Genomic DNA, 55,031 nt, shown 5'->3' with positions numbered 1-55,031 from the left:
GCAATCCACCCCTCATAGCGCAGTCCTGCGGTGGCCAGATCCGCAAGTGCGGTCTTGGGATAGCGTACGCCGTGAACAGCGGCATCAAGGCCGAGATCGTGCACCGGCTCGATCAGAAACTCATTGAGTTCGGCGGTCCGCTCATCATCGCCCCAGTTGCCGATCCAGACCAGATCGGAGGTGGGGCGGATCTCCGGGTGCGGCTTGAACAGGCGATCGTCCGCGGCTTCATGCCAAGTGAAGACGCGCTTGCCCCAGCCGGCGCGCAAATAGCTCTCACGCAAGGTCTCGCCAAAGGCGAGAACGCCGTCATAGTGCTCCAGCCGGAGCGCCGAGAGCGCCTCGGTCGCCGACACGGCCCGGTGGTGGGTGTCATGAAAAAGAAGGATGAAGTTGCCGCCGGCGGCCCGGGCACGGCCAATACGTGCGACAAGCTCCGGATCCGTCCACTCATGAACGATCACAACGTCGGCCTCAGCGATCCAGGCTTCATGATCAAATCCGGCATCGTAGGTCACCGGCATCAGTTCGGGGAAATCCTTGCGGAAGCGTTCGATGGCGAACGACCCCTTCTCAGCCAGCAGATTCAACCGGCTCCAGCCATCCGCCGGCTCCAGCGCAATCGCCTGATGCCGGCGCTGGACCAGCTCTCGCATGACGCCGCGCAGGAAATGGGCATTGCCATGATTCCAGTCGGAAACGACCGAATGGGTGTAGAACACAAAGCGCATGATCAGCGCTCCGCCATCGCTAAGGCCGCTTTGTCGTAGACGCCGCGCATGGCCGCTGTCTGTTTTGTCAGCCTAAACCTGCGGCTGCGTCGGATGGCTGCCTGGCCAAGCTCTCGCCGGAGCTCGGCATCGCTGGAGAGACGATTGAGGCAGGCAGCGAGATCGTGCGGATCGCGCGCGTCAAAGAACATCGCGGCCCCGTCCCATAGTTCGCGATAGGTGGCGATATCGGAAAGCACCAGGGGCGTAGCCGACATGCCGGCTTCCAGCGCGGCCAGGCCGAATGGCTCGTAGAGCGATGGCGATACGAAAACGCCGGCGCGAGCCATCAACGAACGCACCTCGTCGGACGGCACTGCTCCCAGAGGAACAGCATGGCTGAAGCTGACATGCTCGCCGTTTGGGCCGTTCGTCGACCCGGCGGCAAACAGAGGCCATCGCGTCAGGGACGCCGCCTGGTCGACCACCGCGGCATTTTTGCCCTCGTCCCACCAGCGGGCAGCAGCGAACACGAGCGGTTGGTGCTTTTCGGCATTCAGCAGAGGACGGGCACCATTTCTGACCACACTCAAGCGCGCGATCGGGCCGTAGCAGGTCTCTAGCATGTCGGCGTGGCTGCGGCTCGGCGCGATGACCGCGTCGGCCCGATCCATGCCGCGTCTGTTGCGCTCCTTCTGCCAGGCCCATGCCCCATCCGCCGCCTGTCCTCTGACCGCATGGAACCAAGTCGTCACGCAGGAATGGGAGACCACCACGACCGGGCATGGCGCGTCGAATCCCGCTGCCTGCGAAGGCGCGTTGAAATGGACAAGGTCGATGGCGTGGTCGCGCATGGGCGCATGCAACTCCCGCGGCAGCGCGTCGAGATCACCGCCGTTGCGGGTCATCCAATCCGGCGGCGTGTTCAGCCAGATCAGCTTCGCGAAAGCCTCCGCCTCGTCGGCCTGCTGCCTGGACGGTGGCGGACCGAGGCCGGCAAGCACCACGGTATCGCCGCCGTTGACAAGTTCCCTGGCCAGGTCGAGCGCATAGCGCCACACGCCGCCCACGGCGTCGACCGTCATCAGGATGCGCCGCGAGCGCGGCGTCAGTGTCCGCAACATGTCGCCTCCAGTTCCGCCAGCGGACGCGGGCGCCTTTCCTGGATGTCGCTGAACTTCTGGAATGATGCGAGATAGTGATCATGGGCGCGCTCCCAGGCGAGGTCGTCGGGTTCGCCCCAAAGCTCGCGATAGCTTGGCGAACTCGGATATGGATAAAGCGGTACGGGTTCATTGGCCCACACGCCGTTGTCGATGAGGTGCGTTCGCCAGTAGTCCACAAGGGCAGGGTCATCCTCGACGACGCCGATCAGATTGGCCTGTACGAACGGAACGTGACGCCTGGCATTGACGAGCAGCGCGGCAAGTTCCTCGGTACCCAGCCGGCAGCGTTTCGCCAGCATCGCACGACCTTCCACGGTCAGGCTTTCGAGGCCGGCCTCGATGGAGACGCAGCCAGCCGCACCGAGCAGTTCCAGCAGATCGGGTTTCCAAAGGTCGATGCGGGTCTGCACACCGAACTTCACGTCGCGATCGATCAACGCTTCCAGCAGCGCTTTCTGCGGCAGGAAGATTTCATCGATGAAATAAATGTAGCCGACGCCCTGGGCAATCAGCCCATCGATTTCCGCTATGACCGCCTCGTGGTTGCGGCGGCGATAGGCATCGCGGAAATCGATCTTGGCGCAGAAGCTGCAATTGTAGGGGCAGCCGCGCGATGCTTCGACCTCCGCGCCGAACCCAACCTGCTTGTCATCGAACCTGTGATGGTGATGCGAATGGGCTGCGATCCAGTCTGATGGCCATTGGAGTGGCGGATGATCGACAAACGAGCTGGCGTGGACGCCGCCGTTCAAAACCACCTTGGCGTCGCGCAGGTAAGCGGTCGAGGGGACCGCGCTCCAGTCGTCGCGCCGGGCAAGTTCCGCGACGATTTCCTCGCATTCGCCGCGCACAACAATGTCGACGCCAAGCTTGCGCAAGGTTGGCGCGGGCGTAGCCGAGCCATGCGGCCCGACCGCGACTGTGCGTCCACCGCGCCCGGCGAGACGGTTGAGGAAATCGGCCGGCACGCGCAACTCGGGTGGTGCGCAGCGCCAGAACAGATAAGTCGGGGCGGTACTGACGACCGTCATTGCAGGCGCGAAATCAGCCACACGCTCGGAGAGGTCCGAGTTGTCGAGCTTCTGCAATTGCCCATCCAGCATCAACACCTCATGGCCGGCTGTTTCGAGGAGGGATTTCGAATAGCCGAGTTCCAGCGGGAGATGTGGTTGGCGGCAGCCGAAATAGATGCTGTCGTCATAGGTCCAGAACGGGTTTACCAGGGCGATTTTCATGCGACGTACCTCACGACTTCGGGGCGAGGCTGGAGCCGGTGTTGTTGCAGCCAGTCTGCGAGATCGCGAATGCCTTCGCGCCATGAAACACGAGCTTTCCAGCCAAGCATCGCTTTGATCTTGCGGGTGTCGGCGACGAAGAAGGGCTGATCGCCGGTGCGTTCGCCATCATGGCGGATCGAAAGCTCACGGCCGGTCAAGCTACCGATCTCGCTCAACAGCATGCGCAGGCTGATCGCATTATCGGGGCCGCCGCCAAGATTGAATGCCTGTCCTTTGGTCGTCTCGATACGATCGAGCGTGGCCCTGTAGGCGGCGACCGCATCGGAGACATGCAGTATGTCGCGCACTTGTCTGCCGTCGCCGTAAATGGTGATTGGACGTCCCGTCAGCGCACTCAGCAGGAAGTGCGCGACCCAGCCTTGATCCTCGGTTCCGAACTGGCGCGGCCCGTAAATGCAGCTCATCCGCAGCACCGCCGTCGGCATGCCGTAGGATTTGGCATAGTCGAGCACATATTGGTCCGCCGCGCCTTTGGAGCAGCCATAGGGCGTGCAGAAATCCAGGCCGTGGGTCTCGTCGATGCCATTCGCTTGGATGATGCCATCGCAAGGCAGGTAACGATCGCCGTCCTCGCGCACCGCGACGTCGGGCAGGCTGCCATAGACCTTGTTGGTGCTGGCGAAGACCACCGGAACAAACTCACTGCTCAGCCGCGCCGCCTCGAGGACATTGAACGTTCCTCGAAGGTTGATGTCGAAATCCTCGTCCGGTTGGACCAGGCTCGTTGTGACGGCGGTTTGCGCGGCCAGGTGGAAGATCGCCTTGGAACTCTTCAGAACGGGCGCAAGCGCGTTGGCGTCGCGCACGTCAATCGTTTCGACCATGAGGCGGCTTCCGTGTTTCTGCGCCAGCCATTCAAGGTTCTGTTCGACGCCGGGGCGGCTGAGATTGTCGATCACCAGCACCGGCTCGCCATCCGACAACAGGCTGTCGGCCAGGTTCGATCCTATGAAGCCGCTGCCGCCGACAATGGCGACGGGCGCGTCGCGTCGATTGCGCGTATTCATGACACCAGCCCACGTTCTTCAAGCTCGCGTTTCATGTCGGCGCCGCGGTCGATGGCGGACGAGTTGCGCACCCAGGAAACGAAATCGGCGAGCGAATTCTCCAGTTGTTGCCTCGGCTCGAAACCGAGCAGCTCACGGGCCTTGGAAATATCGGCGAAGCAGTTGCGGATATCCCCGGAGCGCGCCTTGCCGAGCAACTCTGGCGAGCGGTCCGGCGTTCCCATGGCCTCGGCAAGTACCCGCGCGACGTCGCTGATAGCATAGGCTCGGCCGCTGCCGATGTTGATGACGTGACCCCTTGCCTGGCGTTGCTGCAGCGCAAGACGAAAGGCGCGGGCGACGTCATCCACATGGACGAAATCGCGTTTCTGTTCGCCATCCTCGAAGATCATTGGACGTTGGCCGTTGGCGAGACGCGAAGCAAAATTGGCCAACACGCCGGTATAGGGGTTCGATAACGCCTGGCCGGCGCCGAATACGTTGAAAAGGCGCAGCGCGACCGCATCGATGCCATAGGCTTCGCCGAAGATCAGCACGGCGCGTTCCTGGGCGTATTTCGTCAGTGCATAGATAGAGGCGAGATCGACCGGCTTTTCCTCGTCCGTCGGCAGGGGGGAGAGGGGTTCGCCTTCCGGCGACAGCGGATTCCACTGTCCGTTTTTGATGTCGCTCGCCTTGCGCCGGGCATTGTCGATGCGCCGGCCGTCCGATGTAGCATAGAGGCCCTCGCCATAGACACTCATCGATGAGGCGACGACAATGCGCTCGACCGGGTGTTTGATCAGCGCCTCGAGCAGCGTCGCGGTGCCGAGATCGTTGGTGCCGACATAGCGCGCGATCTCGTACATCGACTGTCCGACGCCGACTTCCGCGGCTAGATGAATGACCGCGTCAACGCCTTCCAGCGCCTTGGCGACCGCCTCCCGGTCCCGAATGTCGCCCTTGATCAGCTCGGCCCCGGCGGGAAGGGCGACTGTTTCGCCTGCGTGCACCTGCTCCAGCAGCACATCCAAAATGCGAACCGAATAATCCTGCTCGATGAGTTCCTGGGCGACATGCCGGCCGATGAAGCCGCAGCCCCCTGTAACCAATATCCGTTTCACGACCACTCCTCAGACAGGTAATCTTGGCGACCCGAACTTTTCGGCAAAAGGTTTGTTCCCTTGGCTTCAACAAAGTTCCTTTGGCCGGCTTCGTTCGGAAGCAGCCACATCGCGCTCGCCGCGCCGTGCCGGAACATTGCCGCCCTTGTGCTGTTAGGACGCCGGCAGCCCCGACGATGCCCGATGTTGGCAACGCCGATGATCAAAGGAGATTTCAATGTCCCAGTCGCAAACGACCACCAATCACGACGAAATCCGCAAATGGGCGGAGGAGCGGGATGGACGGCCGGCAGTGGTTCGCACCAAAGGCGCGGGCGGCATCCTGCGGATCGACTTCGGCAAACCCGAGGAAGCATTCGAGCCGGTCGAATGGGATGAGTTCTTCCGCATATTCGACGAGAACGATCTGGCCTTTCTTTACCAGTCCAAGACTGGTGACGGACAAACCAGCCGTTTCAACAAGTTCGTCGAGCGCAACCAGAAGGGCGAATGACGCACTTCGAGCCGGCCGATTTGCCTGACCTGGTTCTCGGGCAAATTTTTCTGGATGCGGTGGAACAATAGAGGGCTCCGATCCTTCGGTCGCTGAACCACAGTCGCAGCAAGGATCGAAGGCCTGAGCAGAATCGGAGCCCTGAGCGCAGGAGGAGAAGTGACGCGAAGGGCGACGACGAACTGCTGCCCGAGGCCGTTGAGTTCGGCCTTATCACGGAGAACCTTGAATGACGCGAAACCGGGCGGGAAGAGAGATCAACGCCGGGCGCCGTAACGCCGAGTTGGAGCGAGGATTAGCAGGGTGGTGGTTTTGGCGGCGGGGCTGGATAGGCGTCAAAAGCTGGAAACCCGCTACTCGTCCTGCCGTGAAACCAAAACGCCGCTCATCAGTCGTCCTGCTGCTTGCGGTGGCGGTGTTTTTCGATTTCCTCGGGCTCTTCATCGTCGATCCGCGTGATGTTCGAGGCATTGTGGTCTGATCGCAGGATCTCATCCAGTTTGGCGTGAATGGCCTGAGTGTCGCGGTGCTCGGCACGCTGGATGAACAGCGTCATGGCCCACGTAAACAAGGTAGCCGCTCCATGCCAGTCCAGGGTCTGTCGCTCGAAGATCATCCAAAGGATTGCGTAGACCAACAGGATCAGGAATGCCGCGGGGCGGGAGGTTAATGTGCCGATTGAGGTAAGCACGCCGGTGACGGGATGATTGGCCATGCGAAAGAACTCGCGGCAGTGACCGTGGTTCCCGACCGCAGTGCATCGCGCCGGCACGAGCCAGCTAGGCGCGACGGATGAATTCACGGCCCAGTGCTTGCCGATCGCAGCTACAACGATGACCACTCGATTGCCGGGCGCGCAATCATCAGCCAGAAAATGGCGAGCACGGCGCCGAAAGCTGGGAAGCCGAAGACAAACCAGCGTCTGAACAGCTGATGGTAGCGCTCGGGAGGAGGTTGGTTGGAGAGTGCGGCCTGTGTGGCTAGATTTCGCATCTCGATCTGCATCCACACGACAGGCAGCCAGAACAGGCCCGTCAAGATGTAGAGCAGGATCGAGAGAACGATCCATCCTTCGGACAGCGAATACCCCGCAACCCTAGCGAGGCCCAGTCCGGTCAGAGGTTGTGCGATAACGGCCGTAGCCGTGAACAGGAAATCAGCCAGCACGACAATGCGGGCGACGGCTGCGATCGTCGCGGCATTCCCGGTCCGGTGTGCCAAAAGCATGAAAAAAGCAATGCCGGCACCAGTTCCGAGCAGCACAGCAGCGCCGATCACGTGCAGGTATTTAAGCACGAAGTACGTCATCAGCGTTCCTCCAGAATGGCCAGCGCTGCAAAATGCAGAACGAGGATCGGGAGGATTTTGATCAACGGCCCGAGTGGCTCGAGCCAAAGATCCGGCCGCAGAATGCTCCCAGCGATCGCATAGAAAAGCGATACCGCGATTGCGCCGAAAAGACCAAGCCGGCTGGTTGGGCGCCAGGCGATAAGCGCCCCGACGGCGATGTCAGCCAGCGCGCCGGCGACTACCGCCGGTTCGGCCAAGGGGCGGGCAGCAGTGCCAATCAGCAAATCAACTCCGCTGCGCCAGCCGGCAGTGAGGGAAATGATGCCCGTCATGATCCAGAAGAGCGGCAAGATGACAAAGAGCGCCGGCTTGACGAAGTAAAGACCGGCGAACCATCGCTCCTGCACCGTCGCAGGATTTAAACGCAGTGCAGATGTAAGACTTGATGGTTGAATGCCGGTCGCCGTCATCCAGGGTTGGGGATCGCCGACAGCGCCTCGGGCAATCTCTTTTGCTGCATTGCTGCGCATCGGCGGGCGCCAGCCCAGCTGAGCCGCGGCATCCCCGAACCTGTACAAGATAGCTGCGGCCCAATTGGGCAAGATGAACTCCCGAGCACTGCTCCATCCGAACCAGCGGCGATAGCGACCCACGACCTCGCTCATCGAAAGTGCCTCGGGCCCAGCCAGGTCCAGCGTGAGGTGCGATGGGCTGCCGGGTTTGAGGAAGAACAGGACGGTGGAGATCACGTCATCGAGTTGGACGACTTGGAGACGGCCCGTGTCGGGCATCAACGGCAAGAGCAGCAACGCCGCGAGGCCGCGAAAAAGTGCACTTGCGCCGAAGGCCGGCCTTCCCAGTACTACGGAGGGGCGCAGGATGACCCAGTCAAGGCTACGTGCCATCAGTGCCTCATCGCCGGCGAGCTTGCTGGCGGAAAAGGCGGACGGCTGCTGGCGATCGACCCCGATGGCAGAAAAGTGGATCACCTTATTCACACCTGCGTGCTCACACGCGGTGAAGAGAGCCGAGGCGCCGGTAGAATGGACATGCCGGGTGTTTTCCTGGGCACTATCCTGCAGGACGCCGGCACAGTTTACGACGGCGTCCACACCGGCGAGATAGGGGGTCCAGTCCTGAGGTCGCAAGGCCCGCGCCATATCCAGGGAAACGGTTGGGATCTCCGGGTGGACGCCAGTGTCTGCGTGGTGAAGCACGCGGACCACTTCATGTCTCTCGCCGGCCAGGCGCGCGCAAAGCGCGGCTCCAATCAGACCTGACGCGCCGGTGACGAGAATTTTCATTCCTTCCTCCAGCCGTTCGCCAGCGCGTGCCCGTCCATCAACCCAGCGGCTGCGCCTGGGAGAACTCTAGCAAAGCCGAAGCCGGTAGTCTCACGCCGGGTGGAACAGGTTCCGGGCATCAACGCAGCCAAAGGTGAGCCGGTAGGGTGCGTTCGCATCTGCAGGTCAACTTCGCCGGAAGTTCGTCGCGGGCTCGGCGCAATCGCGGAGGTCGTTATGAATGTGAGTTCCAGCCTTGGCGGCGTCTCCGAACGCAACAGCAATTTGATTGAGCCCCTCGGCCACGTCGCCAATGGCATAGAGTCCTGGCGTTGAAGTCTCAAGGTGTCGGTTGACCAGGACATAGCCTTCTGCGTCACAGTTAGCCCCCAGAGCAACCGCGAGTTCGGAGCGTACGTCGCTGCCCATCGAAGGGTACACCACATCGATGTTGCGCATCGGGGCGCCCTCGGCCATGACGACATCGAACCCGGTTCGTCGAGGGATCAGGTCATCGACGCCGCGGGCAGCTTCGGAAACATCATCCTGGTTATTGGCGAGCAAGGCGACCTGACTGCCATATCCCTTCAGGAACAGAGCCTCCCTGACGGCGAGATGCTCCGGACCAACAACGCCGATGCGGCTACCCCGGGCCTCATATGCATCGCAAACCGGGCACAGTCTGACAATGCCGGTTGCGATCGCCTCCTCCAGTCTTTCAATGGGAGGTGCCTTGTCCACAATGCCCGTTGCCAGAATCACGCGCCTTGCTTGGACAATCCCGCAGGTGGTCGTCAGGACAAAAAAACCCTCGCGTTTTTCGGCGTGGCCTACGCAACCATGGACAAGGCTCGCGCCGTATAGCTGTGCCTGGGCTCGTAGGCGGCCGAGCAGTTCTTCCCCGCTGATGCCGTCGGGGAAGCCGGGACAGTTGCGGGATTTTGGGATGAGCTTGGCACGCGCATGCCCCGCGTCGAGCGAGATCACCGAACGCAGAAACCTGGCTAAATACATGGCTGCAGCGAGCCCCGCGGGGCCGCCGCCGACGATGGCAACGTCAAAAACTTGTTTGCCCGAAAAACTTGGTTCGCCCGAAAAGCTTGGCATAGGGCCTAACTTCAACTCAACAGGCTTGTTCCACAGGGTCGAAATGGACGCAATCAGGATGCACACTGCGCGATAAGAGTGAACTCCAATCGAGTCGTGAAGAGAAAGGCCACTGCCTCATCAAGCCTGCAAAAACCTCGTGGCTCCCAACGCTGTGAGTACAGCGCCACTGGGAAAGTGAACGCATCATGGAACTTCGGCTCATCGTCGCGCTTAGTTTGGCGAAAGGGTGGTCTGAGATGAGCGCGACCAGAGAGTTTTTTCAAAACTGGCTACAGGAGAATGTCGGCACACTTCCTGGTCGAGAGGAAGTCAGCGTCGCGGTGCTCGCTCAGCAATTCGAGCAAGATGCCGAGGTGGCCGGTTATGGGCGTGAAGTAAGGGAGGACGAACTCGGAAACATCGAAGATGCTATCGTGCAAGCGATCGAGAACGCCGGGTCCGGGGTGCAGAGCCCGAGCTCCGAAAAGAGCGATCCGGCACCTGTAATGGACGCGTTGGAGGTCGATGATGCCAAGAGCGGACCGTAGCCCCTGACACCTTCTTCTGTTCGCCTGAACAAGCCCCCCGGGCTGCTATACGAGCTGAAAAACGGACCTTAGGTGCTTTCCCGTTAGTTCCATGCACCATTGAGGAACATTCCTGCCGCCACGGCGTTAGGAAAGTTCCTTCACACCCGGTGCGCCCGTGCTGACTGCTACCCTTCCAGGCGAATGGCTGACCCGGCATGATCAGGGTCACATCTCGCGGCGGGCCGCTCTTGCGGGTATTTGTTGCTGGCTATTGGGTGCTTCCGCAGAAGCCGCGCCACAGCCATCGCCGCTCGTGCGATTTGGCGTGCTGGGATTTGGCACCGCCGCCTGGGAAGTTGACGTCATGCGGCGACATGCGTTGGACACCATGCACGGCGTATCAATCGAGGCTCAGCGGCTTGCCGGTATCGAAGCCGGTAAGACCGCATTGCTGGCCGGCAGCGTCGACGTCATCGTTTCGGACTGGGTGTGGGTCATGCGCCAGCGCAGCGAAGGCGCTGATCTGGTCTTTTATCCCTATTCTCGTGCCGTCGGCGCGCTGGAACTGCCGCAAGGCTCGCCCATTCGAACTTTTGCGGACCTCAAGGGCAAAAGGCTGGGGATCGCAGGTGGTCCGCTGGACAAAAGCTGGATCCTGTTGCGCGCGCTCGGCCTCCGTCAGGTGAAGCGCGATCTTGCTGAAGAGGTGGAGCCAGTGTTCGGCGCGCCGCCTTTGTTGGAGCAGGAATTTCTGGCGGGGCGACTGGATGCACTGCTGACGTTCTGGAATTTCGCCGCCCGTCTCGAGTCAGAGGGGGCAAGGCCTCTGCTCAGTGTCGCGCAAATCCTGCAGGGGCTTGGCGTATCCGTGGACTTGCCGATGCTCGGCTACGTCTTCCATGAAAGCTGGGCGCGGGCCAACCCGATAGCCCTCGCGCGATTCACGAGCGCGACCGCGGCAGCGAAGTCGCTGCTCGAGTCTTCGGACGACGAATGGCGGGTGCTCGCGCCCCAATTGGGCACGGACGATCCTCACCTACAGGCGGCGCTACGCGCCGCCTATCGAGCCGGAATCCCTCGTCGGTTCGGCAAAGACGAACGTGATGGCGCGGCCCGGTTGTTTGCAATCCTGGCCGAATTGGGCGGCGAGGATCTGGTCGGCAAGGCGACGAGCCTCGATCCTGGTGTCTTCCGGGCCATACCGGCTTGAGCTCGCGCCAATGACCGATGTCCCAGCGTTCCCCATCACAATGCAGCGTTGTCAATCCACTGCGGCATTGCTGACCATGGTGCTCGTCTGGCAGATTGCATCATCGATCGCCGCCGATCGGCTGTTTCCTGGTCCGGTCCAGGTTGTTTCGGTTCTCCTGCACGAAGCGGTTCGGGGCGAGCTGCCATACCATTTGGGCATCTCGCTTGCGCGCGTCGTGGCAAGCCTCGGGTCGGCAATAGTCATCGGCGCGGCCCTTGGCTACGCGGCAGGCCGCTCGCACAGAGCCGACATATGGATGAGGCCTTGGATCGTGTTACTCCTCAACATGCCGGCGCTGATCACGGTCATTCTAATTTATATCTGGCTTGGTCTTGCCGAGACCGCGCTTGTCCTTGCGGTCGCGCTCAACAAGATCCCCAATGTCGTGGTGACTATTCGTGAAGGCGCCAGCCGGCTGGACAAGGACTTTGCCGAAATGGCTGAGCTCTATCGCTTCGGGCGTGCTGCAAAGCTGCAGCATGTCGTGCTGCCGCAATTGGCGCCGTTCTTTCTCGTCACCCTGCGCAGCGGGCTGGCATTGACGTGGAAGATCGTGTTGCTCGCCGAACTGCTCGGCCGCTCCAACGGCGTCGGGTTCCAGCTACAGGTCTATTTTCAGAACTTCGACGTCACCCACATCCTTGCCTATGCGATCAGCTTCGGCGTTGTGATGCTTGCCATAGAGTATGGACTGTTTGTGCCGTTGGAACGTCGTCTGTTCGCCTGGCGACGCTGATGCTGAGGATCAGGATCGAGGACAAGACTTTCCCCGGTGACGACGGACAGCGCCGGACGATCTTTCGCGCGCTGTCGCTTGATATAGCCGACGGACAGGTCTGCGTCCTGACCGGCCCTTCCGGTGTCGGCAAGTCGACGCTGCTGTCGATCGTTTCGGGCGTCGACCGCGAATTTCGCGGCAGCGTGAGCGGACGACCGCTTCCGATAGGCATGCTGTTCCAGACACCGAGGCTGCTGCCCTGGCTCACCGCCTTGCGCAATGTAGAGATGGCCATCCCGGATCGCGCGCCCGATGCGGCCCGGTGGCTTGCCGCTGTCGACCTGAAAGGCAATGAGAAGAGCTATCCGCAGCGACTCTCGGGCGGCATGGCGCGGCGCGTAGCGCTTGCCCGGGCGCTCGCCGTGGAGCCTGCGCTCCTGCTCCTCGACGAGCCATTCGCTTCACTCGACGAGGCGACCGCGCAAGACATGCGCCGCCTGCTGCAGGATTGTTTCGCCAGTCGGCGGACTACCACGCTGCTGGTTACGCATGATCTCGCATATGCCTCGTCGCTGGGTGATCGGGTTATTGTTCTGGAGGGATCGCCGGCCCGCATCGTGCGCGATGTCGCAATCTCTCGTGGCGATGAAGCGGGATCGTCGCGCTTTGGGCTGGGGGCGACACAATGAGACTGTTGCTGGGCCTTCTCTTTCTTTTGCTGATCACCGGCCCTGGCGCCACCGAGCAACAGACGATGGTGATCGGGTATATCGGCCAGGAGCGCAAACCGGCTCTGCCCCTTGGACCCCTTGATGAAACCGTGACCGACGACGGCCTGCAAGGCGCACGGCTCGGCATTGCCGACGACGAAAGCACCGGCCGGTTTCTTGGGCAGAAATTTCGGCTGGAGGAAAGGATATTGAAACCAACCGAAACGCCGGACGACGCGGTAAGACAATTCGCCGATGCCGGCATCGCCTTTGTCGTCGCCGATCTCGACGCCAGTCAGCTTCTACAGGCCAGTGCCGCGCCCGGTGCCGAGCAGATGACGTTGCTCAACAGCCGGGCGCCGGACGACGTGCTTCGCCAGCAGGACTGCCGTGGGAACGTCCTGCACACGATCCCGAGCCGCGCCATGCTCGCCGACGGGCTGGCGCAATATCTCGCCTGGAAGCGCTGGCAGCGTTGGTTCCTGCTTGTGGGGCCGCATTCGCAGGATCAGGCGATGGCTGCGGCCTTTCGACGGGCGGCGGCTCGCTTCGGAGCCGAGATCACGATCGACCAGCCGTGGACATTCAGGCCCGCCAACGGACGTGCCGATACAGGGCATGTCACGCTGCAGACCGAAATACCCGCGGTCACGCAGGTCAGCGACTATGATGTGCTCGTGGTCGCCGACGAGGCGGATGAATTCGGCGCCTATCTGGAGGGCCGCACTGCGCTGCCGAGAATCGTCGCCGGCACGCAAGGGCTTGTCGCCACAGGCTGGAGCGCTGTCAGCGAGGAATGGGGCGCCACGCAACTGCAGGACCGTTTCCACAGGCAGGCAGGGCGCTGGATGTTGCCCAGCGACTACGCGGCCTGGCTCGCTGTGCGCAGTATCGGCGAAGCGGCGACGCGCCTGCACAGTCTCGATCCCGCGGCAATCGGCAGATATATACGCGGCGACGCGTTTCTTCTCGCTGGCTTCAAGGGGCAGGGGCTTAGTTTCCGTCCCTGGGACGGACAGATGCGCCAGCCCATTTTGATCGCCGGGCCTCGCCTCTTGATTTCCAGCTCACCGCAACCGGGCTTCCTGCATCAGCGCACGCCGCTCGACACGCTGGGCATCGACCTGGAGGAGAGCACATGCAAGTTCTGATGACGCTGTTGTTGGCGGCGTTCGCTCTTGCTGCTCCCGCCGCCGCCGAGACCATCTACGTTTCCAATGAGCAGGATAATACCGTCGCGGTCGTCGACGGCGTGACAATGACTTTGCTGGCGACGATCGATGTCGGCCGCCGTCCGCGCGGGCTGGCGCTGTCGATCGACAACAAGATGCTTTTCGTCGCGGAAGGCGACGACAACCGCATCGACGTGGTCGACGTCGCGAAGCGGCGGGTCGTCGGCGAATTGCCTTCGGGAGCCGATCCGGAATTCTTCGCAGTCCATCCCGATGGCAAGCGGCTGTTCGTCGCCAACGAGAATGACAATCTGGTGTCGGTGGTGGACATCGCCGCGGCCAAGGTCATCGGCACCGTGGATGTCGGCGTCGAACCGGAAGGAATGGCGGCCAGCGCCGACGGCCGCTATGTCGCCTGCACTTCGGAGACCACCAGCATGGTGCATCTGATCGACGCAGGCACGCTTGAACTCGTCGACAATCTGCTGGTCGATACCCGGCCGCGCGCGGCTTTATTCTCGCCGGACGGTAAGCAATTCTGGGTGTCCTCGGAGATCCGGGGCACCGTCACCGTCTTCGACACGGCAACGCGCGCGCAGACCGGCAAAGTCGAGTTCGAGGTGCCGGGTATACGACGCGAGGGCGTGCAGGCGGTCGGCATGGCGACGTCCCGCGATGGCACGACCGTCTATGTGGCGCTCGGCCCCGCCAACAGGATTGCGGAAGTCGATGTGAAAACGCTGGCGGTCCGTCGGCTCTACCTTGTTGGTCAACGACCCTGGCACGTTGCGCTCTCCGGCGACCAGAAGCGCCTGGTCACCGCAAACGGGAATTCCGGCGATATCTCGTTTATCGATCTGGAAAACCAGGAGGTGGTGAAATCGCTGCCGGTGGGGCGGGGGCCGTGGGGCGTCGTGATCGGGCCATGAACGCCTTGTCGGTCGAGAATCTGGGCCATAGTTTCGGGAACCGGCGGGTTCTCGACGGCGTCTCTTTCTCTGTGGCCCAAGGCAGGATGTGCATCTTGCTAGGCCGCAACGGCGCCGGCAAGACGACGTTGTTCTCGCTGATCACCGGTCTTTATCACGCCCGCTCCGGCTCGGTGCATGTCTTCGACCAGGCGATGGATGTCAACCCGTCCGCCGCGTTGGCGCAGATGGGCGTCGTCTTCCAGTTGCCGACCCTCGATCTCGATCTGACGGCCGGCGAGAACCTGCGTTACCACGCGGCCTTGCATGGCCTTAGCCAGGCCTTGAGCAAGGAGCGCTCCATCCACGAACTCGGCCGGCTGGACGTGCTGGACAGGATCGACGATCCTGCCCGAGCGCTTTCCGGGGGACAGCGTCGCCGTGTCGAGATAGCACGCGCTCTGATGCATAGCCCACGCCTTTTGCTGCTGGATGAGCCGACCACCGGGCTCGACGTGCCGGGCCGCCGCGCGCTCGAGCGGCACGTGCGGGAGCTTTGCCGCCAGCGCGGCATTGCCGTCCTGTGGGCAACACATTTTCTGGAAGAACTAACGGCGGATGACGATGTGGTGGTGCTGCATCGAGGCACAATGCGGTGGGCCGGCCGCGCCGATCGGCTGGCTGCCGATCTCGGTGTAGCGAGCACGGGCGAGGCCTTCGCGTCGCTGACGGAGTCCGAATGAAAACGTCTCACGCGGTGCGCGCGCTCAACGGCATCCTGCGCAGGGAGATGCTGCGCACGTTGCGGCAACGCGGCCGGCTGCTCTCGGCGATGGTACGGCCGCTGGTCTGGCTGGCAATCTTTGCCGCTGGCTTCCGCTCCGTTCTCGGTCTGTCGATCACGCCACCCTACCAGACCTATGTTCTCTATGACGTATATGTGGTGCCTGGGCTAGCGGCCATGATGCTGCTCTTCCATGCCATGGCGAGTTCGCTGGCCATGGTCTACGATCGCGAGATGGGCAGCATGCGCCTGTTGTTGACCGCACCATTGCCGCGCTGGTACCTGCTTGCGGCGCGCCTGCTGGCCAGCGTGATCGTCGGCGTGCCGCTGGTCTATTTGTTTCTGTTGGTCGCGCGTTTCTGGGATGTGCGGCCGCCCGTTCTCGGCTACGTCGCGGTATTTCCGGCGCTCGTGCTGGCGGGCCTCATGCTTGGCGCGTTCGGCCTGCTTGTCTCCTCGGTTTCGTCACAGATGGAGAACTTTGCCGGTGTCATGAATTTCGTCATCTTTCCGGTGTTCTTTGCCTCGACGGCGCTCTATCCGCTGTGGCGGCTTGCCGAGGCGGGACCGGTGCTGGCAACAATCGCCGCCTGGAACCCGTTCAGCTCGGCGGTCGAGCTGATACGCTTCGCGCTCTATCTGCGGTTCGATCCTGTCGCGGCGTTTGTGGTCCTTGGCTGCCTCGTCGCCTTCTTCCTCGCGGCGGTCATCGGCTACGATCCCGGCCGCGGCTTGTGGTCCCGGCGCGGCGGCGAGGGATGAATTACCTCAACGCGTAGAGATAAGCGGCGATGTCCCGCGCCTGTTGCTCGGTGATCCTCGTCGACGGCATGGCCGTGTGCGGATTGACTTCCCTCGCCGAGCGTATCCAGCGGATCATGTTCTCCGGATTGTTTGCCAGCAGGCCACCGATAAAGACCCTGTCGGCAAGGCCACCGTCTAGGCGGGGTCCGACCTGGCCTTGCGCACCCGGCACGCCGGGTATCGTATGGCAGCCGGAGCAGCCATTCGCCGTCATGATTGGAATGGCGCGGGCGCCTACACCGCCGGTCGCCGCATCCGACTCGTGCCGGACGCGCTCGCGCCTGTCGGACCACAAAGTCGCCGCTGCGACAGCCGCGGTCAGCAGCAGGATTGCGGCAAGGGCGCCCCCGATCAGCCTACCCAGGTCGGAGCGCATGTGTTGCCTCCCTGGTTGCGCTGCTGCTTATCCAGAGGCCGGCGAGCAGCAGGGCGGCGCCGCCATAGACCAAGCCGGCCGGAACCCACATTACCAATCCGGCGAGCTGCTGGTCCTCGATCGCGGTCATTCCCCACAATGCCGCGCCGGCGCCATTCTCCGGATACCAGAGTTTGGGCGACATCAGCAGCAGGACACCGAGCAGGCCGGTATGGAGCGAGGTGAAGAAAAGATGCATGACGGAGTTGCCATAGGTCTGCTGTCGACCGGGGCGCGGTAGGAGCGCCCACCAGAACAGCAAGGCTGTGCCGAGGAAGCTCGCATGCTGGGCATAATGAAGAAAGCCCTGCTGGAGCGCTGCCTGGAACAACGCCGGAATGTGCCAGATCCAGATGGCGACGCCGTGAATGATCGTCGCGTTGAGGGGACGGATCACCAGGGCCCAAACCGATTGCAGCGTCTTTGCGCGCGTGAGCTTGCCCGTCCCGCGGCGAAGTGCGGCCGGCAAGGACCAGAGCAGGACTGCGCCTGGGCAAGCGGCGACAAGGAGGGGCGCCGCCACCGCCATCAGCAGTTCATGCTCCATCATATGGGCGGCAAACACCCGCTCGCCGAGCGCATGGATGGGGCTGACCAGTGCTGCCGTCAGCACGCCCCAACCGGCGGCGAAAAACAACGCCTGCCGCATCCGCTCGGGACGGCCTCGGCTGCTGCGGCGCCACAACCGAGTCGCTCCGATGGTATAAAGGAAGGCAATCGCGGCCAGCGGAAACGTGATGGGAAATGCGAGCGTCCATCCGGCCTCGGGCGCGCCGGCGCCGTAGCAGATCGAGGTCGAGAAGAACGCGTCGAAGCTCATCGCAGGCACTCGTCGAGAATGAGAGCCGCGCTGCCTTGCATGATGATGACGAGGGCAAACAGCAATGCCGCAAGCATGCCGAGATCGGCGACGAACTGCTCGGAGCTGCGCGTGCGCTCAGGCTTGAAGGCGGCGCCGCCCTGCCGCTTCGCCCGCCATGACAAGGCACCGCCGAGCAGCGAAAGCACGGCGAGCACCAGTGCCACGGGAAGCACCACCGGCACCTGGCGGTTGCACTGCCATGGTACGAGTGCGTAGTTCAGCTGCGTCGAGATTGCCCAAGCCACCGGCCCCGACAGAAGACCACCCCAGGACGTTCCCATTTTCAACGCACGCATCAGCCTAGCCTCGGCATCCAGTAGATGAGCAGATAGATCGGGATCCAGGTCAGCACCACGAAATCCCAATAGAAGACATTGTCGCCGACATCGCCGAAGCGCCGGCCGCTATAGCCGTGGCGTGTGAACATCAGCACCGTCAAAACGATGGTGTCGCCGACATCGGTGATCAGGTGTGTGGTGTGCAGCCCGAGCAGCACCCAGAGCATCGAGCCATAGGCGTTCGTGTCCCAGTAGATGTTCAGCGCCGGGAATTCGAACCAGCGCACGACAAGCGGGGCCAGACCGAGCAGCGACATCACCACCAGCCCGATCCGCACCGGCACGATCGCGCATTGCTTGGCATGGCCGTGGAGGATGTGATTCGGCACCACGCTGATGATGAACAGGATGGTGACGATCGTTCCGGGCCAATGGTTGGGGTGCGGGGCGCTTAGACGCCAGTTGGGCCACAAAGTGGCGAGATAGAGATAAGCGCCGGATGCCAACGCAAAGCCCATGCCTTCCAGCGCCATGAAGCCGAGCGTTCCCCACCAGGTCGGACTCCGGGGGCCATGTCCAAAGGTCGGGAGGGCGGAAAGATCCAAGTTGGGACGCTGGTTCATTCCTCGTCCTCCGGGTTGTCCTTGGGCCAGAACCAGCCGATCAAGGTGATGGCAATCGGCGCAGCGCCCCAGACGATCGCCCAGGGCGTGAAGATCGAATAGACAAACGTACCGCCGACGGCGATTGCCGCCAGCAGCGGCCAGATCGACGGTGTCGCCGATTTCTCGCGAATGTCGGGATGGGCTTCCGCCACGGTTGAGATCAACAGCTCACGGACATCGACGCGGAGTCCGGTCGCCACAGGCAGCGCCTCGCGTTCGGCCCAGAGCGGTTCGACATGTGTGACAATCGGTATCCGCGCGAAATTATAGCTTGGCGGCGGCGAAGACGTCGCCCATTCGAGCGTACCGGCATCCCAGGGATTGTTTCCGGCCAGTGCGCCCTTCAACGCGCCGTGTACAAGATTGAACGTGAACAGTACGAAGCTGAGGAAAAAGAGCACCGCGCCGGCGCTGATGAACAGGTTGATGTTGCCCCAGCCAAGCTCGGCCGGATAGGTGTAGACCCTTCGTGGCATGCCCCAGAGCCCGACGAGATGCATTGGGAAAAAAGCCGCGTTGAAGCCGATGAAAGCCAGCCAGAAATGCCAGCGCCCGAGACGCTCGCTCATCATGCGGCCGCTGATCTTGGGGAACCAGAAGTAGGCCGCGCCCAGCAGCGGGAAGACCGAACCGCCGATCAGCACGTAATGGAAATGGGCGACGACGAAATAGGTGTCGTGCACCTGGAGGTCCAGCGGCACCGAAGCGAGCATGACGCCGGTGAGGCCGCCGATGACGAAGATGAAAAAGAAGCCGAACACGAACAGCAGCGGCGTGCGGATCACCGGCCTGCCGTCCCACAAGGTCGCCAGCCAGCAGAAGATCTGAACGCCATTGGGGATGGCGATCAGCATGCTCGACGCGGTGAAGAAGCTGGCGCCGAGCTTGGGTAGTCCCGTCGCGAACATGTGATGGACCCAGAGGCCGAACGAAAGGAAGCCGACGGCGATCAGCGACAGGACCAGCCCGAGATGCCCGAACACGGGACGCCGGGCGAAGACCGGGATGATCGCGGAGACCATGCCCGTCGCCGGCAGGAAGATGATGTAGACCTCGGGATGGCCAAAGAACCAGAACAGATGCTGGAAGAGCAGTGCGTCGCCGCCCTCGGCCGGGTTGAAGATATGTGTGCCAACCAGCCGGTCGAGGATCAGGAAGGTCGAGGTGATCATCACCGCGGGCATGGCGAAGACGACGACGAAGGAGGTAACCAGCATTGCCCAGACGTAGAGCGGAATCCTGTCCAGCGACATGCCGGGGGCTCGCTGCTTGAACACGGTGACGATGGTTGCCACCGCGACGGCCAGTGAGGATACTTCTGTATAAGTGATCATCTGGGCCCAGACGTCGGCCCGCTTGCCCGGCGCGAATTCGGGGCCTGACAGCGGCACATAAGCAAACCAGCCGACGTCGGGCGCCATGTTGAGCGCGAAAGACACCCAGGCGAATATGCCGCCCGAAACATAGATCCAGTAGCTGAACGCGTTCAGGCGGGGAAAGGCGATGTTGCGGCTGCCGACCATCAGCGGCACGAGATAGATGCCTGTCGCCTGCACGATGGGCACGGCGAACAGGAACATCATGGTTACGCCATGCATCGTGAACAGCTGGTTGTAGAGGTCCGGGTCGATCAGACCGCGCTGCGGCCCTGAGAGCTGGATGCGCATGGCGACAGCGTTGAGCCCGCCCAGGCACAGAAACACGAAGGCGGTGATCAGATAGCGCCGTGCGACGACCTTGTGGTCGACGCTCGACAGCGCGCCGATGATGCCGGGAGGCGTGCGCCATGTCCGCGCCAGCCAGCGATCCAGGCTGGCATCGTCCATGCCGGTGTCGCGCGGTCCGTCATGCTCGGGTGCGACGTCGCCTGTGGCGGGCGTTTCGCGCGGCAGGTCGCGTTCGCTTGTGAGGTCCGCGCTGCTCATTTAAGCGCCTCGAGATAGGCGACCATGGCGTTGAGCTCGTCGCCGCTGAGCTCCACCACCGGCATGTGGGATCCGGGCTTGATGCCCTGTGGGTCGGCTATCCAGGCGGCGAGATTGCCGCGGCTCATTGTCAATGTCCCGGCGGCAAGCGTCTGCCGGCTGGCTATATGGGTGAGGTCAGGGGCGACCGTTCCTCCGGCAGGCGTGCCGCCTATTCTGTGACACATCACGCAAGGGCGCTTCAGAAACAGATCCTGGCCGGCCTTGGCTTCGTCCCCCGTCGGAGTAGCGGCCGGCTGCAACTGGTCGTTCCACCAGGCGTCGAACTTCGCACGCGGCTCGGCGATGATGAAGGTGCCCATGTTTGCGTGCTGCGCCCCGCAGAACTCGGCGCATTGACCTCGGTAAACACCAGGCTTGTCTGCCTTGAGGTCGAGCACGTTCATGTGGCCGGGAATGAGGTCGAGCTTGCCCGAAAGGCTCGGGATCCAGAAGGAATGGATGACGTCGGTCGAGGTCAGAAGAAGCCGCACCGGCTCCCCGGCGGGGATATGGATCTCGTTCGCCGTGGTCAGGATGCGGCTTGGCGTGGCATCCTCATAGCGCACCTCCCACCACCATTGATGGCCGGTGACCCGAATGGTCAGTGCGGCATCCGAGCCGATCGCGGCGAGCGTCCTGTTGGCGAAGAAGCTCAGCAAGGTCAGTCCGATCAGGACAATGGCGGTCAACCCGACGGCGGTCATCACCGCGCGCAGCTTCCGGTCGTCGGCGCCGGCCTTGATCGCGAGCGGCTCCGCCTGCGCGCGCGACCGCATCATCAAGGGCACGACGAGGGCGATCATCACCAGCACCCACACCACGGCGCAGAGCGCGGTGAAGAACCAGATCAGCCATGCCAGTTCGCTCGCCGCGGGACCTTTCGGGTCGAGGGCGGATTGCCAGCCCGCGCATCCCTGGAGCAACAGAGCGCCGGCGGTGGCGAACGCCATCGAGACGAGACGTTTCACGGCGACTTCCCCAGCGTGGCCGCGTCGGGCATGCGGTTTTCCGACGGATGCGCCATCATGTCGTCATTGCGTTGCGGCGCGGCGGAAGATGGCGCGTTGCCGCTCAGCGAGCGCACGAAAGCCGCAAGCTCCCAGATCTGGTCGTCGGGAATCTTGTCGCGGAAGCTCGGCATGCCGTTTGGCCGACCGTCGCGGATCGTGGCATGGATGCTTTCGATCGAGCTGCCATAGAGCCACTTCTGGTCCATCAGGGCCGGCCCCATGCCGCCGCCGCCATTGGCGTGGCATCCCGAACAGTTGAACCAGCCGAAAAGCCGTTTCCCTTCGCTCATATGGAAGGCGTTGGCCTCGAAGCTCGCCGCCTTGTTATCGCTGGCGGGGGGGCGCTGTCCGCCGGGCTCCAGCGTGGTCACAGGCGTCGGCTGCTCGCCCGATCCGAGCGCCGATTGCGGGCGCGTGTCACGTTCCTCGCGCTGGCAGGCAGCGAGCGCCAGGACTGGAAACAGGAGCATGGCCACAACGGCTCTCATCGCACCGGGCTCCCCGAGGCATCGAGGCGCGGCACGCCATACTGTGACAGCAAGGCATCTATCTCGACCTTGTGCCTGGACAGGGCGCCATTGACATCGCCGCGCAGCGCATCGTCTTCGCGGCGGACGCCCATCGAGATGTCGTAGATCATCGGCAGTTGCGGTCCGTCGATGCGGGGCGCAACCGGCGTGATGCGGAGCGGCACCTTCTGCCTGGCGGCGAAGTAGCCGGCGAGGGGGCCCCAGACCACGGCAAGGTCGATCTCGCCATTCGCCACCGCTTCGACGATGCGCGCCGGCGGGTTGGGGGCGGAATAATCGCCATAGACCGGATAGCCAACGAGGTGCCCGACGATACCGCGGCGGCCAAGCGCCTGGACCGGAGGCGAATTGGCGCCATCGTCGCCGATGAGCTGAACACCGATCCGCATGTCGCGCAGCCGCGGATCATTGAACGATGCTACGTCGGGGCCGTCCCTGCGGGTGACGAAGACATAGGACGATCGGTAGTAGGGCGTGGTGGTGCGCAGCATTTCGAGGTTGCTCGGCGTGCCCGGCACGAGATCGCACAGGCCCGCCTTCAGCGTGTTGCGGATGAAGCCGCGACGCTGCGCCCACCAGGTATAGGTCAGCTTGGCGCCGAGATCGGACGCAACGATTTCGGCGATCCTGTTCTCGAAGCCCTGACCTGCCGCGTTGGAGAACGGCAGGTTGTTCGGATCGGCGCAGACCCTCAGCTCACGTGCGTCGGCTGTGGCCGTCAAGAACACGAAGGCGATCGCGGCCATGCCGATCGCCAGTCGTTGACACGCCTTTCGCGCCGGACCTACGGTCAAGTACAATTCATCAAGGCAGCCGGAACACATAAAGCGTGCCTCCCGAGGTTGTCGCGTTCTTCAGATCCTTCATGGCATTGACGAAACCGAGCGCGGCGGTGGCGTCACGCGGATCAAGATCGCCCGATACAATGGCGCCGGCCCAGCCGCCGACGCCTGAGAGGATGGCGACATATTGGTGCCCGTCGGGACCGCGATAGGTGATGGGCTGGCCGATGATCCCGGACGAGGTCTTGAACTGCCAAAGCAGGTCTCCAGTCTTGGCGCTAACCGCCTTGAACCAGCCTTCCATCGTGCCATAGAAGACAACGTCGCCGGCGGTCACTACCGCGCCGCTCCACACCGGGAAATTCTCCTTGAGGCTCCAGGCGGGTTTCTCCGCGGCGATGTCCCAGGCGGTGAAGGCGCCGCGATTACCGCCAGGCCCTGGTATCATGCGGACGTTCATGCCTACATAGGGCGTGCCGGCGATGTAGTTCACCTCGACGCCTTCTTCATCCATGCACAGATTGTTGTGCGGGATGTAGAGCAGGCCGGTCTTCGGCGAGAACGCGGAAGGCTGCCAGTCCTTGAGGCCCGACGCCGTCGGACAGATATCGCGAACGACCTTGCCGGTGCCGGTCTTCTTGTCCGGGTTTACGATCAGCCGACCGGTTTTCAGATCCACGCCTTTGCTGGAGTTGACCGGACCAAAGGGTTTTGCCGACAGCACCTCGCCGGTGGTCCGGTCGAGGATGTAGAGATAGCCGTTGCGCTCCGGCCGGATCAGCACCTTGCGCGGCTTGCCCTGCCAGGCCATGTCGAGCAGGATCTGCTCGTTGATGCCGTCATAGTCGTGGAGGTCATGCGGGCTCCACTGATAGAACCATTTCGCCGCGCCGGTGTCGGGATCGCGCGCGAAAATGCCAGACGTCCACTTGTTGTCGCCCGGCCGCAAATCCGGATTCCATGGTCCGGGATTGCCGGTGCCGTGGAAGATCAGGTTCAGATCGGGATCATAGGAAATCCAGCCCCACATGTTGCCGCCGCCGATCTTCCAGGCTTCCGGCGGCCACGTCGTGACGCCAAGATCCTTGCCTTTGTCCATGTCGTAGTGCGGCTTGAAGTCCGGTCCGATCAGCACGTCCTTGTCCGGCCCTGTGCTATAGGCGATCCAGACGACATGACCGTCGCCGGCGTCGAGCGCCTTTACCCAGCCGCGAACGCCCATCTCGCCGCCGGAATTGCCGACCAGCACTTTGCCCTTCACCACAAGCGGCGCCATGGTGATGGTCTCGCCGATGTTGATGTTGCCGACATGAGTGTTCCAGATCGGCTTGCCCGTGTTCGCATCAAGGGCAATCGTGTGGCCGTCCAGCGTATTGAAAAAGATGCGCCCGTCGGCGAATGCCACCCCGCGGTTGACGACGTCGCAGCAGGCCACTCCCTGTGCCGCCGGCTCGGGATTGGGTTCGTACTTCCACTTCATCGGGGCGCCGGGCTTGGAGAGATCGAGCGCATAGACGAAGTTGGGAAAGGGCGTCACGATATACATGGTGTTGCCGACGACCAGCGGCGCTGCTTCCTGGCCCTTGTTCACGCCTGTCGAGAACGTGAACGCGACCTGCAGGTTCTTGACGTTGCCTTCATTGATCTCGGAGAGTTCGCTGAAGCGCGTCGACGCGTAGTTCTTGGCCGGCATCGTCCATTGGCCGTCATCGGGTGGCGAAGCTGCGGCTGGCGGTACGATCGCTGGTGTTTTAGGAGGCTCGGACGCAGCGCCCAGAAGCAGCAGGCAGGCGAGCAGCGTCACCAGAAGGATAGCGCCAAAGGAATTCCCGGCTGCCAATTTGCGGGTACGTCGTTCTACGTCAACGCGCGTCAATGCCAACTGGGGCATAGCTTTCATTTATTGATCGAGCCTCCCACGCCGGCGCCGAGTTCGGCCGCGATGTCGGCCTCCGTTCCGGCACAAAGCGGATGGCCCCAGCCCGAAGCGCTTTTGCCGCCGGGGTCCAGATCGTAGACAATGGCATCCTTGCGATTTGGATTGACGCCTGCCGGGACCTTGTCGAAGCCGAGCGCCGCGCGGATACGCCAGGCGACATTGTGATCGGCGCATGAGGAGTCGCCTGAAACGCCGAGGCCGCCGACAATGCTCTTGCCGTCGTAGAGGGCAAGCCCGCCGCCAAACACCACGACGCCTCCGATCGGCTTGCCGACGAGCGGGTCGCCGGCGCTTCCGAACGTTTTGGGATCGCCCGTATAGGCCGCGGCCTGGTTGACGGGATTGGTCTCCTGCAGGCCAAATAGCGGCCCGCCCGGCTGCACCCCCGCATAGAGATTGGCCGTAGAGAGGGCCATCTGAGCCAGGCTGAGACCGTTGGCCGTGTTGGCTTTCTCCGCTGCTATGAGCCGACTTCCCGGCCATTGCGAGTCGGGGGTGGGGCCGCTGAACGCAATCGCGCAGACAGTGCCGTCACGGGCAACGATGGCTGCCCATTCGTTGGTTTCAAAGCCGCCATTGGCTGGTCCGCCGCTTGCCTTCACGTTGGCTTTGAGGGCTGCAAGCAGCTTGTCGTGGTCGGCCGGACAGGGTTCCTGCGCCATGGCCTCGTGCCCGTGGAACAGGCCACCCATCAGCAACAGCAGGCCAAAAAGAGGTACGAAAAGCTGATAGCGAGACATTGTCCTGGCATTCGTTTACATAACAAGGACCACCCCGGCAGACGGCAGAATGCGAGGATACGTCCAATGCGTCAGTGCCTAACTCGCGTAATGCTTCTATGTTCCTGCTTTGCATAAAATTCATGCAGTTGGATTTGGGTGCAGGTGTTCAATCAAAGCATGGGACCTGGACACCCGTGGCCACATGCCAAGCAATGAGGCAAACGCGGCTGATCCGGGAAAATGCGATCGGGACAGCGCAGACGCACCCGCCCTAACAAACCCTGTTGCCTTGTCACGGCGTTCGACGATGGATGATCTCTTCAATAAGTTTCGCGTCGGCTTCGTATTCCGCGGCCCGCGCAGCCATTTGACTGGCCAGGCTGTGTCTTTCCCGCGCGGCTTCGCGTTTTGCCGTACGTTTCGCCAACTCAGCCCGCTGCTGGTGCGCTCTTAAAAGGCTCCAAAGAGCCTGCTCCGCATCGTCAGCCTGGGCCTGCATCAAAACGTCTGCTCCGAACGCATGTCCGGTGTGGCAGCGGTAACGGGTAATCGGCCCGTCTTCTATCTCCCATAGGGGGCCATGACATTCGGGGCAGACAAATGTCGAGGGGGTGCCAAGCTGGCCTTCGGTCAATTCCATTGTGCTGTGCTCCTGAGCTGCAATCGCTGCCTCAAGGCGGATGCCGGACGGGATTTCTGGTGTCGGTCCTGCGATTTCGGAAGCAAGCCTGTGCAACAGGCCAGCCATTTCGGACAGAGGGACGCAATGGTCGATTTCCACATTCTGCAAGGCGCTCAGCGGCATGTCGGGTACTGCAGCGTCGCCGGGGTCCTGGACTACGCTGACGCCTCCGCACATCTTGATTGCGTGCAGGCCGGCGGTGCCGTCGGAGAGGCTGCCTGTGAGCACGACGCCGATCACGCTGCCGCCAAAGCTGCAGGCCGCCGATCGAAACAGGGGGTCGATGGCGGGGCGCGCCAGGTTCTCGCGCGGCCCGCGCCGCAGCAGCATATGATCGTCATGTAACAGAAGGTGAGCTCCCGGCGGTGCAACGAAGATGTGCCCGTTTTTAGCCTTCATGCCGTTGGAGGCATTTGCAACGGGCATGTTGGCAGCGCGACCGAGAATGTCGCCGAGGTAACTCGTGGGACCAACGTGCTGTACGACGAGGAGAGCCGCCGGGATGTCCGGCGAAAGATCGCGGACAAGTCTCTTCAGCGCGTCGACGCCGCCGGCCGATGCTCCGATTGTCACGATGCACCGGTTCTCGCAACCGTCGGGACGGACCTTGTCCGGCTGGCCCGCACGCTCCGAATCTGATCGTGGTGCGGCGGTGGCCATGGTTGCTTCACCCACATTCAGCACAGATGTCGATGCGAGCGCTCCGGCCAGTCCGTTGCTGGTCGGGCGCCCTGCCTTCGTCGGTGTTAGCTTCCGGCCGCATCGCGGAACATAGATGCCCGCGTCGGCTCTGTACTAACGCCTACGTGCGCGTTTGACAGCAGCCTCTGCCACGGCCGGGGCCTCCTGAATGCTTGCCGCGCCGCCGAAATCGGCGTTCTTGGTACGGCCAGCTCCCGGGCCTGCTCCTAGATCAGCGCCTGTTGTCGGATCGGAAGCCGGATCGGAAAGCGTACGGTCGGCCATCCTGGCCACCACCTTCATGTCTTTGGCCCCCAGCTTGACAGTTGCCAGGCCGTCTCCGCCGTCGACGGGCATCACCTCTTCAAGGTCATCGATCCGATCCCACTCTTCGCCGGAATTCCATGGGCCAGCGACATCGCCGTCGCCTTGAGAGGTGTTGACATACATGCTGGCGTACTTCTCTACGCCTGGGAGCTTGCCGGAAGGGAAATTGTTTTCGATCGCGTAGAGTGCTTTCTCAAACGACTTCTGGTGCGCGATCTCGCGGGTCATCAGGAAGCCGAGCGCGTCCTTGATTCCCGGGTCGTCGGTGATGTTGATGAGGCGTTCGTAAACGATCTTGGCGCGGGCTTCGGCGGCGATATTCGACCGCAAATCCACCGTAGGTTCACCGCGCGAGTCGACATAGGCCGCGGTCCAGGGAACGCCGGCTGAGTCGCACAGCGCGGGAGCGCCGCCGAACAGAATTGATTCCTTGGCTGTTGTGCCGCTGGCGCCGATCATCAGGTAAAGGTCGGCTTCCTTCATTTGGCCCTCGGCCAGCTGTGCCTTGAGCCCCTTGTTGAGCATGGTGACGATTGATCCCACCACTTCGAGATGGCTGAGTTCTTCGGTCGCAATATCGAGCAACATGTCACGACGGCCAAGATCGTCCTCGCCAAGCCCTTGCGTGAAATAGCGCATGGCCGCTGCAAGCTCGCCATCGGCGCCGCCGAACTGTTCCATGATCATGCAGGCCAGGCGAGGATTCGGCTCCGAGACGCGAACGGTGTATTGCAGGCGCTTGTTGTGCATGAACATGGAAATCTCTCCGGTTAGATCATCCGAACATCCCCGCAAGATGATTGTTCCATCCGGCCATCGGCCAGCGAGCATTTTTACGGCAGCTTCAGTGTTGAGCATCGCAGGGAGCCAGAGGCGGCATTTATTTCTCCGACCGGTGACCGGCGGCAACGAGATTTCGATCGTGCTGCGCCATCACGGCAATGAGCAAGGCCGCGGATGGGCAAGAGGTAGACAAAATCTGGAGGGATACTGGCTCGGAAAAGTGAAGCCGGGCCATATTAATACGATGTCGGTGTCGACACCTTCGGCCCGTTTCGCCGCACACCTTACGCGGCAAACGCCGGGTTCGGTCACACGGCGAGCGTCGCGGGCTGTTGCGCGTTCACTTTCGATCCAGCACCTTCCGGACTTTCTCTGCCAATTCGTCGATCGTGTAGGGCTTGGTCAAAAGTTCGGTTCCGAAATCGAGCGTGCCGTTGTGGACAATCGCATTTCGTGTGTAGCCGGTGGTGTAGAGCACTTTTAGCGACGGGTGCATTGTCTTGACCTGATCCACCAGCTCCCGGCCCGACATCTCCGGCATCACCACGTCGGTGAACAGAAGCGACGGCACTTGCCCGCTTTCGACGGCCACCAGCGCTTCGCGTGGACCTTGCATTTCCAGCACGGAGTAGCCCAGTTCCCGCAGCGCTTCCGCGGCCATCAGCCGGACGCGATCTTCATCCTCGACAACCATGATGATCTCGTCTGCACAGCCGGGGTGCTCGCCTGCCACGACGTCGATTTGGCTGTCGAGCACGCCATGGTGCGAGCGCGGCAAATATATTTTCAAGGTGGTTCCGATGCCCTGCTCGGAATAGATCTTCACACTGCCGCCGGACTGGCGAACAAACCCATAGACTTGGCTGAGTCCCAGCCCGGTGCCTTTGCCGACCCCCTTGGTGGTGAAGAACGGATCGAAGGCTCTTGCGACAACATCAGCAGTCATGCCCGTTCCTGTATCGGTGACCGCTATCATCACATACTGGCCGGAGGGGATCGCGTTCTCCCTGGCATAGCGATCGTCGACGTGGGCGTTTGATGTCTCGATCGTCAGCTTGCCGCCAGCAGGCATGGCATCCCTTGCGTTGACGCAAAGGTTGAGCAGCGCGCTTTCCAATTGCCCTGCGTCGGCCTCGACATGCCATAGGCCCGCAGCGAGCACGGTCTCGATCTGGATGGTCTCGCCAAGCGTCCGGTTCAGCAATTCGCTCATACCGGAGACGAGGCGATTTGGATTCAGCCGCTTCGGCGCCAGTGGTTGCTGGCGGGAAAAGGCGAGCAGTCGTCTGGTAAGTTCTGCGGCACGTTGTGCTCCATCGATCGCGCCGGTTACGAATTGGTGGACGTTGGTATCGCCGTTTCTGAGCTTGCGCTGCACAAGGTTCAGGCCGCCGATGATGACGGCCAGCATATTGTTGAAGTCGTGCGCGATGCCACCGGTGAGCTGTCCGACAGCTTCCATCTTCTGGGCTTGGCGCAGGTGCTCTTCTGCTCTGGCGCGTTCCGCAACTTCATCTTTGACACGTTGTTCGAGCGTGCCGTTGAGTGTCTGCAGCGCCTTGAACAGCCGGGAGTTGTCGATGGCCGTCGCGGCATGGCCGGCAAGCCCCAGCAAGGCCGCTTCTTGCTGTTCGGCGAACACGCCGGTCTCTGAATGACCAAGGAAGAGGCCGCCCAGGACCTCGCCCGAACGCGAGACGACCGGCACGGCGAGATAGGAACGCACCGGCAGATGGCCCTCCGGCATTCCCTTGCGGGGCCAGTTCTTTCCGTAACGGGGATCCGTGAGGATATCATCGGAACGCACCACGCTTGTTCCGCGGAAAGTGGGCTCGAACACCGCGGTGTTGCGCGGCATCGGAAAGTTTTCGAAAGCAGAACGAGGTGCCCCCGACAGGGCGTAGAGCACATAGCTGTCGCCCTTGTCGTCGATCACATTGTAGAAGAAAGCTCCAAATTGTGCGCCCGACAGCACCACGCCGGCATCGGTTACCGTCTGGACAATTCGCTCCACGTCAAGCTCGGCCGCCACGGCTGCCGCAGTGGCGTTCATCAACTGAAGCTGATGCTCCACCCGCTTTCGCGCGGTGACATCGACCACGGTGCCGATGAAGCGGATCGCACGGCCGGACTGGAAAAGCGCTTCCCCCGTTGCGGCAATCCAGCGCTCCTTGCCATCCCGAAGGCCGATCGTCCGGTATTCGATGTCGTAGCGGGAGGGGGGGCCCGGCGCAAGCGACTGGCGTACGGCCTCGTCGGCCCGTGCGCGATCTTCCGGATGGAGGCCCGCCAGGAACGCGCTTTCATATGTCACCTCCGCGTCCGGCGGCAAACCAAAAAGGGCTTTGCACCGGTCGTCCCAACGCAGCACTCCGCTGATGGGATCGTAATCCCAGGTGCCAATAGCGGCCGCGTCGGTGGCAAGCCTCAGCCTCTCCTCGCTCGCCCGTGCCGCCTGCTCCGAGCGAACGCGCTCGATGTGAGCCCAGGACCGCTCCGTCACCTCGGTCAGCAAGGACAGTTCGCGTTGCGACCAGACGCGGCGCTGCTTGTCGTGGATGGCCATCAGGGCAGTCAGTCGGCCTTGTTTGACCAAAGGCATACAGATGGTTGCCGTTATCCCGATATCCTGAAAGGTCTTCGCTTCCTCGGGAGCAATTTCCTCAAGGTTGTTGTTGATGATAAGCGGCTTGTTGGCGCTGAGATTGGTGACAGCCAGGCGACCGAAATCGGCAAGACTGTAATATCCCCTGATGCTGGGCGAGCCAGGTGCGCTCCAATCGCCGCGGATGGTGAAATGGTCTTGGTCCTGCTCCATGTCGGCATAGGCGCAAATCGAGACGCCAAGATGTTCGCCGAGGAGCCGAGTGGTGATCTGCATGACAGCATCGGCGTCGGCCGCGAGGGCTATCTCCCTGCCGAGGCGGTCGAGAAAAGCAAGGCGTTCGGCGTTCTCACGCAGGGCCAGTTCGGCGCGAAGGCGTTCTATCGCCGTACGCGTCCGGTCCGCGACTGCCGAAATGAGGGCTACTTCCTCCGTCGCCCAGCGTCTGGGCGCGGAGTGGTTCAGGTATAACAGCGCCACCAGCCCGCCATGCTCGGTGACGGGCATGTTGATGACGGATTGGGCGCTGATGGCTTTGAGTGCCTCCGCATGGCCGCTGGTTCGCGGATCTGTCTCGGCGTTTTCAAAGACAACGGTTTCGCCTCGCTTCAAATCCTCGATATACGAGCCGTAGTTCCTGAAATTCAGCGTCCCAGCCAGGCTTTTGATGCCTGGCGCGTTCCAGTCCCTGTCGATGGTGATCGTTTCTTTCTCTAGATCGATCGTGCCGTATCCGGCTCGGCTGATGCCAAAATGGTTCCCCAGCAGTTCCGCGGCTGCGTAGGCCAGTTCTGCGGGATCCGTAATCTCGCGAATACGGTCGCCCAGCGCTGCCAAAAGCTCGAAGCGCTGCAGTTCAGATCGCGGATTGCTTGAAGTGGCCCCCATTTCGCCCCCGTTTTGCCCGGACTTAAATGCAGTCTGCGGCCAAGAGTTCCCCGCAGGACGGCAGTTTCTTTGGCGGGCCGGTCAGCCGAACACGCCGCACCGGTCATAGGTTAATGACAGCTTGGCGCGCTGTGGCGGATAAAGGGGGAAACCAGCGGGCACTTGACGAGCTCCCGCTGGCTGGGTGCCCGAACCGCACTTCACTCGTTTGGAGACGTTTGATGCTTGACCGACCCATTCTTACGAATACGGACGCTCTCTATCCAGACGACCTGAAAACGCTTCGGTCGGTTTTCGACGCGCTGTGTGAGGAATTTGAGATTTCGTCGGACACTACCGCGGCAGAATCCATCGCCAGAGAGCTGGTCAGACTTTTCCAGACCGGGATGACGGAAGCGGCCATGCTGATCATTGCCGTGCGCGCACGTTGGCAGGGTGATTGGAAAATGGGAGGCAGCAGCGCTGCCCAGGCTTAACGGTCCCAACTCCATGGAGAAGGCCTACTTTAGCCGCTTGAGCCGGTTGTACAGCGTTGTCTTGTCTGGCGGAACAAGCTTTCGCCCCGAGAGTTGGGGTCGGCAGATGGTTTCCAACAGGCACGGGCATGGCGTTCGACAGAGATGGACCGAAACTCGCGACCGGGTTGCTCGCGGCCTCGTTGGCGGCGCTGGCGGCATACAATGCCATCCGCGCCAAACGTGCGATTGCCGGCCGGGCATGCGGACGTGTGATGGAGATCGATGGTGTGCGCCTGCATTTTATCGAAGCCGGAACCGGCATGCCGCTGCTTCTCCTGCATGGCAATGGATCCATGGCGGAGGATTTCAAGTCGAGCGGCATCTTCGATGAGGCGGCAAAGACCTATCGGGTGCTTGCATTTGATCGTCCCGGTTTTGGGCGAAGCTCACGGCCGCGCGGCCGGCGTTGGTCCGCTCGCGACCAAGCCGACCTTATACATGCCGCCGCCTGCGGGCTGGGTATAGAGAAATACCTCGTGCTTGGAGATTCCTGGGGAGCTTGGATCGCTCTCGAATTGGCGCGCAGGCATTCTCAATCGGTCGCCGGCATCGTGCTGGTCTCGGGCTATTACTATCCGCCGCCGCGGCTGGATCTTGCACTGGCCGCACTCCCTGCACTGCCTGTGATCGGCACCGCGTTTCGTCACACCTTGCTGCCGCCGCTTGTAAGGCTTGCTTGGCATTGGGCAATGGAGAAGATCTTTAAACCCGCCGTCGTCGCCGGCGAGTTCGCCGCACTTGCCAAAGATGTCGCCAGCCGCCCTTCCCAACTGCGGGCGGTTTCTCTGGAGACAGCATCGATGCTGGCCGCGTCCCTGTTGGGAAAAGCCAACTATAGGGACATTGCCGTGCCCACCGGCATCATGGCGGGATCCGGGGATCGTTTGTTCGACGCGCAACGCGATGCACGACGCTTGCACGCGGAAGTCGGTGGGTCTCTCCTCGAGGTGGTTCCGGGCGCCGGCCATATGGTTCATCAGAGCGCCCCGCAAGCAGTGGTTGGCATGGTGCACACTATTGCAGGGCGGCACGCCTTGTTCCAAGCGGGCCGTTGGCAGCGACCCAAGTCGCGTGCCGACGAGTTCAAGGCAGATCCGGCCTCGCGGGAGCCACCGGCGATAAGCGACGCCGCTTGCACGGAATGATCTCCAAACGGGGCTTTCAAATGAGCGACCAACGTCCAGCCGACATGCAGTCGGTGCTCCACCAGAACATACAGGCCCTGGTGGAGCACAGGCGGCAGCAAGAGGAGCACCAAGGCGTTCAAGCGTGGGTCGCCGGCGCTGTTTCGCGCTTCGCGGGAAGCATGACTTTCGTCTATCTGCACCTTGCAATTCTTGTCGTCTGGGTCCTCGCGAACCTTGGCGCGATACCAGCCGTCCCAGCTTGGGACCCGACTTTCGTGATCCTGGCCATGGTCGCCTCGGTTGAGGCAATCTTCCTGTCTACCTTTGTGCTGATCAATCAGAACAGAATGGCCGCACACAGCGAGCGGCGAGCCGAACTGGATTTGCAGATCAGCCTTCTGAACGAACATGAAACCACGCGGCTGATCGAGATGGTGGCTGCCTTGACGGCGCGTCTGAATATCTCGACCCCGGCCGACAAAGAGCTGCCGGAACTCGCCGAGAATGTGGATCCCCAAAAGGTGATGACGCAGATCCAGCAAGCTTCTGGAGATCAGGAGAACGCTTGATCAAAGCGACCTCGTCGGCAACGGTTAAGCGTCGGCTACAACCTGTAATTCAGCCTCATTGTCCAAGGTGTCGAAGCAGCTAAGCCGGTGTCGGCCTTTTCCAGGGTGGCTTCCCGACGTCACAAGTCCGCCGCGCAATCGAGGCAGCGTAGAGCTTCGATACCAACAGGCTGCTGCGCGTCAGATGGAACCAAGTTGACGCCGAACTCGTATTAGCGGTGGCGGCTTGGGGAGATTCCGGATGAGCGAAGGTGCTGTTCTGATCGTCGAAGATGAGACAATGATCCTGCTCGACCTCGAGTCAGCTTTGGAGGAGGCCGGCTTCCAGGTCGTCGGCACTCGGAGTGCCGCCGAGGCGCTGGCGGCTTTCGACCCCGATCCGACCAAGTTCAAGGCCGTGCTCACGGACATCCGTCTGGGAGCAGGACAGTCGGGGTGGGAGGTCGCTCGGCACTTGCGAAGGTCCAACTCGACCATCCCGGTTGTCTATATCAGTGGCGACAGCGCGGTACACTGGGGAGCGGAAGGTGTGCCCAACAGCATAATGATCACCAAGCCCTTTTTTCTGCCGCAGATCATAACTGCCGTTTCTCAACTTTTAAACGCGCAGCAAGGTGCAGAAACTCACCTCTAGGAATCGGACCGCGGCTCCACGAAACCACCGAACATTCTTTCTTCGGCCAATCGGCGCCGTCCGGCGTAAAGCGTTCGCGTCTGCTTGGGTCAAATGTCGGCGGCCTCAACCAGATGTCGACCTCAGCTCCTTTCCCTCGCCACCGGCTCGCATCAACTCGGATGCCCTCCCGAAAGCAGGGGCGCTCATTGGTTGAGCTTTCGGTCGAGTTCGTCAAGCAATGACCGATGCTCGCTGGGCATGTCCGCATCTGTCGGCAGATCCAGCAACTGGCGAAGCTGGCGACGATTGGCGTCCGATGAAATCCACTCCCGTATGAGGCGGGCTATGACCTTTTGTTGTGCCTTGCCGATTTCTTCCATGTTAGATTCCGAGCTTGTCCGTTGGACGAACTCGGCGGCTCTTTGATGGTTCCCCGTCCTGTACACAAATCGAGGCGAATCGAGGCACAATCTATGGGTTAATGCATGTCGCTCAAAAGTGGCCCTGGTTTTGAGACACGACATGCCAGTGGATGTTTGCAGTCCCAGTCCGCTCGCCTAACGCTGCGCGTAGAGTGCAAATTTATACGTTCGATTTTACCCGAAGCGAGAGGCTCAGCCGCAAAATCTTGGCGCCATTTTCATCGCGCACTTCGATAAACAATTGCTGCCCGTCGACGCTCTTCAGTGACTCTCTCGTGAGGTCGACAAGGCCCTCGAATCCCGCGCGGCGGACCTCCTCGAGGCCAGCGCATTCGACACCTATTTCGTCCTCGAAGATGAGATCGCCATCGCCGCTGTCGAAGAAAAATCGTGCCATCGGAGAGCTTCCGTCACTGCTAATCTGCGGGGTTCCTTTGGTGCAGGTAAGTCGTGTCGAAATCTCCTGCGTGAGTGAGGCCAGCCCAGTCCAGTGCGTGAACTTTTGATCCCGAGGTGGCAATGAGGCCTCTGCGTCGTAGTTCCTGGAGCATCCGGTTGACGTGGACCGTGGACAAACCCAGTGCATCGCCAAGGGCCGCCTGTGTAATGGGGATATCCGCCACGTGATCCTCAATGCGCCCCATGGAGCGCAAGCGAAAAATCAGTTCGCACAGGATGTGAGCCATGCGGGTGTATGCCTCGCGTCTTCCCACATTGATGACCCACTCCCTGTAAATCGCGGCATCTATCAACGTCGACCGCCAAAAAGCGGTGGCGATGCGAGGGTGCTGGTCGCAAACGGCACGCAGGGTGTCATGCCGCATGAAACCTATTCGCGCCGGCGTAAGGGTCGAGAAGTTACAATCCATGACCGACAGATGCAGCCCATGCAGATCAGGAATGTCGCCGGCGACGAAGAATGATGTGATTTGTCGCTTTCCTTCGCCCGTATGTTTGGTGGAACCGACCAAGCCATCAAGAACGACAAACGAGTAAACAGGACGGTCGCCCTCACGCACCAGATCGTGGTTGGCCGAATATTCCTTCTCCTGGATCGGAATGCCTTTCAGAACGCCGATGTCGGCCTCTCGAAGATCCGAGATGGTCTGAAGCTTGCGAATGAGTACATCCGAGGATGAGGTGGGGAACAAATTGACTACCTGGCTGATGTTGGTGATCGAACTACTATCCGCGCCAAAAGTTCCGACTGGCATGGGGACATATGCGCGGCGGCAGAAGGCGCCGCCGTGCGGCATGGTCCCATGCCTGGAGCGTTTTGCCAGCGTCGAGCGTGGTTGAAGATCCCGGAATGATCGAAGCACCAGTTTTTTAGGACAGCCATAGGTGAGCCAGGCAGCAATGCATTAACCTATGACATAGGCTCGGCTAGAAATTGTCCCGCTGGGCAGCCAGCCCCAGGAGTTCGCCGATCACGGCGCAGCTTTGACCCTGTCGCTCCGCCCATTTCAAGGGCTGCACCCGCAGCCGTCCTGGAACTCTTTGATGCGCCACCAGGAACGGGGTGGCTCCGCTGACGTTGTCTCAGTGGCAAGGTGAGATTTCAGTGAACAGGCATATTTCGCGGACGGATGTCGAACAAATCGATCACACGGGTGACAGCGGGTTTGCGATAGAGCACGGCGGACCGCCATCCTCAGCAATCGCGGTAGCGCTGGCGCGTGGCCTGGAGACCAGTCGGGACAAGCACATCATCCATATAGCTCCCTCGGAACGCAGTGCCGAGGAGATCGCCGGCGCCTTGCGTCAGTTCCTGCCTGACGCGGATATAATCTTGCTGCCGTCCTGGGATTGCCTGCCCTACGACAGGGTGTGGCCCACACGCGCCAATATGGGGCGAAGGCTTCGTGCGTTGCATGAGATCGCAACGAAGCCGGATCGCCCGCGCATCGCTGTAATGTCGCTTGAAGCCATTCTGCAGCGGGTGCCGCCTGCTCCCGTCATCGCTGGCGGTTTCACAATTCTGGAGGTAGGCCAAAAGCTCGACCGTGACGATTTCAGAACCAGGTCCGAAGCCATTGGCTATGTCGTCGACGAGAGGGTCGACGAACCGGGTGAGATAGCCTTTCGGGGCGATCTCATCGATATTTTCCCTGCTGGCGCGGATGGCCCCGTTCGCATCATCGTTGGTCCCGATGCCTGCATCGGCCAGCTCAAGACCTACGACCCGCTCAGTCAGCTCAGCGATCAGGTTCGAGACTCGGTTACGGTCGGACCGGCATCCGAGCTGATCTTTAAAGCTGGTGAGCATCCTGAGCTGACAGCGATGCGCGCGACGTCGATGGAAGAGCGCCTGGTCGCATCGTATGGCGCTATGCCATCCGTCTTCGATGCGGCTTCCAGCGCCTCGATCTCCTTCCTTGAAGGGACCGACGGGCAGCCGCTCGGCAGAATTCTGGATCTGGTCGAGGATGCACGTCGTGCCAGGCAGGAGGCAGCCGGAACGAAAAAACCTTTGCCGGGACGATTTTACCTATCCCGTGAAGAGTGGGACGCTGCTCTGCTTAACCGCTGCTGCGTGAGACTTGCCGTTTCTGCCGTGGGAGTTCCCAAATTCTTCCGCCAGGCCCGACCCGGGCATGATTTCGCGGAATTCGTCACAAGGCAGACGAGCGCCGGAGTCAGAGTAGTGTTCACCGGCGATGCCTCTGAATTGCAGCGAGCAGATCGCCTGCTCGATAGGAGACTAGGCCGGCGGGCAGAGGAAGCGGCCGACTTGCCGCAAATCCTTTCGGCCGCAAGGGGCTCTCTTCTCAAGGCTGAATTCGTCCTCGACGAAGGGTTTGTCGACGCGCAATCCAATATCGCGGTGGTGGCCGCATCCGACCTGTTTGGTCCCGCGTTGAAGGCGAACGGGAGCGCGACCACGGGCATACTCGAACCCGAGTTGCGCATTGGCGATGTCGTCGTCCATGAAGACCATGGCCTCGGCGTGCTCGCCGCGGTCGAACAGGTCGAGTTGGCTGGCCAGCAACAGGATGTCGTCAGGCTGGAATATCATGGCGGTGCTTCCTTGCTGGTTCCGGTCGACGACTTTGGACGAATATGGCGCTACGGTTCGGAACCGGAGGCAGTGTCGCTCGATCGCCTCAAAGGCGAGGGCTGGCCGAAGCGACGCGAAGCTGCGTTGCGCGAGATCGACAGGCTGGCCAAGCGCCTCTTGGGCCTTGCCAAAATCAGGTCCAGCCAGCCTGCCGAGATCATGAAGCCCTCCCGCACGGACTTGGCTCGTTTTGCGGCGAGATTTCCCTATACGGAGACGCCCGACCAAGCGGCCGCCATCCGCGCTGTGCTCGATGACCTTTCGTCGGGAAGAACAATGAACCGGCTCGTCTGCGGCGATGTTGGCTTCGGCAAGACAGAGGTCGCCCTGCGTGCTTGCGCCGCCGCCGCTCTCTGCGGGAAACAGGTTGCTATCATAGCGCCGACAACAGTGTTGGCACGACAGCACTATGAGACGTTCAGCCGCCGCTTCGCAGGAACCGGCCTGCAGGTCGCCCACCTTTCTAGGATGGTCGGGGCAGCGGAGGCGAGAGCGGCAAAAGAGGGTCTGCGGAGCGGCCAGGTTACGGTCGTTGTGGGTACTCAGGCCCTGGCGTCCAAGAGCGTCACCTTCGCCAATCTTGGACTGCTGGTGATCGACGAGGAGCACCGGTTCGGGGTCAAGTTGAAGCGGGCCCTGCGGACCATGGCGCCTCGCCTCCATACGCTGAGCATGAGCGCCACACCGATACCCCGGACGCTGCAATCGGCGTTGTCAGGCATCCAGGACGTCAGCGTTCTAAACTCTCCGCCCGCCAAAAGACGTCCCGTTCGCACGATCTTGGCAGCGTTCGATCCAGCATCGGTGCGCGCGGCCCTTCTGCGTGAATTTCACCGGGGTGGACAGAGCTTTTTCGTGGTCCCGCGGATCGAGGATATTGCCCCGGCCTGTGACCAACTGAACAGACTGGTGCCGGAACTCCGGGTCAAGACGGCGCATGGTGAAATGAAGGGGAGACAGCTGGACGAAGTCATGGTCGGATTCGCCGACGGTGATGGCGACATTTTGTTGAGCACCGACATCATCGAGAGCGGCCTCGATGTGCCGCGGGCCAACACCATCATCGTTTGGCGCCCCGACCGGTTCGGTCTGGCGCAGTTGCACCAGTTGCGGGGCCGGGTCGGAAGGGGGGCGGTGCAGGCCGTTGCGTTTCTTCTGACCCAGCCTGGCGTTGAACTGGCCGACGGCACCAGGGCCCGGCTTTCGACGATGCTTGCGCTCGATCGGCTCGGCTCAGGCCTGGCAATCAGTCAAAGGGACCTCGACCTGCGTGGCGCCGGCGATCTTTTCGGAGAAGACCAGGCCGGGCATATGAAGCTGATCGGAGTGGGCTTGTACGAGCACTTGCTGGAGCGCGCGGTCTCGGCGGCTGGCGGAGGGGCCGACTTCGGCAAGCAACTTGCCGAGATCAATGGCTCGGGAAAGGGGGCTTTTCCCGAGAGCTATGTCGACGAGCCTACGGTGCGCGTTGGCCTCTATGCGCGGCTCTCCCGCATCCGTTCGGAGCCGGACCTCGATACATTCAGCGAAGAGCTCGAGGACCGCTTTGGAGACACGCCTAGCGAAGTAACCCTTTTGCTGGAATTTACCAGGTTGCGAATAGCAGCGTCGGAATTGGGCGTCGGCAAAGTCGATGTGGGTCCCGAGGCCATCGCGATCACCCCTCGGAACAAGCCGTCGGCGTCCCGATGGCGGAACAGCAAGGCTTTGGGCCTGGAGTACCGGAACGGCCGCCTGATTTTCAGGCCAATCCCGCCCGGCGTCTCAGGCATCGATGCGGTCCGCTTAGCGCTTGATGCCCTACGTGCAGCCCAGCCAAAGCACGAGATCTGACGAGCCTTTTGTCTCCTCGGCCCACGGTGCGAATGGTGCACTGTGGCGGCTGTGCGTTCGCAGGGCAGCGTTCAAGGCATCGTTCCGGCTTGATGGGGTGTCATGGCAGCCATGTTTTCATTCAGATGGGCCATGATCCAGATAGAGCCCAGAACCACCAGCGCGACGATCAGCACGCCGAAGGCCAGGGCCAGGATGTTGTTGGTGTTGTCCGGCCCGGTGGTCAGGTGCAGAAAGAAGACAAGATGCACGCCCATCTGCGCAACGGCGAGCACCACCAGGGCCGAGATGACCGCGGGCTGGTAAATCAGGTCGGTTCGCGCCGCCAGGAATGACGCGATCGTGAGCAGGATGGCCAGCCCGAAGCCGAGCACATAGCCCGAGAGGCCCCCAGCGGTTTCGTGCTCGCTTATGTGTTCCTCGCCCGGCGCTGAATCGCGGCGGTCCTGCAACTCGCCGGTCTTGCTCTCGATCTCGGTCATGACGATGCTCCCAGCAGATAGACCAGGGTGAAGATGGCAACCCAGATGATGTCGAGGGTGTGCCAGAAGAGCCCGAAGCAGTGGAGCCGCCGCAAAATGTCGGGCCGAAAGCCCTTGACCCACAGCTGCGCCATCATCGTTCCCAGCCAAAGCAGGCCGAGACCGACGTGGGCACCGTGGCAGCCAACGAGCGCAAAGAAGGCAGAAAGAAATGCGCTGCGCGAGGGGCCTGCCTGCTCGCCGATCATTGCCGCGAACTCCTGCAGTCCCAGGAACAGGAACGCTGCCCCGAGCAACCCCGTGACGAGAAGCCAGAACTGCGTGGCAGCCATTGATCTGCGAAGGGTGGCGAGTGTTGCCACGCCGCCGGTGAAGCTCGAAGTGAGCAGAAGGCCCGTCTGGACCGCAACCCGTGTCGGTTCGAACAGATCCTTGCCTGTCGGTCCGCCGGCGGTTGCCTTGGCGAGCACGGCGTAGGTGGCGAAAAATGCCGAGAACATGATGATGTCGGACAGGAGAAAGATCCAGAAGCCGTAGGTCACCGTGACGAACTTTGAGGCCGGGCCGCCTTCTCCGTGGCCCGTCGCAGAGCGCACCGCATGCCGACCGGTGTGATTAAGCCGATACGGGTCCCGTGCCTGGGTGCCGGCGCTGATGTCGCCGGAGAATGCGTGATCGCTCATGCCGGGCGCTCCCACCCGCGCAGCCAGGCAAACTGGGCTGCCTTGTGGTCATGATCGATGCGGGCGACCTCGTCGACAGGGATCTCGTAGTCTCCATGATCGCGCCAGGCGAATACGACGAAGGTTGCGTAGGCGCCGATGAAGCCGACGATCGCCAGCCACCATATATGCCAGATCAGCGCGAAGCCGATCAGTGTGCTGAAGAAGGCGGTGACGAAGCCAGTCGGGCTGTTGCGAGGCATCTCGATCGGCTCATATGCCTTTTCCTCGTCCGAGCTCTGTTCGATCCCTCGTTGCTTGATGCTCCAGTAGGGCTCTTCGTCTTCCACGTGAGGCAGCCGTGCATAATTGAAGACAGGAGGAGGAGAAGATGTCGACCACTCCAGCGAACGCCCGTCCCACGGGTCGCCGGTTTCGTCGCGAAACTTGTCGCGATGCCGGACCGAAACGAAAAGCTGTGTGATCTGCAGCGCCGCGCCGGCGATCATCACCACCACGCCGAAAGCGGCCACCACCAGCCACGGTGCCCAAAGGTCCATATCGATATGTTGCAGGCGCCGCGTCATGCCGAGCAGACCGACAATATAGAGCGGTACGAAGACCAGCATGTAGCCGGCCAAGGTGACCCAAAATGCCGCCTTTCCCCAGCCTTCGTGCAAACGGAAGCCGAACGCCTTGGGGAACCAGTAGGTGAAGCCGGCGAATGCTCCAAACAACACGCCGGAGATGATGACGTTATGGAAATGCGCGACGAGGAAAAGGGAATTGTGTAGCACGAAGTCGGCCGGCGGGACGGCAAGCAGGACGCCAGTCATGCCGCCGACGGTGAAGGTGGTCACGAAAGCCAGTGCCCAAAGCATCGGCGTGTCGAAACGAACGCGCCCGCCATACATGGTGAAGAGCCAGTTGTAGATTTTCACACCGGTTCCCACGGCAATGACCGACGTGGCGATGCCGAAGGCGGCATTAACGTCCGCTCCGGCACCCATGGTGAAGAAGTGATGCAGCCAGACCATGAACGAGACGATGCAGATGAACATCGTGGCCGCGACCATCGAACGGTATCCGAACAGCGGCTTCGATGAAAAAGTCGAGAAAATCTCGGAAAAGATTCCGAAGGCGGGAAGCACCAGGATGTATACTTCGGGATGGCCCCACGCCCAGATCAGGTTGACGAACATCATCTGATTTCCACCGGCTTCGTTGGTGAAGAAGTGGAAGCCGAGATACCGGTCCAGCGTCAGCATTGCGAGCGTGGCGGTAAGGATCGGGAAGGCTGCGACAATGAGCAGGTTGGACGCGAGCGAGGTCCAGCAGAACATCGGCATTCGCAGATAGCCCATTCCCGGCGCCCGCATCTTGAGGATAGTCGTCACCAGGTTGACACCGGTGAGCAGCGTGCCGACGCCGGAGATCTGGATCGCCCACAGATAATAATCGACACCGACGCCCGGCGAGTAGGTGGTTTCCGACAAAGGGGCATAGGGCAGCCAGCCGGTGCGCGCGAACTCGCCGATCACAAGCGAGATGTTGACCAGCAGGGCTCCGGAAGCCGTCAGCCAGAAACTGACGCAATTGAGCGTCGGAAAAGCGACATCGCGTACGCCAAGCTGCAGCGGCACGACGAAATTCATCAGGCCGATCATGAACGGCATCGCGGCGAAGAAGATCATGATCGTGCCGTGCGCGGAAAAGATCTGGTCGTAATGCTCCGGCGGGAGGTAGCCCGGCCCGTGAATCGCCAGCACCTGTTGTGTGCGCATCATGATAGCATCGATAAAACCACGAAGAAGCATGAGCATCGCCAGCACAATGTACATCACGCCGATGCGCTTGTGGTCGACCGAGCTTATCCACTCGCTCCACAGATATGGCCAGTACCCCTTCACCGTTATCCAGCCAAGCACGGCGGCTGCTGCCAGAAAGACGCCAAGGGCTGCGCCGAGGGGGATGGGTTGATCGAAAGGAACGGCCGACCAGTCGAGCTTGCCCAGCATCGTCATTCTGCGCCTTGTGGATGATGGGTCATCGTTGCCGCCGCCGCGGGTAATGCCCTTGGGCTCACCTGTGGCTCGCCGCTGGCTGCGCTCTCAGCAGGCCCCGGACCCGGTGGGAGCGTCTGCTGAACGACCGCTTCGAACAGCCCAGGCTGGACATGACCGAAGGAAGCCGGCGCCACATTTGTGCTTTGCCGGGCGAGTTCGCGATAGGCGTTGGCGTTGAGCACGCCGCCCCCGCCACGCAGCGATGACGCCCAGCGGGTGAAGGCATCGGCTGAAACCGCGCTCACACTGAAATTCATATCCGAGAAGCCGTCGCCGCTGAAGTGCGCCGACTGGCCGAAAAAGCTGCCCTCGCGGTCGGCCTGCAGATGCAATTCGGTCTGCATGCCGTTCATGACGTAGACCATGCTGCCAAGCTGGGGCACGAAGAACGTGTTCATCACGCTGGCCGAGGTCAACTTGAAACGCACTGGAACACCGGCGGGAATAACCAGTTGATTGACAGCGCCCACGCCCTGCTCGGGATAGAGGAACAGCCATTTCCAGTCGAGCGCCACCACCTGAATGTCGAGCGGCGGCTGGCTAGAAGGGATCGGTTTGCGCGGATCGAGCTGATACGATCCGTAGTAGATCAGACCGCCAATGAACAGGATGGTGAGCGTCGGGATCGACCAGACGATCAACTCCACGCGTCCCGAATAGGTGAACTCCGGGTTATAGCGGGCGTTGCTGTTCGAGGCGCGGAACTTCCAGGCGAATGCCAGAAGTGCAACAAGCGTGGGAACAACGATCACCAGCATCACCGCCAGCGAGTTCAAAAGGATCGTGCGATTGCCGACACCAATTGGTCCTTGGGGATCGAGCACTCCCCCCGCGCAACCGGGCAAGAATGCGCCTCCGACGATCCAGAGCAGTTGGCGTGTCAACTTAGGGCTGGATGGCAACAACACCGGCTCTGCAATCTCTCTTTGCGGGAACGCGGGCTAGAGGCATGCGTTCGTCGGGTTTCCATCTGAGCCTCCCCATGGCGCGGAACCTCGCGGCACTTCGCAGGGTGTCGCCACCTGAGCGAGTGCCCCAACTGTCGCCGGCCGGGTTTGTTCCGCTGGACCGAGTTACTCTGTCCGATGGTCCCGCCTTGGCCCAATCTGGCCATTCAGAACGATGGCGGCTCGATTGGCCTAGCTATCGGCGACGCTGGCTCTCGCACGAATTTCAATTTCGGCGGGACGGCGAATACCCTGAATCGCTCAGCCAGATTATCGAGAGCCTGACGCATGCCCACTCCCGCAGCAGCCGCACCGTGTCCACTGATGACCATCTGGGGGCCCAAGGCAGCCAGATGCTTCACGGACCTTTCCGCTGCATCCCAGTCTGGCGTGAAATAGCGCGGCGGACCGTGCATCTCGAGATCCTGAATGGCGACTTCATAGACCGACTCCTGACCGGTGGTGATGAAAGCGTCTCCTACGATGAGCGAGCGGTCTTGCTCGCGCCAGAGCGAGATATGCCCAGGGGCATGTCCGGGTGTGTGCAGCCATTGCCATCCGGGCATTCCGGGGATCGATCCATCGGCGGGCAAGGGTTGCAAACGGCTGCCAAGATCGATTGGCCCGCGTGGAAAAAGCGGTGAAAGCAGCGCCATCAGTCCACCCCCAACCCAGGGATCCGGTGGCGGATAGGATGTGGTTCCGTCCAAATAGGGGTGCTCGAGTGGATGGGCGAAGACAGGCACGTCCCAGCCATTTGCGAGTTCTAGAACCGTTCCCACATGGTCGAAATGGCCATGGGTCAGGATGATTGCAGCCGGCCGTGCGTTGACGCCGAACCGCTTTTCCGCGACCGCTAGAATGCTGCTGCGAGACGTCGGCAACCCGGTATCGATCAGCACCCAGTTCCGATCTCCGCTGCCCGGTGCGCCGAAGAACACGACATTGACGATTGCTAGCCGCAAGTAACCCAGGTCCGGTGCGATGCTCCAAGCGCCGTCGCCACGATCCTCGCGCCTGGCGTGGTCGATCTCGGAAAGTCGAATCTGAACGGTCATGTGATCCCATGCCTCTGTTGTTGCCGAGCAGCCGCTCGAGTGGATGACGGCGGCTGTACATCGCCCCGAACTTGGGACGGGCCTCCTTGTTCCTCATTTGCACGCGGCGCCCGGACAGTTCACCACCGGAACAAAGGCTCTACCAATGGGTTCGGCACTACCCGGCCACGCAAGGACGAGCTGGACTGAGCAACGAACATGGGGCGCGCCCGACTGAATTCGGTATTTCGCCAACGCGGTTCCCGGTCCGGACAAGGCGGCCGAGTTCGAAGCCGATTGCCCAAAGGAGACTTCGAAAAATGAGCGAAGTGGGACGCCAGACGGAGGCCTCGGTTCCGGAAGCTTCGCGCTTCGCCAGTTTTTTCATGGCAGGCTTTGAATGCTCCTCGCACCGGCGCAAGGACGGCGTTCGCCTCGATCTTATTCGTGCGACCTCGCATAATTTGCATGCCCTGGGCGACTACCGCGGCTGCGCCGAACTCGGCCTTCGCACCATCCGCGACGGCCTGCGTTGGCATTTGATCGAAACCGCTCCCGGAACCTATGACTGGTCAAGTTGGGCGCCAATGGTCGAGGCAGCCCGATCGGCAGGTGTTCAGGTAATCTGGGACATCTTTCACTACGGATCTCCGGACCATGTCGATCAGGGCTCGCTGCATTTCATCGACGCCTATGCCTCGTTCGCGGCAGAAGCCGTCAAGGTACACCGTTCGATCACCGGAACATCGCCTCTGTTGTGCCCCATCAACGAAATCTCGTTTTTCGCATGGGCTGTCGAGGTCGGCTATTTCCCGCGCGTGGGGCCGAACAAACGTGGATGGTTCAAGCGGCACCTCGTCAAGGCCGCCATCGCGGGTGTTCGTGCAATGCGGGAGATCGATCCCGCCTGCAGATTTGTCTGGGCCGAGCCGCTTATCCATATCGCCCCTCGTGACCGGACCCGCAGCGAACGGCGCCGGGCCGAAAACGCCCGACAGGGACAGTTCGAAGCTTACGACATGTTGCTGGGCCGCGTCGAACCTGAGTTGGGCGGGAGCGAAGATGTTGTCGATGTCGTGGGCTTGAATTTTTACCCGCACAATCAATGGTACGTAAACGGGCCGACGATTCCGATGGGACACCACGAGTACCGCGCCCTGTCGGAAATGTTGCTAGAAGTTGCTCATCGATACGGCAAGCCGATGTTCATTGCGGAGACCGGCTCCGAGGGATCCGGCGGGCCGGCTTGGCTCCATTATGTCTGCGACGAGGTGCGTTCCGCAATCAGTCTCGGAGCGCCGATCGAGGGTATTTGCCTGTACCCGATAACGGCCTACCCGGGCTGGGACAATTCGCGACATGCCGAGGTCGGTTTGTTTTCCGTCATCCAGGCTGACGGCAGGCGACACCTGCGCAAACCCACAGCAGATGAACTGGCCCGTCAGCAAGCTCTTCTCGTGGCGGACACGACGCCTTGAAGAGGCCTCAAACGAGGGAGGGGCGGGCGAGCGTCTGTTTCGAAACGCCGCCCGCGCCGGTGCGGTGCATCAGCTTTTTGCAGTCGCCCCGGCCTCGCGCAGCCTGGCATACCGCATGGTAACGTCGCTCAGATTTTCCTTGAGCCAGTTGGCCATGGCTTCCTCTTCGTTCAGGTTCTGCTTGAGGGCCCTTTCAGCATCCTGGAAGCCCCCAGCGTCGGCCAGTACCAGCAGCGAATTGTAGGCAGCAATCTCGTAGTTCTCGAATGCGAAATTCGCCAGGCTGTTCTTGATGATCTCGTCGCCGGCCATCGAATGTCCAATGGCGGCCACGCTGCCAACCATCGACAAGGCGGTGTCCTTGAGGGTGGAGTGCTCCTCGCCAAGGCCCTCCAGGACGGACTCGAGTCTCGTGATCTGGCCTTCGGTTTCCTGAATGTGCCGGCGCAAGCGATCGGCCACCTCCGGATAGTTCTCTATACGCTCGACCTGAGGCTTCATGATCGACAGCGCTTGATTTTCCATGGCGTGCGCGTTGCGCAAGCCGACGATAAATATCTCACGGCTTTCCGAGTTGAAGTTTGTATCCATCGAGTTTCTCCTTCTGATACCCGCCCGATCTTCCGTCTTGAAAGAAACTATCTTCTCGGCTCTGCCAACAACGGCTCGTCCGTGCGCGCCCAGGCCGGGAGGCTTTTTTGGATGCGCGAGAAAGTGGCCAGAGCCTGTCCGACTACCTGGTCCATGTTGTAATAGCGGTAAGTTGCAAGCCGACCGACAAACCAGACGTCTGGGCAGCTTGCCGCGAGCGCTTCATAGCGCTTGTAGAGCACTTCGTTTTCGGGCCGGGGCACGGGATAGTACGGGTCCCCGATGTCCGTGGGGTATTCGTAGGTCAGGCTGGTCCGCGAACTCTGCTGGCCGGTCAGATGTTTGTACTCGGTAATGCGCGTGTAATCTTCCGTCTGGGGATAATTGACCACGGCAACCGGCTGAAATTGCTCGCAATCCAGTGTAACGTGCTCGAAACGAAGCGAACGATACGGAAGGTGCCCGAGCTGCCAGCCGAAATATTCATCGATCGGGCCGGTATAAACCATGCGCCTGAACGGTATCTTCTCACGAATTTCACGGAAGTCGGTCTGCAGCATGATCTTGATGTTCGGATGATCGAGCATGCGTTCGAACATCCGCGTGTACCCGCCGGCCGGCATTTTCTGGAAGCTGTCGCTGAAATAGCGGTCGTCACGGTTGGTCCTGGTCGGCACTCGTGCCGTCACGGATTTGCTCAGCTGACTGGGATCGACGCCCCATTGCTTTCTTGTGTAGCCGCGGAAGAATTTTTCATAGAGCTCGCGCCCCACGGTGCTGACGACGACGTCCTCAGCCGTTCGGACATCCTCCACCGTTTCGCGTCGCGACGCGAAGAAATCCTCCAGCTGTGCCGAGGTCAGGTCTAGCCCGTAAAGCCGGTTGATGGTGTCGAGATTGATCGGGATGGGAACCAGTTGCCCGTCCACGGCCGCCAACACCCTGTGCTCGTACGGCCGCCATTGCGTGAACTGCGAAAGGTGGTCCACGATCGTTTGGCTGTTGGTGTGGAAGATGTGCGGGCCGTAGCGATGGATGAGGATGCCGGCTTCATTGTAGCAGTCATAGGCGTTGCCTCCCACATGGCTGCGGCGATCGATCAGCAAAACGCTTTCCTGACGCTGCGACGCTATCCGTTCGGCAAGCACACTGCCGGCGAAACCCGCGCCGACGATCAGCCAATCGAACATGGCTATGCACTCCTGCGAAGGGGCACGACCTTCTTGCGTTGGTAGGCGCGCTCAATGTGAGCTGCCATGGCATTCCATGTCCGTTCCCAGGACATGTCCGCAAGATAGGCATCGACTTGCTGCAGGAGCATCTGACGCGGTCGCGAAAGGACGGAGCGCAGCTTGATTTCCAGATCGTCACAGTCGGCGATTTCCACCAGCCCGGCAGCACCGTAACTGCGCACCACGTCGACGATTGCCGTCGAGATCACCGGCAGACCCGCCGCGAGAAATTCCGGCGTCTTGGTCGGGCTGATGAAACGCGTCGCCTCGTTGAGGGCAAACGGCATCCATCCGGCGTCCCAATGGCGCAGATAGTCGGGCAGATCGCAGTAGGCTTTCGGGCCAAGCCAATGAAGGTTTTCGGCTTGCGGCAGGCTTGCAGGGTCGATCTTGACAACCGGACCGAGCATGACGAAATGCACGTCCGGCATTGTCTTTGCCGCTAGCGCCACGAGATCGACGTCCAGCCGCTCGTCGATGACGCCGAAATATCCAACCCTCGGGGAAGGAATGCCCGCCTGGTCGGCTGGGTCCCTTCCTGGCCGTCTTGCGGTGTGAAAGTGCCTCACATCGATGCTGCTCGGAAATGGAAAGATGGCGGGATGGAGGTGACGCTTGGTCTCGAACAAGCTTAGACCACCGGTGAAAACCAGATCCGCGCGACGCAGAAGCTCCTTTTCCATCTGGCCCAGCTCGGGGGGCGCATTCCTGAACGCAGAGAGTTCGTCCATGCAGTCATAGACGCATATGTCTGGGTCGAGGAATTCCGTAAAGCGAAGAGCCATTGGGGTGTAGTACCAGGCGATCAGCCGGCTATGCGGCATAGAAGCGATGGTCTGCTGCACAAATCTCCGCTGGACGGCATCTGCTTTCGCGGCCGACGTGCCAAGCGGCAGCACTGGTGTGACAATCAGAATGTTTTCCGATCCCACGCTCGTCCGCATCAGCGGCTGCGGCAATTCTTCGAAAACGGGTTCTTCAAAGTAGACCACTCTCTGCTGAGCGGATGCGAGAGTGAGGAGATGCTGCGGACGCTGGTGAACAAAATTCCATCGTAAGTGGGAGAAGCAAACCAGTATATTTTCGCGACGAACATATTGACTGCCGGTTACCCCGCCAAAGGCCGCTTCCATTGACATACTCCCTCTGTGACACTATTTATGTTACGATTAACATTTGTTAATCGCGAATGGAGAGAACTACTTAGTTCCAGCTCCTAACTTTCGATCAGGTGAGTTGTTCCAACTGAAATGAAGAAGGCCCGGTCGCCCGCTTGGTCCACGCACGAAGCGGGATCTGGGTGCGGAGGCGAGGGCGGCTGTCGGAACCCGGCCGCCACTGAAAGCGTGGTTCAGCGAGGAATGCTGGTGGACAGCGGCATTGCCGTATTTGCGTTGAACTCGTTGGCTATAGAATGTGCCTAACATCAATGATTCGCCTGTATCTCTGCGCGTCTCCGACTGCCGAGGCGAATTCCGGGGCTGACATGAACATCAACTTTGAAACCAACGTTTTTCCACTGTTTCATCCGCAAAGCGTGGATGATCTCAAGGACCCGTGTCCTGTCTTCGATGGCCGTGTCTGGCACGTCTTCGGGTCAAGCGGCACGGTCACCACCGAGACGTGGAGAATCTTGCATGCCACGGCGCCCGATCTTTATGGGCCGTGGGCCGAGCATGAGCCGATCGAACTTCCAATCAACGGTACTGGTGTTGCGGCTCCCGGTGTGACCCACGAGTGCGGCGTCTTCCACATGTTCATCCAGACAGAATTCATGAAGTCGGGTGGCCGTTGCGAGCATGCGGTTTCCAACGACGGGTTCCATTGGGTAGTCCTCAGTCCGGCCATTCTGGCCATCCCGGACACGGAAGAGGACGGCATTTACGATCCGCATCCAGCAGTCATTGGCGGTGGGCGCTACCTGGTTTATTCGGCTATGCCAAAATTCACCAGGGTGCCTCAGCCCGACGTCTATCTGGCACGTAGCCAGTCCGACTCGTGGTTCGGTCCGTGGAAGCGGATCGGCAAAATCCTCGACCACAACGATGTTCCCCACCATAACACCAGAGATGATCCCGACTACGAATGGGGCATTGAGGGCGCGCAACTGATCGAGCTGCCGGACGGCCGGGTGCTTCTCAACGCCACTTGCTTTCTTCCGAATGGCCTTCGGGGAAACCGGCAACGGGTGTTTTTTGCCATCGCCGACGAGGTCAGCGGCCCTTACGTTTCGATCGGCCCGGTGTTGGAGCCAGGTCAACCGGGCGAGAACGGCCACTCGACAGTGATGATCGATGGCAGTCAGCTTTCACTGTTCTACCAGAGCCGGGTTGCCACAACCGATCACCGATGGCGCTATGGTTTGGCCAGATGCGACGTCGCTCTCTTTTCAAAGGTCGCGTGATTCCAGGCTGCCATTAGCGCCTTGAGGCGGATGCGCGTCATGCGGCCATGGAACTCCGGAGGGTTGAAGGTGATCCGCGTCGGTGACGGTAGCAAAGTGTCATCGCGAAATGATGTCAGCCCGTTCGTCAATTGTCTCCGCGCATCGATGACACCGCCAGATGCCCGACTAATGGGCTCATAGCTATTTCTTCGGTCCCTTGACAGGGAATGTCGCGTCGCCGTCTTTTTTGCCGGAGATCACCCGCGGATCGGCGCTGGCGACGCCATCGTTTCCGCCGCCCTTGTGGTCCTTTTCCGACTGACCCTTAGCGTCCTGCTCGGGTGTCCGTCTTGATGTTCGAAGCGTCTTGTCCGCCATCATGGCCTCGCGTTTGCCATCCAAACTTCCGGCAATTTCGAAAGTTCCACCGCTTTAGCAAGCCGAAGGACCCAGTGAGTTGGAACGTCGTGGCGGGACGTGAGTTGTAAGCGAGGATATTCACCCGCAGGAGGACGCTTATGGCTAACCGCCGAGAGCAGCAGACGGACCTCACGCCCGCCGAGGCAACAGACCGCATCTGGGAACTCGCCGAGGACATCGACGTCTGCATGTTTGTGACCTGGGACGGCGAGTACAATCGAGCCCGTCCGCTATCTGCGCGTGTGGTCCGTGAAGAAAACGCCATATACTTCCTCGTCAATGACGACAGCGCCAAGAGCGAGCAACTGTCGACCTATCCAAAGGTCACATTGGCCTGGAGTGACAACAGCCACTACAAATACGTCACGATGTCAGGCCCGGCCACAGTGACAAATGATAGGGAAAAGATCACCGAACTCTGGGAGAAAACTGACGCAGCCTGGTGGGATAATGCCGATGATCCCGAGATTCGTCTGATAACGGTCAAACCCGACGAAGGCGAATTGTGGGACAGCCCGGGGCTAATCATGGCTACCGCAACGATGGTGTTTGCGGCCGTTACCGGCGCCAAGCCGAATGTGGGCGACAACGCAAAGGTCGAGCTCTGAGCGAGCGGCTAAACTAACCTCTGCTTTAGAGGCAGCGTCGATGAGCATTTTGGAAACCAGCAAGAAAGTGATCGAGAACGTCACCGGTTTCGCAAGACCGCGCAAGCAAGCTGTCGCCGGATTTGTGAGGCAGCGAAAGTCGAATGAGTTCTGGTTCAAGGATGATGGACTTGTACCCAATCATCCAGCATGGCCGCTCGTCGTTTATCGAGGCGCCGTCGAATTGCCCGAAGGACTTGATCCAGCAGCCGTCATGGAGGTGCTTTTCGAGGCAAACGGATGGGGCGATAGCTGGCGAAACGGCATCTATGATTATGTTCACTATCATTCGCAAATACACGAGGTTCTGGGCATTGCGCGCGGAAACGCTGAAGTCCGGTTTGGCGGCAAGAAAGGACGAACGCTGTCGCTGAAGGCCGGTGACGTCGCGGTCCTCCCGGCAGGCACCGGGCACCAATGCCTCTTGGCATCCGATGATTTTTTGGTTGTCGGCGCGTATCCTCCGTTTGGGACTTATGACGAATGTAGGAGCAAGGATCAGCATAGCGGTGCGCTCGCAACGATCCCCAGGGTGGGGCGTCCGCGCAAGGATCCTGCATATGGGAGCCAAGGTCCGCTGCTGAAAAGTTGGAAGCGCTAATCTAGTCGTCGGGGTCGAAAGCCTTGGCAACCGCATCTTTCTCAGCCTGCGGCAGGACTGTCATTGTGAGAATGAACGCTGACAGCAGGAGACAGACGCCATTCGTGATTATGATCGGCCACTCTGCCTTCATGATGCCGAAGGCCAGCCACAAGGCGAAGCCCAACACAGTGATGGCATACATCGGTGCGGAGATGCCGCTTGTCTCTCGTGTCCTGATGATTTTCCAGGCTTGCGGGGTGAAACTGCTCATCGAGCAGACGGTCGCGAGATAGCCGATGAGCGTGACTGTCTGCATGGAAGCGGCCCTGACCTACGTCGCAGATACGCGCTTGAGATCAGATACGCGGACCACGCCGTGCTGGCTGACAAAGGTCAGGGTGGAGTCCGTGCTCTGGCTCTGCGAAACACCGGATATGCGATGGTCGCCTGTGTCATAAATCTCCATCTTTCCATGATCGTCCATGACCAGGCGGCTTTGCTCAGGAAACGCTGCGTAGCGCATATTGTTTTGAGAACCAGCGGCAGACGGGCTCCCAAACTCCTCAGGCCACCATGAGCCGGCGTGGGCCATAGCTGCAGAACGATAGCTCGTGTCGTCGCGTTGTGGCTTGGCGGGATGATCGCGCAGGTAGGCCGAGAGCTCCGCCGCGATAGTGTTGAGCTTCGCCTTGAGGCTGTCATCGAACATGTCGCCGACCATCGTCATGCCGGAGGACCATTGTGACATTCCTCCGAAGTCGACGTGGCTGAACTGGGCCATGGTTCCACCACCACGCCGCAACGCCTCAAGGACAGCCATGACAGCGCCATCAGTGACGCCATGCTGGCGTGCAAGGCGCGCAATCAGTTCAGCTTCCTTTTGAGTGGTTGTCATCATTGCGTCCTTGATCGCTTGGCGCCGGCAGTCCTCATTGTTGACGATAGACATGCGCGGCCAAATGTAATCACGAAGGAGCGCCACCAGGTCTTCAGGCTCCTTGCCGAGGAAGCTCAATCAAGTTCTATCCAGGCTGGCGCATGATCGCTCGGCTTGTCCCATGCACGCGTTTCGGCATCTACTCCGGCATTCTTCAGGCGATCCAATAGGGATGAACTCAGCAAGAGATGATCCATCCGGAGCCCGGAACTCCGATCGTACCCGCCGCGGTAGGAGAAGTTCCAATAGGTGTAAATTCCCTTTTCTGGATGAATGCGACGAACCGCATCGATCCAGCCCTGAGCAAGCATTTCGGCGTACGCGCTCCGGCTCTCGGGGAAGTAAACGGCATCGCCAACCCAGCGCCCCGGCACCGCCGCGTCGATCGGGCCTGGAACGACGTTATAGTCGCCGCACAGGATGGTCGGTGAGCTATCGCCGAGCAGCACCTGGCCATAGGTGATCAAACGTCGGAACCAGCGAAGTTTGTAGTCGAACTTCGGCCCCGGCGCTGGATTGCCATTGGGCAAATACAGGCAGCCGACAACAAGCCCATTCACATCTGCCTCGATGTAGCGGCTGTGCGAATCGTCGGGATCGCCCGGCAGACCTCGACGACGTTCCAGCGGCTCAATCCCGCGAGCGAGGATTGCCACGCCATTGTAGGACTTCTGTCCGTGCCAGATTGCGCCATAGCCGGCGTTTCTAATCGCATCGACGGGAAATTTTTCGTCAGAGGTCTTCAGTTCTTGAAGGCAGACGATGTCATAGCCGGTTTCGCCAAGCCACTTGAGAAGCACTGGCAGTCGGCCGTTGACGCCATTGACGTTGAAGGTTGCGATGCGGGTCATCTCGACGATTTAACGTCTTTGCGCCGCTTCGATGCGACCTAGAGTCGGTAGCCAAATCTTGCCTTTTGTCATCGTCCATCTGCATTTTTGCTCGAAGCATTGGTGCTTTGACCGGAAGCAGCGGATGTCTTTGCATCTTTGGAATGCGCGGCAATTGCCGGACCCGCGCCGGTAGCTTTCCGCATATCGCCGCTCCCCTTGCCGTCAGTCGATTTCTTGCTCAACAGTCCTGAGAAATATTTTCCAAAGAAGCCCATCCGACTCTCCATCTTGGCGCTCATTCGGCGGCTTTGCGGGCCCTGAACTCATCTCTGCGCTGTTCTCGCAGCTGCCGAGGACCGCTGCGCGAACCGCCAAGCGCGCGGCGCCTGACCAGCGCGGCCGAACACTCAAGCAGGAAACATTCCAGTCCTTTGTAGATATGCGTGATCATGTCCTTCATCTCCCGGGACCGCCTCGGCACATGGGTCGCCGAGGCGGTTGGGTAGGCGATCAATCAAGCCGCTTTCCGTTCTGCCGCTCGTTCGTTGACGCCGGCTTCACCGAGGGCAGTCAACGCCTCGTCGGTGGCCTTCTCCTCTTCAAGTGTCGCATTGAGGAGCGCAACCACGTCGTCCTTGCCGAGCGTCGTAGCCCAGGCGATCAGGGTTCCATACCTGGCGATCTCGTAGTGCTCCACGGCTTGCGCGGCACCGACGAGCCCTGCATCGAGCGAAGTCGAACCCTTGTACTCCTGAAGGATTTCAGATCCTTCCTCCAGGATGCCGTCGATCGCCGGGCAGGTTTTGCCGCGCGCGGCAGCGCCGAGAATCTCGAAGACCTCCTCCAGACGTTCGACCTGCCCCTCGGTTTCAGCGAGGTGCTTCTCGAATGCTGCCGAAACTTGCTCTTCGGATGCGCCTTTGGCCATCTTCGGCAAGGCTTTCAGAATTTTCTTCTCGGCATAGTAGATGTCTTTGAGGCCATCGAGGAAAAGGTCCTCCAGGTCCTTGTTGTTGCCATTGGCTTTCTTGGCAGTGGGCATTTTGCCGTCTCCTCTGTTGAAAATTGCCCGTCGCGAGCATTTTCTTAACTCGGAAACCCGAACCCGGTTCCGGCATAATGGAGATATCT

Annotated in this window: 57 protein-coding genes (1 of these 57 running past the window's edge); 18 read left to right on the top strand and 39 right to left on the bottom strand. The window is 61.0% G+C overall.

The features are described from left to right. The 5 genes in view from NKI32_RS19415 to NKI32_RS19395 are tightly spaced (at most 2 nt apart) and all read right to left on the bottom strand, a layout consistent with a single transcriptional unit that may run on beyond the window. Window positions 1-731: the 5' portion of a CgeB family protein gene (locus NKI32_RS19415; RefSeq protein WP_353003203.1), read on the bottom strand. The gene continues 400 nt to the left of window position 1, outside the view; the window shows 731 of its 1,131 coding nt (coding positions 1-731); the start codon lies at window positions 729-731; the stop codon falls past the left edge of the window. 2 nt (window positions 732-733) lie between these two features. Further along, on the bottom strand, window positions 734-1,834 hold the full coding sequence (locus tag NKI32_RS19410) for a glycosyltransferase family 4 protein (RefSeq protein ID WP_031209094.1): 1,101 nt from the start codon (window positions 1,832-1,834) through the stop codon (window positions 734-736). Beyond that, window positions 1,819-3,111: a TIGR04295 family B12-binding domain-containing radical SAM protein gene (locus NKI32_RS19405; RefSeq protein ID WP_023729531.1), complete on the bottom strand. Its 1,293-nt coding sequence runs from the start codon at window positions 3,109-3,111 to the stop codon at window positions 1,819-1,821. The genes NKI32_RS19410 and NKI32_RS19405 overlap by 16 nt, the downstream gene beginning before the upstream one ends. Further along, the gene (locus NKI32_RS19400; protein ID WP_352626567.1) at window positions 3,108-4,181 is read right to left on the bottom strand and encodes a GDP-mannose 4,6-dehydratase; all 1,074 of its coding nucleotides are present in this window, start codon (window positions 4,179-4,181) and stop codon (window positions 3,108-3,110) included. Before NKI32_RS19400 ends, NKI32_RS19405 begins: the two co-directional genes overlap by 4 nt. Beyond that, entirely contained in the window at window positions 4,178-5,284 is a 1,107-nt protein-coding gene (locus NKI32_RS19395) for an NAD-dependent epimerase/dehydratase family protein (RefSeq protein WP_023681102.1), read from the bottom strand. Before NKI32_RS19395 ends, NKI32_RS19400 begins: the two co-directional genes overlap by 4 nt. 217 nt (window positions 5,285-5,501) lie before the next feature. On the opposite strand from NKI32_RS19395, the gene NKI32_RS19390 reads away from it, so the two are divergent. Continuing rightward, on the top strand, window positions 5,502-5,777 hold the full coding sequence (locus tag NKI32_RS19390) for a hypothetical protein (protein WP_023667991.1): 276 nt from the start codon (window positions 5,502-5,504) through the stop codon (window positions 5,775-5,777). A 388-nt stretch (window positions 5,778-6,165) separates the two neighbouring features. Here NKI32_RS19390 and NKI32_RS19385 read toward each other — a convergent pair whose 3' ends face one another. The 4 genes from NKI32_RS19385 to NKI32_RS19370 all read right to left on the bottom strand — a co-directional run bounded on the left by NKI32_RS19385 (window position 6,166) and on the right by NKI32_RS19370 (window position 9,457). After that, a complete protein-coding gene (locus NKI32_RS19385; RefSeq protein ID WP_023687797.1) occupies window positions 6,166-6,492 on the bottom strand; it encodes a low affinity iron permease family protein in 327 nt (108 codons plus the stop codon). Window positions 6,493-6,602: 110 nt separating this feature from the next. Next, complete coding sequence (locus NKI32_RS19380) at window positions 6,603-7,085, bottom strand: DUF2269 family protein (RefSeq protein ID WP_023741841.1); 483 nt, start codon at window positions 7,083-7,085, stop codon at window positions 6,603-6,605. Continuing rightward, a complete protein-coding gene (locus tag NKI32_RS19375; protein WP_353003200.1) occupies window positions 7,085-8,371 on the bottom strand; it encodes an SDR family oxidoreductase in 1,287 nt (428 codons plus the stop codon). The genes NKI32_RS19380 and NKI32_RS19375 overlap by 1 nt, the downstream gene beginning before the upstream one ends. A gap of 165 nt (window positions 8,372-8,536) precedes the next feature. Next, window positions 8,537-9,457 carry an NAD(P)/FAD-dependent oxidoreductase gene (locus NKI32_RS19370; RefSeq protein WP_353003198.1) on the bottom strand — a complete coding sequence of 307 codons (921 nt, stop codon included), beginning with the start codon at window positions 9,455-9,457 and terminating at the stop codon, window positions 8,537-8,539. 188 nt (window positions 9,458-9,645) lie between these two features. Between NKI32_RS19370 and NKI32_RS19365 the strand changes: the two genes are divergently transcribed. The 8 genes from NKI32_RS19365 to NKI32_RS19330 all read left to right on the top strand — a co-directional run bounded on the left by NKI32_RS19365 (window position 9,646) and on the right by NKI32_RS19330 (window position 16,275). Continuing rightward, window positions 9,646-9,987 carry a DUF768 domain-containing protein gene (locus NKI32_RS19365; RefSeq protein ID WP_023667997.1) on the top strand — a complete coding sequence of 114 codons (342 nt, stop codon included), beginning with the start codon at window positions 9,646-9,648 and terminating at the stop codon, window positions 9,985-9,987. A gap of 370 nt (window positions 9,988-10,357) precedes the next feature. After that, window positions 10,358-11,179 (top strand): ABC transporter substrate-binding protein, encoded by an 822-nt coding sequence (locus NKI32_RS19360; protein ID WP_353003223.1) that lies wholly within the window; start codon window positions 10,358-10,360, stop codon window positions 11,177-11,179. After that, complete coding sequence (locus NKI32_RS19355) at window positions 11,073-11,957, top strand: ABC transporter permease (RefSeq protein ID WP_352512458.1); 885 nt, start codon at window positions 11,073-11,075, stop codon at window positions 11,955-11,957. The genes NKI32_RS19360 and NKI32_RS19355 overlap by 107 nt, the downstream gene beginning before the upstream one ends. After that, a complete protein-coding gene (locus tag NKI32_RS19350) occupies window positions 11,957-12,628 on the top strand; it encodes an ABC transporter ATP-binding protein (protein ID WP_352512460.1) in 672 nt (223 codons plus the stop codon). The genes NKI32_RS19355 and NKI32_RS19350 overlap by 1 nt, the downstream gene beginning before the upstream one ends. Then, window positions 12,625-13,800 carry a lanthanide ABC transporter ABC transporter substrate-binding protein PedA1 gene (locus NKI32_RS19345; protein WP_023714660.1) on the top strand — a complete coding sequence of 392 codons (1,176 nt, stop codon included), beginning with the start codon at window positions 12,625-12,627 and terminating at the stop codon, window positions 13,798-13,800. The genes NKI32_RS19350 and NKI32_RS19345 overlap by 4 nt, the downstream gene beginning before the upstream one ends. Continuing rightward, window positions 13,788-14,750, top strand: coding sequence for a PQQ-dependent catabolism-associated beta-propeller protein (locus NKI32_RS19340; protein ID WP_031203155.1), 963 nt, complete (start codon window positions 13,788-13,790; stop codon window positions 14,748-14,750). Before NKI32_RS19345 ends, NKI32_RS19340 begins: the two co-directional genes overlap by 13 nt. Beyond that, a complete protein-coding gene (locus NKI32_RS19335; RefSeq protein ID WP_353003195.1) occupies window positions 14,747-15,472 on the top strand; it encodes a lanthanide ABC transporter ATP-binding protein PedB/LutE in 726 nt (241 codons plus the stop codon). Before NKI32_RS19340 ends, NKI32_RS19335 begins: the two co-directional genes overlap by 4 nt. Continuing rightward, window positions 15,469-16,275 (top strand): lanthanide ABC transporter permease protein PedC, encoded by an 807-nt coding sequence (locus tag NKI32_RS19330; protein ID WP_353003193.1) that lies wholly within the window; start codon window positions 15,469-15,471, stop codon window positions 16,273-16,275. Before NKI32_RS19335 ends, NKI32_RS19330 begins: the two co-directional genes overlap by 4 nt. Before the next feature lies 1 nt (window position 16,276). Here NKI32_RS19330 and NKI32_RS19325 read toward each other — a convergent pair whose 3' ends face one another. The 13 genes from NKI32_RS19325 to NKI32_RS19265 form a co-directional block, all read right to left on the bottom strand. Then, entirely contained in the window at window positions 16,277-16,693 is a 417-nt protein-coding gene (locus NKI32_RS19325) for a c-type cytochrome (RefSeq protein WP_352673090.1), read from the bottom strand. Then, complete coding sequence (locus NKI32_RS19320) at window positions 16,674-17,552, bottom strand: cytochrome c oxidase assembly protein (RefSeq protein WP_352512466.1); 879 nt, start codon at window positions 17,550-17,552, stop codon at window positions 16,674-16,676. Before NKI32_RS19320 ends, NKI32_RS19325 begins: the two co-directional genes overlap by 20 nt. Continuing rightward, window positions 17,549-17,890: a hypothetical protein gene (locus tag NKI32_RS19315; RefSeq protein WP_352512468.1), complete on the bottom strand. Its 342-nt coding sequence runs from the start codon at window positions 17,888-17,890 to the stop codon at window positions 17,549-17,551. The genes NKI32_RS19320 and NKI32_RS19315 overlap by 4 nt, the downstream gene beginning before the upstream one ends. Further along, window positions 17,890-18,495 carry a cytochrome c oxidase subunit 3 gene (locus NKI32_RS19310; protein WP_352512470.1) on the bottom strand — a complete coding sequence of 202 codons (606 nt, stop codon included), beginning with the start codon at window positions 18,493-18,495 and terminating at the stop codon, window positions 17,890-17,892. Before NKI32_RS19310 ends, NKI32_RS19315 begins: the two co-directional genes overlap by 1 nt. Continuing rightward, window positions 18,492-20,462, bottom strand: a complete 1,971-nt coding sequence (gene ctaD, locus NKI32_RS19305; RefSeq protein WP_353003190.1) for a cytochrome c oxidase subunit I — start codon at window positions 20,460-20,462, stop codon at window positions 18,492-18,494. The genes NKI32_RS19310 and ctaD overlap by 4 nt, the downstream gene beginning before the upstream one ends. Next, the gene (gene coxB / locus NKI32_RS19300) at window positions 20,459-21,472 is read right to left on the bottom strand and encodes a cytochrome c oxidase subunit II (RefSeq protein WP_023668010.1); all 1,014 of its coding nucleotides are present in this window, start codon (window positions 21,470-21,472) and stop codon (window positions 20,459-20,461) included. The genes ctaD and coxB overlap by 4 nt, the downstream gene beginning before the upstream one ends. Beyond that, entirely contained in the window at window positions 21,469-22,002 is a 534-nt protein-coding gene (locus NKI32_RS19295) for a c-type cytochrome (protein ID WP_023668011.1), read from the bottom strand. The genes coxB and NKI32_RS19295 overlap by 4 nt, the downstream gene beginning before the upstream one ends. Next, window positions 21,999-22,790, bottom strand: coding sequence for a substrate-binding domain-containing protein (locus NKI32_RS19290; RefSeq protein WP_353003188.1), 792 nt, complete (start codon window positions 22,788-22,790; stop codon window positions 21,999-22,001). Before NKI32_RS19290 ends, NKI32_RS19295 begins: the two co-directional genes overlap by 4 nt. A 58-nt stretch (window positions 22,791-22,848) precedes the next feature. Next, window positions 22,849-24,726, bottom strand: coding sequence for a methanol/ethanol family PQQ-dependent dehydrogenase (locus NKI32_RS19285; protein ID WP_353003186.1), 1,878 nt, complete (start codon window positions 24,724-24,726; stop codon window positions 22,849-22,851). Continuing rightward, complete coding sequence (locus tag NKI32_RS19280; RefSeq protein ID WP_353003184.1) at window positions 24,723-25,505, bottom strand: heme-binding protein; 783 nt, start codon at window positions 25,503-25,505, stop codon at window positions 24,723-24,725. The genes NKI32_RS19285 and NKI32_RS19280 overlap by 4 nt, the downstream gene beginning before the upstream one ends. 274 nt (window positions 25,506-25,779) lie before the next feature. After that, the gene (locus NKI32_RS19275) at window positions 25,780-26,829 is read right to left on the bottom strand and encodes a chemotaxis protein CheB (RefSeq protein WP_353003182.1); all 1,050 of its coding nucleotides are present in this window, start codon (window positions 26,827-26,829) and stop codon (window positions 25,780-25,782) included. A gap of 135 nt (window positions 26,830-26,964) precedes the next feature. Next, window positions 26,965-27,933, bottom strand: coding sequence for a manganese catalase family protein (locus tag NKI32_RS19270; RefSeq protein WP_023681124.1), 969 nt, complete (start codon window positions 27,931-27,933; stop codon window positions 26,965-26,967). 367 nt (window positions 27,934-28,300) lie between these two features. Next, complete coding sequence (locus NKI32_RS19265) at window positions 28,301-31,453, bottom strand: GAF domain-containing protein (protein ID WP_353003180.1); 3,153 nt, start codon at window positions 31,451-31,453, stop codon at window positions 28,301-28,303. Between the two features lie 221 nt (window positions 31,454-31,674). Between NKI32_RS19265 and NKI32_RS19260 the strand changes: the two genes are divergently transcribed. From NKI32_RS19260 to NKI32_RS19245, 4 genes are all read left to right on the top strand, one after another. Further along, on the top strand, window positions 31,675-31,929 hold the full coding sequence (locus NKI32_RS19260) for a hypothetical protein (RefSeq protein WP_023681126.1): 255 nt from the start codon (window positions 31,675-31,677) through the stop codon (window positions 31,927-31,929). A 128-nt stretch (window positions 31,930-32,057) separates the two neighbouring features. Continuing rightward, on the top strand, window positions 32,058-33,116 hold the full coding sequence (locus NKI32_RS19255; protein WP_353003178.1) for an alpha/beta fold hydrolase: 1,059 nt from the start codon (window positions 32,058-32,060) through the stop codon (window positions 33,114-33,116). A 20-nt stretch (window positions 33,117-33,136) separates the two neighbouring features. Next, window positions 33,137-33,667 (top strand): DUF1003 domain-containing protein, encoded by a 531-nt coding sequence (locus NKI32_RS19250; RefSeq protein ID WP_023681128.1) that lies wholly within the window; start codon window positions 33,137-33,139, stop codon window positions 33,665-33,667. Between the two features lie 241 nt (window positions 33,668-33,908). Further along, window positions 33,909-34,301, top strand: a complete 393-nt coding sequence (locus tag NKI32_RS19245; RefSeq protein ID WP_023687818.1) for a response regulator — start codon at window positions 33,909-33,911, stop codon at window positions 34,299-34,301. A 185-nt stretch (window positions 34,302-34,486) separates the two neighbouring features. On the opposite strand, the gene NKI32_RS19240 is transcribed toward NKI32_RS19245, so the two are convergent. The 3 genes from NKI32_RS19240 to NKI32_RS19230 form a co-directional block, all read right to left on the bottom strand. Beyond that, complete coding sequence (locus tag NKI32_RS19240) at window positions 34,487-34,663, bottom strand: hypothetical protein (RefSeq protein ID WP_023687819.1); 177 nt, start codon at window positions 34,661-34,663, stop codon at window positions 34,487-34,489. Window positions 34,664-34,865: 202 nt separating this feature from the next. Beyond that, the gene (locus NKI32_RS19235) at window positions 34,866-35,102 is read right to left on the bottom strand and encodes a DUF6894 family protein (RefSeq protein ID WP_023668023.1); all 237 of its coding nucleotides are present in this window, start codon (window positions 35,100-35,102) and stop codon (window positions 34,866-34,868) included. Window positions 35,103-35,121: 19 nt separating this feature from the next. Further along, complete coding sequence (locus NKI32_RS19230; protein ID WP_353003175.1) at window positions 35,122-35,961, bottom strand: Crp/Fnr family transcriptional regulator; 840 nt, start codon at window positions 35,959-35,961, stop codon at window positions 35,122-35,124. Window positions 35,962-36,269: 308 nt separating this feature from the next. Here NKI32_RS19230 and NKI32_RS19225 point away from each other — a divergent pair, with 308 nt between their 5' ends. Beyond that, window positions 36,270-39,599, top strand: a complete 3,330-nt coding sequence (locus NKI32_RS19225; protein ID WP_353003173.1) for a DEAD/DEAH box helicase — start codon at window positions 36,270-36,272, stop codon at window positions 39,597-39,599. Window positions 39,600-39,670: 71 nt separating this feature from the next. Here the strand turns inward: NKI32_RS19225 and cyoD are convergent, their stop codons facing one another. From cyoD to NKI32_RS19200, 5 genes are all read right to left on the bottom strand, one after another. Next, entirely contained in the window at window positions 39,671-40,081 is a 411-nt protein-coding gene (cyoD, locus tag NKI32_RS19220; protein ID WP_023712206.1) for a cytochrome o ubiquinol oxidase subunit IV, read from the bottom strand. Further along, complete coding sequence (locus NKI32_RS19215; RefSeq protein ID WP_353003221.1) at window positions 40,078-40,764, bottom strand: cytochrome (ubi)quinol oxidase subunit III; 687 nt, start codon at window positions 40,762-40,764, stop codon at window positions 40,078-40,080. The genes cyoD and NKI32_RS19215 overlap by 4 nt, the downstream gene beginning before the upstream one ends. Then, window positions 40,761-42,761, bottom strand: a complete 2,001-nt coding sequence (gene cyoB / locus NKI32_RS19210) for a cytochrome o ubiquinol oxidase subunit I (protein WP_352514042.1) — start codon at window positions 42,759-42,761, stop codon at window positions 40,761-40,763. Before cyoB ends, NKI32_RS19215 begins: the two co-directional genes overlap by 4 nt. Window positions 42,762-42,763: 2 nt before the next feature. After that, window positions 42,764-43,729, bottom strand: coding sequence for a ubiquinol oxidase subunit II (gene cyoA / locus NKI32_RS19205; protein WP_198024395.1), 966 nt, complete (start codon window positions 43,727-43,729; stop codon window positions 42,764-42,766). Between the two features lie 194 nt (window positions 43,730-43,923). Beyond that, window positions 43,924-44,814, bottom strand: coding sequence for an MBL fold metallo-hydrolase (locus tag NKI32_RS19200; RefSeq protein WP_023668030.1), 891 nt, complete (start codon window positions 44,812-44,814; stop codon window positions 43,924-43,926). Between the two features lie 299 nt (window positions 44,815-45,113). Between NKI32_RS19200 and NKI32_RS19195 the strand changes: the two genes are divergently transcribed. Continuing rightward, window positions 45,114-46,271, top strand: coding sequence for a hypothetical protein (locus tag NKI32_RS19195; protein ID WP_023691420.1), 1,158 nt, complete (start codon window positions 45,114-45,116; stop codon window positions 46,269-46,271). Window positions 46,272-46,340: 69 nt separating this feature from the next. On the opposite strand, the gene NKI32_RS19190 is transcribed toward NKI32_RS19195, so the two are convergent. Genes NKI32_RS19190 through NKI32_RS19180 form a run of 3 tightly spaced genes read right to left on the bottom strand, consistent with a single transcriptional unit; the run spans window position 46,341 to window position 49,227 of the window. Continuing rightward, the gene (locus tag NKI32_RS19190; protein ID WP_023687824.1) at window positions 46,341-46,862 is read right to left on the bottom strand and encodes a ferritin-like domain-containing protein; all 522 of its coding nucleotides are present in this window, start codon (window positions 46,860-46,862) and stop codon (window positions 46,341-46,343) included. Window positions 46,863-46,909: 47 nt separating this feature from the next. Further along, window positions 46,910-48,052: a UDP-galactopyranose mutase gene (gene glf, locus NKI32_RS19185; protein ID WP_023668033.1), complete on the bottom strand. Its 1,143-nt coding sequence runs from the start codon at window positions 48,050-48,052 to the stop codon at window positions 46,910-46,912. A 2-nt stretch (window positions 48,053-48,054) separates the two neighbouring features. Then, window positions 48,055-49,227, bottom strand: coding sequence for a glycosyltransferase family protein (locus NKI32_RS19180; RefSeq protein WP_031244114.1), 1,173 nt, complete (start codon window positions 49,225-49,227; stop codon window positions 48,055-48,057). A gap of 353 nt (window positions 49,228-49,580) precedes the next feature. Here NKI32_RS19180 and NKI32_RS19175 point away from each other — a divergent pair, with 353 nt between their 5' ends. Next, window positions 49,581-50,498 (top strand): glycoside hydrolase family protein, encoded by a 918-nt coding sequence (locus tag NKI32_RS19175; protein ID WP_353003170.1) that lies wholly within the window; start codon window positions 49,581-49,583, stop codon window positions 50,496-50,498. Window positions 50,499-50,681: 183 nt separating this feature from the next. Here the strand turns inward: NKI32_RS19175 and NKI32_RS19170 are convergent, their stop codons facing one another. Then, a complete protein-coding gene (locus tag NKI32_RS19170; protein ID WP_155922451.1) occupies window positions 50,682-50,858 on the bottom strand; it encodes a hypothetical protein in 177 nt (58 codons plus the stop codon). A gap of 140 nt (window positions 50,859-50,998) precedes the next feature. On the opposite strand from NKI32_RS19170, the gene NKI32_RS19165 reads away from it, so the two are divergent. Continuing rightward, window positions 50,999-51,508, top strand: coding sequence for a pyridoxamine 5'-phosphate oxidase family protein (locus NKI32_RS19165; protein ID WP_023700023.1), 510 nt, complete (start codon window positions 50,999-51,001; stop codon window positions 51,506-51,508). Between the two features lie 40 nt (window positions 51,509-51,548). Next, window positions 51,549-52,148, top strand: coding sequence for a cupin (locus NKI32_RS19160; protein ID WP_023687829.1), 600 nt, complete (start codon window positions 51,549-51,551; stop codon window positions 52,146-52,148). A 1-nt stretch (window position 52,149) separates the two neighbouring features. Here NKI32_RS19160 and NKI32_RS19155 read toward each other — a convergent pair whose 3' ends face one another. From NKI32_RS19155 to NKI32_RS19135, 5 genes are all read right to left on the bottom strand, one after another. Continuing rightward, window positions 52,150-52,446 carry a SemiSWEET family sugar transporter gene (locus NKI32_RS19155; RefSeq protein ID WP_023687830.1) on the bottom strand — a complete coding sequence of 99 codons (297 nt, stop codon included), beginning with the start codon at window positions 52,444-52,446 and terminating at the stop codon, window positions 52,150-52,152. 15 nt (window positions 52,447-52,461) lie between these two features. Beyond that, the gene (locus tag NKI32_RS19150) at window positions 52,462-53,145 is read right to left on the bottom strand and encodes a hypothetical protein (RefSeq protein WP_023714643.1); all 684 of its coding nucleotides are present in this window, start codon (window positions 53,143-53,145) and stop codon (window positions 52,462-52,464) included. After that, window positions 53,142-53,918, bottom strand: a complete 777-nt coding sequence (xth, locus tag NKI32_RS19145; protein ID WP_352597031.1) for an exodeoxyribonuclease III — start codon at window positions 53,916-53,918, stop codon at window positions 53,142-53,144. The genes NKI32_RS19150 and xth overlap by 4 nt, the downstream gene beginning before the upstream one ends. Before the next feature lie 68 nt (window positions 53,919-53,986). Beyond that, entirely contained in the window at window positions 53,987-54,199 is a 213-nt protein-coding gene (locus NKI32_RS19140; protein WP_245259911.1) for a hypothetical protein, read from the bottom strand. Between the two features lie 215 nt (window positions 54,200-54,414). After that, complete coding sequence (locus NKI32_RS19135; protein ID WP_023681150.1) at window positions 54,415-54,942, bottom strand: YciE/YciF ferroxidase family protein; 528 nt, start codon at window positions 54,940-54,942, stop codon at window positions 54,415-54,417. Window positions 54,943-55,031 lie beyond the last annotated feature (89 nt).

Origin of the sequence: Mesorhizobium sp. M0761, assembly GCF_040320205.1 — a bacterium.
Lineage (GTDB): Bacteria > Pseudomonadota > Alphaproteobacteria > Rhizobiales > Rhizobiaceae > Mesorhizobium.
Note: the sequence above shows the minus strand (reverse complement) of the source record. Positions and strands in the feature narration are given on the sequence as shown.

Bases quoted from the DNA above. Each gene is read 5' to 3' on its own strand.
- NKI32_RS19410 (WP_031209094.1), bottom strand. From the start codon at position 1,834: ATGTTGCGGACACTGACGCCGCGCTCGCGGCGCATCCTGATGACGGTC.
- NKI32_RS19405 (WP_023729531.1), bottom strand. From the start codon at position 3,111: ATGAAAATCGCCCTGGTAAACCCGTTCTGGACCTATGACGACAGCATC.
- NKI32_RS19400 (WP_352626567.1), bottom strand. From the start codon at position 4,181: ATGAATACGCGCAATCGACGCGACGCGCCCGTCGCCATTGTCGGCGGC.
- NKI32_RS19390 (WP_023667991.1), top strand. From the start codon at position 5,502: ATGTCCCAGTCGCAAACGACCACCAATCACGACGAAATCCGCAAATGG.
- NKI32_RS19385 (WP_023687797.1), bottom strand. From the start codon at position 6,492: ATGGCCAATCATCCCGTCACCGGCGTGCTTACCTCAATCGGCACATTA.
- NKI32_RS19380 (WP_023741841.1), bottom strand. From the start codon at position 7,085: ATGACGTACTTCGTGCTTAAATACCTGCACGTGATCGGCGCTGCTGTG.
- NKI32_RS19375 (WP_353003200.1), bottom strand. From the start codon at position 8,371: ATGAAAATTCTCGTCACCGGCGCGTCAGGTCTGATTGGAGCCGCGCTT.
- NKI32_RS19370 (WP_353003198.1), bottom strand. From the start codon at position 9,457: ATGCCAAGCTTTTCGGGCGAACCAAGTTTTTCGGGCAAACAAGTTTTT.
- NKI32_RS19365 (WP_023667997.1), top strand. From the start codon at position 9,646: ATGGAACTTCGGCTCATCGTCGCGCTTAGTTTGGCGAAAGGGTGGTCT.
- NKI32_RS19360 (WP_353003223.1), top strand. From the start codon at position 10,358: ATGCACGGCGTATCAATCGAGGCTCAGCGGCTTGCCGGTATCGAAGCC.
- NKI32_RS19355 (WP_352512458.1), top strand. From the start codon at position 11,073: ATGGCGCGGCCCGGTTGTTTGCAATCCTGGCCGAATTGGGCGGCGAGG.
- NKI32_RS19350 (WP_352512460.1), top strand. From the start codon at position 11,957: ATGCTGAGGATCAGGATCGAGGACAAGACTTTCCCCGGTGACGACGGA.
- NKI32_RS19345 (WP_023714660.1), top strand. From the start codon at position 12,625: ATGAGACTGTTGCTGGGCCTTCTCTTTCTTTTGCTGATCACCGGCCCT.
- NKI32_RS19340 (WP_031203155.1), top strand. From the start codon at position 13,788: ATGCAAGTTCTGATGACGCTGTTGTTGGCGGCGTTCGCTCTTGCTGCT.
- NKI32_RS19335 (WP_353003195.1), top strand. From the start codon at position 14,747: ATGAACGCCTTGTCGGTCGAGAATCTGGGCCATAGTTTCGGGAACCGG.
- NKI32_RS19330 (WP_353003193.1), top strand. From the start codon at position 15,469: ATGAAAACGTCTCACGCGGTGCGCGCGCTCAACGGCATCCTGCGCAGG.
- NKI32_RS19325 (WP_352673090.1), bottom strand. From the start codon at position 16,693: ATGCGCTCCGACCTGGGTAGGCTGATCGGGGGCGCCCTTGCCGCAATC.
- NKI32_RS19320 (WP_352512466.1), bottom strand. From the start codon at position 17,552: ATGAGCTTCGACGCGTTCTTCTCGACCTCGATCTGCTACGGCGCCGGC.
- NKI32_RS19315 (WP_352512468.1), bottom strand. From the start codon at position 17,890: ATGCGTGCGTTGAAAATGGGAACGTCCTGGGGTGGTCTTCTGTCGGGG.
- NKI32_RS19310 (WP_352512470.1), bottom strand. From the start codon at position 18,495: ATGAACCAGCGTCCCAACTTGGATCTTTCCGCCCTCCCGACCTTTGGA.
- ctaD (WP_353003190.1), bottom strand. From the start codon at position 20,462: ATGAGCAGCGCGGACCTCACAAGCGAACGCGACCTGCCGCGCGAAACG.
- NKI32_RS19295 (WP_023668011.1), bottom strand. From the start codon at position 22,002: ATGAGAGCCGTTGTGGCCATGCTCCTGTTTCCAGTCCTGGCGCTCGCT.
- NKI32_RS19290 (WP_353003188.1), bottom strand. From the start codon at position 22,790: ATGGCCGCGATCGCCTTCGTGTTCTTGACGGCCACAGCCGACGCACGT.
- NKI32_RS19285 (WP_353003186.1), bottom strand. From the start codon at position 24,726: ATGAAAGCTATGCCCCAGTTGGCATTGACGCGCGTTGACGTAGAACGA.
- NKI32_RS19280 (WP_353003184.1), bottom strand. From the start codon at position 25,505: ATGTCTCGCTATCAGCTTTTCGTACCTCTTTTTGGCCTGCTGTTGCTG.
- NKI32_RS19275 (WP_353003182.1), bottom strand. From the start codon at position 26,829: ATGGCCACCGCCGCACCACGATCAGATTCGGAGCGTGCGGGCCAGCCG.
- NKI32_RS19270 (WP_023681124.1), bottom strand. From the start codon at position 27,933: ATGTTCATGCACAACAAGCGCCTGCAATACACCGTTCGCGTCTCGGAG.
- NKI32_RS19265 (WP_353003180.1), bottom strand. From the start codon at position 31,453: ATGGGGGCCACTTCAAGCAATCCGCGATCTGAACTGCAGCGCTTCGAG.
- NKI32_RS19260 (WP_023681126.1), top strand. From the start codon at position 31,675: ATGCTTGACCGACCCATTCTTACGAATACGGACGCTCTCTATCCAGAC.
- NKI32_RS19255 (WP_353003178.1), top strand. From the start codon at position 32,058: ATGGCGTTCGACAGAGATGGACCGAAACTCGCGACCGGGTTGCTCGCG.
- NKI32_RS19250 (WP_023681128.1), top strand. From the start codon at position 33,137: ATGAGCGACCAACGTCCAGCCGACATGCAGTCGGTGCTCCACCAGAAC.
- NKI32_RS19245 (WP_023687818.1), top strand. From the start codon at position 33,909: ATGAGCGAAGGTGCTGTTCTGATCGTCGAAGATGAGACAATGATCCTG.
- NKI32_RS19240 (WP_023687819.1), bottom strand. From the start codon at position 34,663: ATGGAAGAAATCGGCAAGGCACAACAAAAGGTCATAGCCCGCCTCATA.
- NKI32_RS19235 (WP_023668023.1), bottom strand. From the start codon at position 35,102: ATGGCACGATTTTTCTTCGACAGCGGCGATGGCGATCTCATCTTCGAG.
- NKI32_RS19230 (WP_353003175.1), bottom strand. From the start codon at position 35,961: ATGCCGCACGGCGGCGCCTTCTGCCGCCGCGCATATGTCCCCATGCCA.
- cyoD (WP_023712206.1), bottom strand. From the start codon at position 40,081: ATGACCGAGATCGAGAGCAAGACCGGCGAGTTGCAGGACCGCCGCGAT.
- NKI32_RS19215 (WP_353003221.1), bottom strand. From the start codon at position 40,764: ATGAGCGATCACGCATTCTCCGGCGACATCAGCGCCGGCACCCAGGCA.
- cyoB (WP_352514042.1), bottom strand. From the start codon at position 42,761: ATGCTGGGCAAGCTCGACTGGTCGGCCGTTCCTTTCGATCAACCCATC.
- NKI32_RS19200 (WP_023668030.1), bottom strand. From the start codon at position 44,814: ATGACCGTTCAGATTCGACTTTCCGAGATCGACCACGCCAGGCGCGAG.
- NKI32_RS19195 (WP_023691420.1), top strand. From the start codon at position 45,114: ATGAGCGAAGTGGGACGCCAGACGGAGGCCTCGGTTCCGGAAGCTTCG.
- NKI32_RS19190 (WP_023687824.1), bottom strand. From the start codon at position 46,862: ATGGATACAAACTTCAACTCGGAAAGCCGTGAGATATTTATCGTCGGC.
- glf (WP_023668033.1), bottom strand. From the start codon at position 48,052: ATGTTCGATTGGCTGATCGTCGGCGCGGGTTTCGCCGGCAGTGTGCTT.
- NKI32_RS19180 (WP_031244114.1), bottom strand. From the start codon at position 49,227: ATGGAAGCGGCCTTTGGCGGGGTAACCGGCAGTCAATATGTTCGTCGC.
- NKI32_RS19175 (WP_353003170.1), top strand. From the start codon at position 49,581: ATGAACATCAACTTTGAAACCAACGTTTTTCCACTGTTTCATCCGCAA.
- NKI32_RS19170 (WP_155922451.1), bottom strand. From the start codon at position 50,858: ATGGCGGACAAGACGCTTCGAACATCAAGACGGACACCCGAGCAGGAC.
- NKI32_RS19165 (WP_023700023.1), top strand. From the start codon at position 50,999: ATGGCTAACCGCCGAGAGCAGCAGACGGACCTCACGCCCGCCGAGGCA.
- NKI32_RS19160 (WP_023687829.1), top strand. From the start codon at position 51,549: ATGAGCATTTTGGAAACCAGCAAGAAAGTGATCGAGAACGTCACCGGT.
- NKI32_RS19155 (WP_023687830.1), bottom strand. From the start codon at position 52,446: ATGCAGACAGTCACGCTCATCGGCTATCTCGCGACCGTCTGCTCGATG.
- xth (WP_352597031.1), bottom strand. From the start codon at position 53,918: ATGACCCGCATCGCAACCTTCAACGTCAATGGCGTCAACGGCCGACTG.
- NKI32_RS19140 (WP_245259911.1), bottom strand. From the start codon at position 54,199: ATGAGCGCCAAGATGGAGAGTCGGATGGGCTTCTTTGGAAAATATTTC.
- NKI32_RS19135 (WP_023681150.1), bottom strand. From the start codon at position 54,942: ATGCCCACTGCCAAGAAAGCCAATGGCAACAACAAGGACCTGGAGGAC.